Annotated in this window: 42 protein-coding genes, 3 tRNA genes and 2 pseudogenes (1 of these 47 cut by a window edge); 23 read left to right on the forward strand and 24 right to left on the reverse strand. The window is 63.9% G+C overall.

The features are described from left to right. Positions 1 to 174: the final stretch of an SNF2-related protein gene (locus tag V9L18_RS10380; protein ID WP_337347080.1), read on the forward strand. It extends 3,033 nt beyond the left edge of the window; 174 of the gene's 3,207 nt are visible here — the last part of the coding sequence; its start codon lies off the left edge, out of view; the stop codon is at positions 172 to 174. Positions 175 to 259: 85 nt separating this feature from the next. Here V9L18_RS10380 and V9L18_RS10385 read toward each other — a convergent pair whose 3' ends face one another. Continuing rightward, a complete protein-coding gene (locus V9L18_RS10385; protein ID WP_337347081.1) occupies positions 260 to 577 on the reverse strand; it encodes a DUF4839 domain-containing protein in 318 nt (105 codons plus the stop codon). A 366-nt stretch (positions 578 to 943) separates the two neighbouring features. Here V9L18_RS10385 and V9L18_RS10390 point away from each other — a divergent pair, with 366 nt between their 5' ends. After that, positions 944 to 1,567 carry an SHOCT domain-containing protein gene (locus V9L18_RS10390; protein WP_337347082.1) on the forward strand — a complete coding sequence of 208 codons (624 nt, stop codon included), beginning with the start codon at positions 944 to 946 and terminating at the stop codon, positions 1,565 to 1,567. Between the two features lie 410 nt (positions 1,568 to 1,977). On the opposite strand, the gene V9L18_RS10395 is transcribed toward V9L18_RS10390, so the two are convergent. Both V9L18_RS10395 and V9L18_RS10400 read right to left on the reverse strand, forming a co-directional pair. Beyond that, positions 1,978 to 2,088: a recombinase family protein gene (locus V9L18_RS10395; RefSeq protein ID WP_337347083.1), complete on the reverse strand. Its 111-nt coding sequence runs from the start codon at positions 2,086 to 2,088 to the stop codon at positions 1,978 to 1,980. Positions 2,089 to 2,152: 64 nt separating this feature from the next. Beyond that, positions 2,153 to 2,353 carry a recombinase family protein gene (locus V9L18_RS10400; protein ID WP_337347084.1) on the reverse strand — a complete coding sequence of 67 codons (201 nt, stop codon included), beginning with the start codon at positions 2,351 to 2,353 and terminating at the stop codon, positions 2,153 to 2,155. Positions 2,354 to 2,436: 83 nt separating this feature from the next. On the opposite strand from V9L18_RS10400, the gene V9L18_RS10405 reads away from it, so the two are divergent. Further along, a complete protein-coding gene (locus V9L18_RS10405) occupies positions 2,437 to 2,928 on the forward strand; it encodes a hypothetical protein (RefSeq protein ID WP_337347085.1) in 492 nt (163 codons plus the stop codon). 64 nt (positions 2,929 to 2,992) lie between these two features. On the opposite strand, the gene V9L18_RS10410 is transcribed toward V9L18_RS10405, so the two are convergent. Further along, positions 2,993 to 7,855, reverse strand: a complete 4,863-nt coding sequence (locus V9L18_RS10410; protein WP_337347086.1) for a DEAD/DEAH box helicase — start codon at positions 7,853 to 7,855, stop codon at positions 2,993 to 2,995. Between the two features lie 215 nt (positions 7,856 to 8,070). Here V9L18_RS10410 and V9L18_RS10415 point away from each other — a divergent pair, with 215 nt between their 5' ends. Further along, a complete protein-coding gene (locus V9L18_RS10415) occupies positions 8,071 to 9,048 on the forward strand; it encodes a hypothetical protein (protein WP_337347087.1) in 978 nt (325 codons plus the stop codon). Next, entirely contained in the window at positions 9,048 to 9,575 is a 528-nt protein-coding gene (locus V9L18_RS10420; RefSeq protein WP_337347088.1) for a Pycsar system effector family protein, read from the forward strand. Before V9L18_RS10415 ends, V9L18_RS10420 begins: the two co-directional genes overlap by 1 nt. 669 nt (positions 9,576 to 10,244) lie before the next feature. Here V9L18_RS10420 and V9L18_RS10425 read toward each other — a convergent pair. From V9L18_RS10425 to V9L18_RS10440, 4 genes are all read right to left on the reverse strand, one after another. After that, positions 10,245 to 11,171, reverse strand: a complete 927-nt coding sequence (locus tag V9L18_RS10425) for an endonuclease NucS domain-containing protein (RefSeq protein ID WP_337347089.1) — start codon at positions 11,169 to 11,171, stop codon at positions 10,245 to 10,247. A gap of 943 nt (positions 11,172 to 12,114) precedes the next feature. Beyond that, positions 12,115 to 12,190, reverse strand: a tRNA-Phe gene (locus V9L18_RS10430). A gap of 48 nt (positions 12,191 to 12,238) precedes the next feature. Continuing rightward, positions 12,239 to 12,312, reverse strand: a tRNA-Asp gene (locus V9L18_RS10435). A gap of 92 nt (positions 12,313 to 12,404) precedes the next feature. Beyond that, positions 12,405 to 12,477: transfer RNA gene (locus V9L18_RS10440), tRNA-Glu, on the reverse strand. A 169-nt stretch (positions 12,478 to 12,646) separates the two neighbouring features. On the opposite strand from V9L18_RS10440, the gene V9L18_RS10445 reads away from it, so the two are divergent. The 4 genes from V9L18_RS10445 to V9L18_RS10460 all read left to right on the forward strand — a co-directional run bounded on the left by V9L18_RS10445 (position 12,647) and on the right by V9L18_RS10460 (position 16,643). Further along, positions 12,647 to 13,669 (forward strand): PHP domain-containing protein, encoded by a 1,023-nt coding sequence (locus tag V9L18_RS10445; protein WP_337347090.1) that lies wholly within the window; start codon positions 12,647 to 12,649, stop codon positions 13,667 to 13,669. Between the two features lie 338 nt (positions 13,670 to 14,007). Next, complete coding sequence (locus V9L18_RS10450) at positions 14,008 to 14,505, forward strand: hypothetical protein (protein ID WP_337347091.1); 498 nt, start codon at positions 14,008 to 14,010, stop codon at positions 14,503 to 14,505. Beyond that, on the forward strand, positions 14,471 to 14,725 hold the full coding sequence (locus V9L18_RS10455; RefSeq protein ID WP_337347092.1) for a hypothetical protein: 255 nt from the start codon (positions 14,471 to 14,473) through the stop codon (positions 14,723 to 14,725). The genes V9L18_RS10450 and V9L18_RS10455 overlap by 35 nt, the downstream gene beginning before the upstream one ends. Before the next feature lie 196 nt (positions 14,726 to 14,921). Then, the gene (locus V9L18_RS10460) at positions 14,922 to 16,643 is read left to right on the forward strand and encodes a hypothetical protein (protein ID WP_337347093.1); all 1,722 of its coding nucleotides are present in this window, start codon (positions 14,922 to 14,924) and stop codon (positions 16,641 to 16,643) included. A gap of 115 nt (positions 16,644 to 16,758) precedes the next feature. Here V9L18_RS10460 and V9L18_RS10465 read toward each other — a convergent pair. After that, positions 16,759 to 17,406 (reverse strand): annotated as a pseudogene (locus V9L18_RS10465) (DsbA family protein); the annotation flags it as partial. Between the two features lie 116 nt (positions 17,407 to 17,522). Here V9L18_RS10465 and V9L18_RS10470 point away from each other — a divergent pair. Genes V9L18_RS10470 through V9L18_RS10480 form a run of 3 tightly spaced genes read left to right on the forward strand, consistent with a single transcriptional unit; the run spans position 17,523 to position 19,917 of the window. Then, positions 17,523 to 18,503, forward strand: a complete 981-nt coding sequence (locus tag V9L18_RS10470; RefSeq protein ID WP_337347094.1) for a DMT family transporter — start codon at positions 17,523 to 17,525, stop codon at positions 18,501 to 18,503. Between the two features lie 23 nt (positions 18,504 to 18,526). Then, a complete protein-coding gene (locus V9L18_RS10475; RefSeq protein WP_337347095.1) occupies positions 18,527 to 18,955 on the forward strand; it encodes a metallopeptidase family protein in 429 nt (142 codons plus the stop codon). A gap of 41 nt (positions 18,956 to 18,996) precedes the next feature. Continuing rightward, the gene (locus tag V9L18_RS10480) at positions 18,997 to 19,917 is read left to right on the forward strand and encodes a cation diffusion facilitator family transporter (protein WP_337347096.1); all 921 of its coding nucleotides are present in this window, start codon (positions 18,997 to 18,999) and stop codon (positions 19,915 to 19,917) included. Positions 19,918 to 20,010: 93 nt separating this feature from the next. Here the strand turns inward: V9L18_RS10480 and V9L18_RS10485 are convergent, their stop codons facing one another. Genes V9L18_RS10485 through V9L18_RS10495 form a run of 3 tightly spaced genes read right to left on the reverse strand, consistent with a single transcriptional unit; the run spans position 20,011 to position 22,344 of the window. Next, on the reverse strand, positions 20,011 to 20,541 hold the full coding sequence (locus V9L18_RS10485) for a hypothetical protein (RefSeq protein ID WP_337347097.1): 531 nt from the start codon (positions 20,539 to 20,541) through the stop codon (positions 20,011 to 20,013). Continuing rightward, positions 20,541 to 21,470: a DUF692 domain-containing protein gene (locus V9L18_RS10490; RefSeq protein WP_337347098.1), complete on the reverse strand. Its 930-nt coding sequence runs from the start codon at positions 21,468 to 21,470 to the stop codon at positions 20,541 to 20,543. Before V9L18_RS10490 ends, V9L18_RS10485 begins: the two co-directional genes overlap by 1 nt. Continuing rightward, complete coding sequence (locus V9L18_RS10495; RefSeq protein WP_337347099.1) at positions 21,433 to 22,344, reverse strand: TIGR04222 domain-containing membrane protein; 912 nt, start codon at positions 22,342 to 22,344, stop codon at positions 21,433 to 21,435. The genes V9L18_RS10490 and V9L18_RS10495 overlap by 38 nt, the downstream gene beginning before the upstream one ends. 283 nt (positions 22,345 to 22,627) lie before the next feature. On the opposite strand from V9L18_RS10495, the gene V9L18_RS10500 reads away from it, so the two are divergent. Beyond that, positions 22,628 to 24,088 (forward strand): C40 family peptidase, encoded by a 1,461-nt coding sequence (locus tag V9L18_RS10500; RefSeq protein ID WP_337347100.1) that lies wholly within the window; start codon positions 22,628 to 22,630, stop codon positions 24,086 to 24,088. 63 nt (positions 24,089 to 24,151) lie between these two features. Here V9L18_RS10500 and V9L18_RS10505 read toward each other — a convergent pair whose 3' ends face one another. The 5 genes from V9L18_RS10505 to V9L18_RS10525 form a co-directional block, all read right to left on the reverse strand. After that, positions 24,152 to 24,901, reverse strand: coding sequence for an ABC transporter permease (locus V9L18_RS10505; RefSeq protein ID WP_443197943.1), 750 nt, complete (start codon positions 24,899 to 24,901; stop codon positions 24,152 to 24,154). Between the two features lie 160 nt (positions 24,902 to 25,061). Continuing rightward, on the reverse strand, positions 25,062 to 26,090 hold the full coding sequence (locus V9L18_RS10510) for an ABC transporter ATP-binding protein (RefSeq protein ID WP_337347101.1): 1,029 nt from the start codon (positions 26,088 to 26,090) through the stop codon (positions 25,062 to 25,064). A gap of 71 nt (positions 26,091 to 26,161) precedes the next feature. Next, positions 26,162 to 27,463, reverse strand: coding sequence for a LolA family protein (locus V9L18_RS10515; protein WP_337347102.1), 1,302 nt, complete (start codon positions 27,461 to 27,463; stop codon positions 26,162 to 26,164). An 85-nt stretch (positions 27,464 to 27,548) separates the two neighbouring features. Beyond that, positions 27,549 to 30,368 carry a PEP/pyruvate-binding domain-containing protein gene (locus tag V9L18_RS10520; RefSeq protein ID WP_443197940.1) on the reverse strand — a complete coding sequence of 940 codons (2,820 nt, stop codon included), beginning with the start codon at positions 30,366 to 30,368 and terminating at the stop codon, positions 27,549 to 27,551. Positions 30,369 to 30,514: 146 nt separating this feature from the next. Then, on the reverse strand, positions 30,515 to 31,552 hold the full coding sequence (locus V9L18_RS10525) for a universal stress protein (protein ID WP_337347104.1): 1,038 nt from the start codon (positions 31,550 to 31,552) through the stop codon (positions 30,515 to 30,517). Positions 31,553 to 31,980: 428 nt separating this feature from the next. Between V9L18_RS10525 and V9L18_RS10530 the strand changes: the two genes are divergently transcribed. Then, positions 31,981 to 32,640 (forward strand): NAD(P)-binding protein, encoded by a 660-nt coding sequence (locus V9L18_RS10530; protein WP_337347128.1) that lies wholly within the window; start codon positions 31,981 to 31,983, stop codon positions 32,638 to 32,640. A 63-nt stretch (positions 32,641 to 32,703) separates the two neighbouring features. Here the strand turns inward: V9L18_RS10530 and V9L18_RS10535 are convergent, their stop codons facing one another. Next, a complete protein-coding gene (locus V9L18_RS10535; protein ID WP_337347105.1) occupies positions 32,704 to 33,318 on the reverse strand; it encodes a copper resistance CopC family protein in 615 nt (204 codons plus the stop codon). Positions 33,319 to 33,429: 111 nt separating this feature from the next. On the opposite strand from V9L18_RS10535, the gene V9L18_RS10540 reads away from it, so the two are divergent. Next, positions 33,430 to 34,872, forward strand: a complete 1,443-nt coding sequence (locus V9L18_RS10540) for an NCS2 family permease (protein ID WP_337347106.1) — start codon at positions 33,430 to 33,432, stop codon at positions 34,870 to 34,872. A gap of 40 nt (positions 34,873 to 34,912) precedes the next feature. On the opposite strand, the gene V9L18_RS10545 is transcribed toward V9L18_RS10540, so the two are convergent. Next, positions 34,913 to 36,217 carry a cation:proton antiporter gene (locus tag V9L18_RS10545; RefSeq protein ID WP_337347107.1) on the reverse strand — a complete coding sequence of 435 codons (1,305 nt, stop codon included), beginning with the start codon at positions 36,215 to 36,217 and terminating at the stop codon, positions 34,913 to 34,915. A 245-nt stretch (positions 36,218 to 36,462) separates the two neighbouring features. On the opposite strand from V9L18_RS10545, the gene hutG reads away from it, so the two are divergent. From hutG to V9L18_RS10560, 3 genes are all read left to right on the forward strand, one after another. Continuing rightward, positions 36,463 to 37,467, forward strand: a complete 1,005-nt coding sequence (hutG, locus tag V9L18_RS10550; RefSeq protein WP_337347108.1) for a formimidoylglutamase — start codon at positions 36,463 to 36,465, stop codon at positions 37,465 to 37,467. A gap of 136 nt (positions 37,468 to 37,603) precedes the next feature. Further along, complete coding sequence (locus V9L18_RS10555; protein WP_337347109.1) at positions 37,604 to 38,080, forward strand: transporter substrate-binding domain-containing protein; 477 nt, start codon at positions 37,604 to 37,606, stop codon at positions 38,078 to 38,080. Between the two features lie 2 nt (positions 38,081 to 38,082). Then, positions 38,083 to 39,084: a cation transporter gene (locus V9L18_RS10560; protein ID WP_376044738.1), complete on the forward strand. Its 1,002-nt coding sequence runs from the start codon at positions 38,083 to 38,085 to the stop codon at positions 39,082 to 39,084. Between the two features lie 10 nt (positions 39,085 to 39,094). Here V9L18_RS10560 and V9L18_RS10565 read toward each other — a convergent pair whose 3' ends face one another. Next, on the reverse strand, positions 39,095 to 39,760 hold the full coding sequence (locus V9L18_RS10565; protein ID WP_337347111.1) for a response regulator: 666 nt from the start codon (positions 39,758 to 39,760) through the stop codon (positions 39,095 to 39,097). Further along, on the reverse strand, positions 39,757 to 41,343 hold the full coding sequence (locus V9L18_RS10570) for a sensor histidine kinase (protein WP_337347129.1): 1,587 nt from the start codon (positions 41,341 to 41,343) through the stop codon (positions 39,757 to 39,759). Before V9L18_RS10570 ends, V9L18_RS10565 begins: the two co-directional genes overlap by 4 nt. 258 nt (positions 41,344 to 41,601) lie before the next feature. On the opposite strand from V9L18_RS10570, the gene V9L18_RS10575 reads away from it, so the two are divergent. The 5 genes from V9L18_RS10575 to V9L18_RS10595 all read left to right on the forward strand — a co-directional run bounded on the left by V9L18_RS10575 (position 41,602) and on the right by V9L18_RS10595 (position 45,670). Then, on the forward strand, positions 41,602 to 42,612 hold the full coding sequence (locus tag V9L18_RS10575) for a Bug family tripartite tricarboxylate transporter substrate binding protein (protein ID WP_337347112.1): 1,011 nt from the start codon (positions 41,602 to 41,604) through the stop codon (positions 42,610 to 42,612). Beyond that, a complete protein-coding gene (locus tag V9L18_RS10580; protein ID WP_337347113.1) occupies positions 42,609 to 43,121 on the forward strand; it encodes a tripartite tricarboxylate transporter TctB family protein in 513 nt (170 codons plus the stop codon). Before V9L18_RS10575 ends, V9L18_RS10580 begins: the two co-directional genes overlap by 4 nt. Beyond that, positions 43,121 to 44,668 (forward strand): tripartite tricarboxylate transporter permease, encoded by a 1,548-nt coding sequence (locus tag V9L18_RS10585; protein WP_337347114.1) that lies wholly within the window; start codon positions 43,121 to 43,123, stop codon positions 44,666 to 44,668. Before V9L18_RS10580 ends, V9L18_RS10585 begins: the two co-directional genes overlap by 1 nt. An 83-nt stretch (positions 44,669 to 44,751) precedes the next feature. Beyond that, positions 44,752 to 45,144 carry a universal stress protein gene (locus V9L18_RS10590; protein ID WP_337347115.1) on the forward strand — a complete coding sequence of 131 codons (393 nt, stop codon included), beginning with the start codon at positions 44,752 to 44,754 and terminating at the stop codon, positions 45,142 to 45,144. A gap of 265 nt (positions 45,145 to 45,409) precedes the next feature. Beyond that, positions 45,410 to 45,670 carry a hypothetical protein gene (locus tag V9L18_RS10595; RefSeq protein ID WP_337347116.1) on the forward strand — a complete coding sequence of 87 codons (261 nt, stop codon included), beginning with the start codon at positions 45,410 to 45,412 and terminating at the stop codon, positions 45,668 to 45,670. 118 nt (positions 45,671 to 45,788) lie between these two features. Here the strand turns inward: V9L18_RS10595 and V9L18_RS10600 are convergent, their stop codons facing one another. From V9L18_RS10600 to V9L18_RS10610, 3 genes and pseudogenes are all read right to left on the reverse strand, one after another. After that, a complete protein-coding gene (locus V9L18_RS10600) occupies positions 45,789 to 46,025 on the reverse strand; it encodes a hypothetical protein (RefSeq protein ID WP_337347117.1) in 237 nt (78 codons plus the stop codon). A gap of 163 nt (positions 46,026 to 46,188) precedes the next feature. Then, the gene (gene hutH, locus V9L18_RS10605; protein ID WP_337347118.1) at positions 46,189 to 47,781 is read right to left on the reverse strand and encodes a histidine ammonia-lyase; all 1,593 of its coding nucleotides are present in this window, start codon (positions 47,779 to 47,781) and stop codon (positions 46,189 to 46,191) included. 94 nt (positions 47,782 to 47,875) lie between these two features. Then, positions 47,876 to 48,216, reverse strand: a pseudogene (locus V9L18_RS10610) (urocanate hydratase); the annotation flags it as partial.

The following is a 48,216-nucleotide window of genomic DNA, read 5'->3' on the forward strand; positions in this document are numbered from 1 at the left end:
TCCCGCTACCTTCGCCTCAAACACATCACGCCGAAACTCCGCGCAGAGCCGCTTGACATCGAACTCGTTGAGGCAATGTTCACAGGCCTCCCGCTCGGGGCGCCACTGGCAAAGCGCGTTACAGCCTGCATCCTGGGTGTCCCCGATGCCACTCCAACGACGGCAGGCGCTTAGTTCCGCGGAATCGTCGGAGTCGCGGAACCAGGACGGCTTTGGTGGAACATACCTTTTCTCGTGGCCTCGTGGTCAGGACGGTGGATTACCGAACCATGGTGGAGACCGGGGTGAGGTAGAACAGGCATCCCTGGTTCGGCTTGTACTCGCCAACTTCGGCGGTAAACCGGAATTTGTCGCCCTCGGCCACGTAGGACGGAACGCTGTTGCGGGCTAATTTGAGGTCGAACATATTCACGTCTTCGTACTTGAACGCGGGCCCCGCCGTGGTCTTCGGCCCTGCGTCGCCGGGACCCACAAGGATGTCGTACCGGGTGTCTTGCTTCTGCTCCTGATCGGAACTGCGACCATTGTTCCTTACAGTCAGCAGGCGACTGCTGTCCCGAGTAGGTAACCTCCCCACCAAAGCACAACATCTGCCAAAGATTGTCCGGGTTTTCTTGCCCGTTGCGCAGGGTTGGCGAAGGATTCGGCCATGCCCCTTACATCCGACGATCGGCTATGAGCATGATCCATACATGCTGACTGGCCGCGGGGGCTGCTTGGATTCACCGATACGGGGAGAATTTTGAATAAGAGGCAGTCTGACTCTCGGGCCATCGGACAGAAGCATCAGCGCTGGCGTGCGAAGCCGCGCTCCGTACTGACCGCAGTGGGGCTGGTTGCTGCAGCCGTAGGTACCGCTTGTGGTTATCTGCTGCCTGTGGGGCTCTACTGCTCCGGCGCTTTCGTACCCCAGAAAGCGTCACTAGAAGAAGGAGCTAGGGGGATGGTCACGGCCACCCTCACGACCTGCCGTGCCAATGCGAAACAATACTCACCCATCTGGACGGCTGTCATCGTCGTCGGCCTCATCCTCTTCACGATCGGCCTCCTGTGGTTGATTGTCGTTAGAGCAAGGGCAGCAGCCACCAAGAATGGCCGATCCGGGACTGCAGCGGCACCGGCTATAGCCACCGAGCGGCCAGACCATGCCCGATCAGCTCCCATTTGGCCGCTGCTGCTGGGGCTTGCGATCATCGGTGTTGGTATCTTGCTCGGTTACACAGCAGGCGTGGGGCCGTACTGCGACGGGGCCTTCACGCAACAGACGTCTGCTGCCGGCGCCGACATCGCCAGCGCAATGAGCGGAAAGCTGTCGAACTACTCCGACAAGTGCCGAGCAGCTGCCGGTCAGCAATCGGTGATCTACTGGGGCATCATTGGTTTCGGCGGAGCTGTCTTCGTCGTCGGCCTCGTGCTGAAAACAGTACTAGGGCGTCGCCAATCGACCGGTTCCCGACCAAGCACTATTGCTGATGATTTGGAGCAGCTCGCACGGCTGCTCGAGCGTGGTGTCCTAACGCAAGATGAGTTCGCCCGGCAGAAGGAGAAGCTCCTGAGCCGAGGGTAGCTAGGTCTATCAGCACGCGCCGGCCCAACGCGCCTTCCTCGTCCGTCACCCTCGGTGTGCCGGCGGGCATACGACCGCCGGATATGCCATACGACGCCGGCGGTAGGCTCCGAATATCACTAACACTCAGGGAAACTTGCAGCCTGTTCCCAGGATCAGCGGGGGAATGGTTGGAACGGATCTGTACAAACGACTTCGAAAAACCGATGCCAGCTGCCGTAACCTGGGTGTCCCAGAAGCTACTCCAAAACTAGAGGCGTGCTACGCGGCCGCGGTTGCGACTTATGGGACGTCATATCGGCTAAGGGCCCGAGTCAGTGATGAGATGCTGACGCTAAGTATTTGGGCCGTCTCCTTCAAAGTTTTTCCTTGGCTGCTCAGCTGCCGGGCCGCCTCCGTCCTAGAGGGAGTCATCGTTCGAGGGCGGCCGCCGAGCCGCCCGGAGCTGTCGCCGCCGCTAAGCCGGCCTTCGTCCGTTCAGACAACCGAGACCGTTCGTACTCTGCGAGGGAAGCGAACAAGTCAATCTCAGCTTGCCCTGTGCGCTAGTGGTAGCCAACCACGGTTCAGCGAGAGAGCGGAATCCTATCCCCACTGTCCCAGCACCGTCACAATGTCAGCAAGGTCTGCAGTACTGCGCCCCAGCCTGGTCAGATCAGCAACAGTCAGAACATTGCCTGGCTGCAGGTAGTCCAAGCATTCCTTCCGTCGCACCCTCGCTTGGGTGGCGCCGGAGGCGTACTCCTGAAACACGCGGACGGCCCCTGCAGCGACGAGTGCATCCACTTGGGAATCCAAAGATTTCCCCCGGTACTGGCCCTCGCGTAACCAATGCGCGGCTTTTATGCCTGCACATGCACACTGAACCCATGCTTGATTTGACTGTTCTTGAAGAAATGGACTTCGCGAAACCCAGAAACTTTTGGACCATGAACCGCAAAGAGCCTCCCAAAGAGTTCGGCGTCTACGTCATCCTCCGGCCAGACAGTGGCCCACCATCATTTCTCCAAACCAGCACGGCCGGAACGTACCGCAAAGACCCGACGACTCGTCCGAGTTCGCACTTATACAGCCGGTGGGTCGCTGGAACTCACATCATGTACATAGGAGCAGCAGGACTTAGCCCGGAGAACAAAACAACTCTTAGAGGCCGCCTTAGCGCCTATCAGCGCTACGGCCGCGGCCAAAACGGCGTCTCCCATGAAGGTGGGAACCTCATATGGCAATTAGAAGACGTCAAAGACCTAACGGTCACCTGGAAACAAACCCCTGGCATCCCCGGCAAGGTACTCGAGGACAAGCTGTTGGCACTCTTTGAGCTAGCGCACCGTCGTTTGCCCTTCGCCAATGGAAGACATTAACCCGATGCTGCGGGACGAACGCGCCTTCGATGACGTCCCGGGCGGCGTATCCTAGTCCATCCGATCACTCCACGACCTCCAGAGCGGGCAGCTGTTCCACGATCTTCACCGTTTCCACCGACACGGTAACGATGCGTTTGATAAGGTCCACGATATAGCGGGGGTTGCCGATTTCACGGCAGTAGTCGTTGGGGTCATTGGTGATCTGGGAGTCCTTGTAGGTCGTGACCTGGTAGCGGTCCATGATCCACTCAAGCGCTGACTTGCCGTTGACCTGGTAGTCGTAGGCCGCCTCCGGGATGCCGCTCAGCGTGATCCGCTGGTTGTAGACGATGCTTGAGCGGTCCTTCCGGGCGCCGAAGGACAACTTGTTGACATAATAAAAACGGTATTCGTCACCCTCGGACGCACCTCTTGTGATTTCCTCTAGCGGGAATGGTTCCACATCTTCATAGTGGAGGTGAAGTTCGGCGAGGTTGCGTCCGGCCTGGCTGTAGCCCAAGAAATCTTGAACCTTTGGGATGCGCGGGAGCATCTTCATCAGATCCGCCCTGTACCGCTCTCTATACTCCGGGCTGTGAAGCAAACCGTAGACGTAGTAGAAAATATCCTCCTTGCTCAGCTGCGGATCCTCGTAAAAACCGCGGTATGTCGACAAGGTGGCGTCAGTAATGTTGTCCTTGCGCCGGTACCCGTCGATTACGGCGGGATCTGCTTCCGCAAACAGGTCGCCCTGCGGTGCTGCGGATAAAGGTTCGTAACTGTAGAGGCTGTAGGCGCTGCCTGTGTGAACGAGGTGAAGATTCGGCACGCAGTCAACTACGAACGGGCTGAACTGCTTTGAAGCCCCTGGGCTACTCAGGTACAGGGCAACATTGGGATGGGCCGGTGTGGGGAACAGCGCCGGTAACTGGCCTGGACGTTCTATGAGGCCTGCGTCGAAGTAGACGCTCTGCCGACAGAATGGCCGGTACATCCCGGTTCTCAGGCTATTAGGGACAAACGCCAGCGCCTGACCCCTTTTGAAACGCTGTAACAGTCCAGGACTCCAACTAATCTTTTGCGGATCCATCGTTGGCTCGGACTGGTTGTTGATTCTTTCTGCCTCAAAGGTAGAAATCAAGAGCTGAACTTGCTTCTCCACCTCAATCCCGGAGTAGCCATAAACCCACTCATCGCGGTTGGACTTCAGGCCGTTGGAGTAGTTCTGAAAGATGCCCGGGGTGACGGTCTTGCCCTTAGTGACCTTGTCACCAATGGGCTGGAAGGTGTCGTATCGCTCATCCCGGTGGTTGATCCAGTCACCATGATCATTGGGGCTGATGGGTTCCCAATCGGTACCCTCCATCGACTGCTCGATTTCGAGGATGTCGAGCTTCTGCTCCCGAGTGAGGTAGTCGCCGATGTCTCGATACTGGATGTCCGCCGGTCCGGTGTGAGCCGAGTTCTTGATCAGGATGGCAATTGCAACTTGAGTGCGGGAACCACTCCCGAATATCTTGCCGCCTTCCTTGCGTGACGTTTCACCGGACGTGCGCTGGTTTCCACGGAGGTTGTAGACGAAGATTCGGCTGAACTCAGTGGCAAAGGTCTTGCGGATGCCGCCTGCAGTATTTCCGTCAATGAAGGACCCGTTGGAAACAAACGCGATGACGCCGTCGTCCTTGATTCGGTTTGAGGCCCATCGGATGCCGCGGATGTAGGAGTCAAATAGGCTGTTCTTGAGAGTCGCCGTTGAAAGCCTCGCGTATGTATTGGTGATGGATTCATCCAACACAGGGTATTTCTGGTTCTGGTTGTTGTCGTTTGCGCTCGTCTGGCCACCTGAATAAGGCGGGTTCATGACGATGACGCGGATGTCCTGGTTCTTCTGCCTCTTCACGCGATCCGAGTTCTCCGGGAAGACGACGGAGTCGAAAGCACCGTCGGATTCGTTGAGCTGGAAGGTGTCCGTCAGGGCAATGCCATTGAACGGGGCGTAGCCGTGGTTGAGACCGTGCTTAGTAGATTCTTCGGCGAAGACGGTCTCGATATTTATGGCCGCGATGTAGTAGCTGAGGAGAACAACCTCGTTGGCGAAAAGTTCCTGGGTGTATTTGCGGTGCAGATCCTCCGGCTTGATCAGCCCGGACTGCAGCAGCCGAGTGACGAACGTGCCGGTCCCGACAAATGGTTCCAGTATTGAGACCCCTTCGTCGGAAAGACTCTTGCCGAATTCAAGCCGCAGGGCGGCATCTGCGGAGCGGAGGATGTAGTCCACCACGGGGACCGGGGTGAAGACGATGCCGAGCCGGTCGGCCACGCGGGGAAAGGCCTTGCGGAAGAAGTTGTCGTACAGCTCCAGAATGATCTTCTGCTTCGCTCCGGCGTTGTCGATGGACTTAACCCGGGCCCGAACGGAATCATAGAACTTCTCTAGCCCGGCGCGTTCCTTCTCGAATGCAGAGTGGTCATCCAACTGGTTCAGGATGTTCTGCATCGATACGGACACGGGGTTGTGTTCGGTGAAATTGGAATCCTTGAACATCGCGTCAAAGACCGGCTTAGTGACGAGGTGCTGGGCCAGCATTTCGACGGCCTGTGCCTGGTCTATCTCTGGGTTCAGGTTCTCCTGCAGTCCCTGGATGAAATCGTCGAAGGCTTTTCGGTGTTCCGGATTCGCGTCCGTCAGCAAAGCGTTGATGAGTGTGATGTGTTTGTTCGCGATGTCTGCGATGTCTTTGGACCAGTCTTCCCAATACATGCGGTTGCCGCACTTGTCCACGATCTTCGCGTAGACCGAGTCCTTCCATTCCTCGGCCGGGAACTGCAGGGCCGGCTGCTCATAGCCCGGCCCCCCGTCGCCGTTCTCACGGCCATCCGGAGCGCTAGGCTGTCCATCTCCCCCACCGGCGTTGCCACCGACATTGGTCCGGGCCTTCTTTTTCGGGGAAAGGTCCACGGTATCCACAAGAATGGATTCGGGTGCCTTGTCGTTGAGTTCGATCTGGTTGATTGCCGCGTCCATCCGTTCATCGTGGGCGCGGAGAGCCTGAAGGACTTGCCAGACGACCTTGTAGCGGGTGTTGTCCCGCAGCGCCTCGGAGGTGGACATGCCTTCAGGGATGGCGATGGGGAGGATGATGTACCCGAACTGCTTTCCCTTGGAGATGCGCATGACCCGGCCTACGGCCTGGATGACGTCGACCATGGAGTTGCGCGGGTTTAGGAAGAGCACAGCATCCAGGGAAGGGACGTCCACCCCTTCGGTGAGGCAGCGGGCGTTGGTGAGGATCCTGCAGACGGGCTGTTCCTTGGGGCTGTCGAGGTCTTCCTTGAGCCAGTCGAGCCGTTCTGCGCGGGTGATGGCGTTGAACCCGCCGTCGACGTGCTTGACCTCGACTCTCAGGTCGTCAGTCGGGTCGTCGTTGTCTAGATTGGTCAGGTGCACCCGTACCAGATCCGGGAATTCGGACTCGACAAGCTTGGAGGATTTGATGTCACGGTTGAATGCCACCGCCCGTTTCATCGGTGCCAGGTCGTTGCCAAACGAGACTTCGTGTGCGCCGGAGCGGCGCTTGGCCAAGCCGTTCCAGCAGCCAATGAGCTTGGCGACGTCATCGATCTGCAGTTCCATGTCTGAATCCGCCAGCTGGCCCTGGAAGCTGGAAACCACCTGTGTCTCGTCCACACCCAGGACCAGGACCTTATAGTCCGTTAGGAGCTTTTTCGTGACGGCTTCGCCGAAGCCGATCCGGTAGAACACCTGCCCGTAGAGGGTTTCGTCGTCCATGGAGCACAGGATCGCGTCCCGCTCCAGGGCTTTGTTCTTGGTGTCGTCGTTGAACAACCGCGGGGTGGCCGTCATGTACAGCCGTTTGGCGCCCGCGACAACGTCGTTGCGGTGGACCTTGACGAAGTGGGAGTCCTCAGTGCCGGCCAGGGTGGCTCCGGTGGTGCGGTGAGCCTCGTCGCAGATGATCAGGTCGAAGTCCGGCAGCCCGGCTTTCTGTGCCTGAGACACCGCGTCAATGGACTGGTAGGTGGAAAACACCACCGTCATTCCCTCGTCCAGTTCACGGGTCCCCATGGCCTCCACGAGGGTGGCCCCATCCGTGGTAGCCGGAATCTGCAGGTCATGGATAGCCACGTCCGTGAAATCGGAATTCTTCTGCCGGCCGACCTTGGTGTCGGAGCAGACCGCGTAGGCGTGCATCGTCTGAGTGGTCTCGTCCGACCATTCCTTCAACGACTGGGACATCAGCGCCAGGGAAGGGACCAGGAACAAGATCCGGACGTGAGTCTCCTGCTCGGCGAACCGCTCGGCAATCTTTAGGGCGGTGAAGGTTTTGCCGGTACCACAAGCCATAATTAGCTTTCCGCGATGGTTGGTTTCGAAGCCTTTCATGGCTGCGCTGACCGCTTCATGCTGATGAGTGCGCAGCTGCTTCTTCTCATGCAGTTTGGGGGCCTTGGAGGGGTCAGTCAGCTCGTAGGTGGCCCAGTCGATATTGGAGTTGCGGAAGTCGGTGAGCCCGATGCGCTGAATAGGCAGGTGCTGGTTGTCCAGCATTTCCTCCGCATTGACTGACCAGTCCCGCCCGGTTGTGTCCACGATGAGCCGGTGCGTGAAGGGAGGTTTCCCGGATGCGGAAATGAACGAGTCAATGTCCGATTTCTGGATCCGGTGGCCCTCGGCGTAGAACTTGCACTGGATGGCCGTGAAGCCGCCGTCCTGGCGTTCGGCCACCAGATCGATGCCATTGTCCTTCTTGCCGTTGCGCTCCGGCCAGTCCCTCCACAACCAGATGTTTCGGTACTGCGGAGCCTGGACGCCGTCCTTCTCCAGATACCGGCCGACGAGCTGTTCAAAGTAATTGCCCTTCATTCGCTCCGAATCTGCGAGGTCACGGTACGAATCGAGCAGTACATCGAACGTCGTTGCCAAAGAGAACCCCCGGAGATGAGAAGCATGCCAATCCGGCGTGAACCGGTTCCTCTGATCATATGATCTTCGGCGCCGCCCAACACCGTTGCGCCGCCATGGCACACGGGGTCATCACCCGTCGCACGACCTTTTTGATCAGATAGAAGGTCGTCGTTCGACGTGCGCAGAGGATGTCGGGGCCAGCAACTAAGGTTTGTAAAAAAGAAGGAGAAATAATGGCGCTTGAGTTGGACCTACTCATGAAGACCTTGTCAGAACGGACTGCGAAGAAGTTCGAGCGGATGCCCTCGGTTGCACTCAAGGACGGCTCATTCGACGTTGAAAAGCTTCCGGTCGACAAGGCCGAGTGGCACAGGCTGACAAACCTTGTAGCGGTTATGTTCGATCTGAAGTCTTCAACGAACTTGGAGAAGGGCCGTATGCCGGCGAGCACGGCGAGCATCTATGACGCGGGCGTTGGTGGTGTCGTTCATATTCTCGGCGCACTAGATGCAGATTTTGTGGACATCCAGGGCGATGGCGGCTTCGGTTTGTTCTGGGGTGACCGCCGGTATGAGCGCGCTTTGTGCGCAGCAATTTCCACCCACACCTTCAGCGATGACTTCGAGAGCCAGCTGAAGGCGAAGTGGCCGGAGGCCCCTTCCACGGGTTTCAAAGTTGGAATAGCCAGCGGCCCAATTCTGGCCAAACGCGTTGGCCTGACGAGGCACTTGGACATGCAGGAGCCTGTCTGGGCTGGCCGGCCCGTTAACTATGCCGCCAAGGCTGCGCAGCAGACAGAACCCGGCAAAACACTGGTCACGGGCAGTGTCTGGGACGCCGTTGCAGGCAACGACTACCTTGTGTTCTCTTGCGGGTGCAACGGCGAAGTTCAAGGTGGGGCGCCATCACTTCTTTGGGAAGAGCAGACTCTGGACAAAATTCCGGATGCTGAAAAGTTTGGCCAAGCCCTCAAGAGTGGCTGGTGCATCAACCACCGGGAGGAGTACTCCAACGCCATCTTGCAGGGGGAAACGCACCGATCAGATATCCCAGAGAAGTTGCGGAGCCAGCAGACATTGCTGGCCTCGGGCTCGGAAGGCATAAAGGTGGTTGCGCGAAAGGAGCGCGAAAACATGCGTAAGAGCCTCGAGGCGGAGTTGCAGGATTTGAAGGGAGATCCGCGATTTTCCCCTCGGTCGGTGGAACGCTGATGGGTTGGGGGGAAAAAAAGCCGCAACAAACTCCGTATCTTCAGCTTGCCTCTAACATTCTCCGCGAGGCTCGTGAAGAACTGGTGCGGGCCGATGGAAAGGCCTCATTGCTGCTTGCAGCTACCGGCATAATCATCGGCGCACTGTTGGCCGCATTTCTCGCCGGCACCTGGCATCCCTCCAAGCTGAAGGATTGTGTGGAGTGGCTTTGGTGGGTAGGTACAGCAGTCGGCTCGCTCGGAACACTGGCTCTCGCAGCGGCCGTCTTTCCCCGCACCAAGTACCGGTCCAATCGCCGACCAGGGATTGTCGCCTACTTCGGAGACGTCGTCGGGCTGTCCTCAGAAGAACTGCAGAGAGGTCTCGAAGGGACGGCTAGGAACGAAGGCAGCGCCTGCCTGGATCAGGTGAAAGCTATATCCTTCGTCGTCGATAAGAAGTACCGGTGGATCCAGACGGGCATGGTCTTGTTAGGTGTGTCTGCCCTGTGCTGTGTTCTGGCAGTCCTCATTGACGGCTGGATGTAGAGAGAAATGCAAAGGGTGAAGGCCAGGCAAGGAGCCGGATCGAGGCGGTGAGCCCCAAAGAGCCGAAGTTTCGTGTTCTGGCGCAAAAAGCGGCAGGGCCAGCGCGAGCCGACCCTGCCGTTCGCCATAGCCCCGGCGGCGCCTCTGTGACGTCGGAGATGATGACCCGACACTGCGGGCCCAAGGTGGCAAGCAGGCGCCTGAGGGCTTTGGGACTCCGCCAGGATTCTTGGACAGCGACGACGTCGAACCGGGAGATCGCTGCGGCCAGGCAGGCGACCGCGTGCCAGTCCCGCTTTGGCGAGTCCCTGGGCCCCCCACTTATCAGTCAGGTCACCCAAGGCGCGGATGTTCCAGCTCCCGACCAGGAGGTTGGACCCCACCTTCCCAGGGATAGCAAGGCTCAGGGCTTCCCCCAAGACGCTCCAGGTCTTCCGTCACTGCCGCCGGCGGCTGCTCAGTCATGCCTCCACACAAGCATGAGACCACGGGCTTGTAAGGGAAGCTGAGCAGCTACCGGCCCTTTTCAATCTTGAGCGAAACCTGTGGCCAATGTGGGCTGCCGTTCCGGATGGGGGCCCTACCTTGGGGACAGGGCCGGCGGCGGCAAAGTCCGTCTGAGACCCCGGACTAAACCATCCTGCGCCAGCCAACTCCTTTGATCCAAGGTTATTCGTCCAGGTGGAATTCGACCCGGTACTTCATGAACCTAATGTTCCTCGTCATGGACAGAGCCCGGCGGATCCTCAGGTCGTCCTCCTGGGCGATGATCACCCCTTCGACCCTCTGGGCGGGTTCGAGCAGCTCGTCCTGTACGTAACCCATGTACCGCTGGATCTGGCCAACGACGGCGTCACTGGCCCTGCCCCGTTTGAGCTCAACGACAAGGAGCCGGGACCGGTCCCTGCTGATGGCCAGGATGTCCATAGGGCCGGTGTCGGTCAGGTACTGCTGACCGGTCTGCTCACCGTCGGAGTAGATGTCGTACTCCCGCCCGAGGGATGTGTTGGCCCAGTTGTGCACCAGAAAATCCTCGAGCTGCTTCTCCAGCTGGAACGCCAGCTGCTCCTGGACCTCGGCGGTGATGGCCTCAGCAATCGGCTGCACCAGCTGCTCCCCGACCTGGGTCAGGGCGGCCAGCTCGGCCGCATGCGGAGTCAGCTGGGATACCGTTCCGACCGCTTTCGTGGAAGACGCCAGGGCAGGACTCATGTCGTCCCGGCTGAAGGATCCATTCCACTCGACACGGCGCCGGTGCGGCAACCCTGTACCCGGGTGGTACTCATAGCCACCAGTGACGATGCCGTACTGGTAGGTCCGGTCAGGCTTGGGGGCCAGGATGAGGTTGCCTTCCGAGATGCCCTCGGCAGCAAGCCACAAGCTGTTGACGGCGAGTCCGGTGGCGATCTTTCCCGCCCCGGGGTTGGTTTCCTGGAAGATGCTGGACACTCCTGGCCGGAAGGCCTCGAACCCGTCAACCAGGTGCGGCGCGAGGTCACGGTCGCCGATGAAGTCCACCCCCATGTAGCCGGCGTCGATCATCTCTTCGGCGTACGAGCCGCCGGTACCTTGGCGCACCATCCATGCTGCTGTCATTGCTCTCCCAATTTCCGTGCCCGTCCGTGGGCTGCAGTGTGACCGTATCAATCGGCATCCGGCGGCGCCGTGCTGCTGGCCGGCTGCGTAACAGTCCGACAATGGCGCCGGCCTAGACCGGTACAGCGCCTCCTTCGTCGGTATGGCACCCATAGATGACCCGAAGTAGGTTACGGGATCTCCACAGCGCCAGTGTTCAACACCATCATGAGCACGGCCCTGACCACGCTCAAAGTCCGCCCATCGCAGACGCCGCCGGTCACCCTGTCGCAGGAGTACTGACGCTCAAGTAGGCTACGGCGTAGACAACTCTTGGGGGAACAAGTGAACTACGCTCCGCAATTCGGCATCCTGGCCGTGCTGTACGTCATCGTCATGGCCCAACCGCTCACTTACTGATGCAGCGACCGGGAGGGGCACTGGGGACTGGCTCCTGTCGCCAACTTCAGTAAGTATCCAACGCGTTCGAAGAGCGCTTCGGCCTGACGTAATTATCTGACGGTCAACTCGGTCTGGGAGTTGTTCCAAGGTTGCCCGCACCTCCGGCCGGTCGAGCAGCTGATCGAGCCACGGTTGGCGAACCCAAGGAAAGGACTCCTGCGGGGTTGGCTCATCTTCGAGGAGGGTGACGAGCGCCAACGATATGTCTATCGTCATAGTGCCGTCCTCCCGTCTCTTGGCCCGAGTTCACGTCAGCGGCCACAGAGCAATAGTTCTTATAAGTCATCAGGCCCCAGCACGGCGGGCTGCGGTCGGCACCACATTTCTTGCGGGGGCTAGGACCGGCCTCTTTGCAAGAGACCGGCGGCTACCAAGGGAATACCAGAGGAGAGCGTCAGAACTAACATGATTTCTCATGATCCGCGCTGAATACCGGGCATCGTGAAAAAACGAAAAAACCCCGCAGTTCCCGTGTAAACACTGGGGACTGCGGGGTTCTAGCTGGTGGCTCCGACCGGCGTCGATCCGGTGACCTTTCGATTTTCAGTCGAACGCTCTACCAACTGAGCTACAGAGCCTAGGTGACATGTCACCATGACCGCCGGAATTTCTTCTGGCAATCAGAGCGACCCTGACGGGACTTGAACCCGCGACCTCCGCCGTGACAGGGCGGCGCGCTAACCAACTGCGCTACAGGGCCTTGCATTTCTTGCTTCCGCAGTATCGCTACCGCGTTTTTTCAAGGCTTCCAGCCTACCAGACTTTTTATGCCTGCTTGACCAGTTCCTTGCGTACCCCCAACGGGATTCGAACCCGTGCCGCCGCCGTGAAAGGGCGGTGTCCTAGGCCGCTAGACGATGGGGGCCAGAACCCGTTCGGAGCAAAAAGAAAAGGCTTCGAGCCGAGGCTGTCAGTCTTTGTCCTTCGCAGTTCCTCCGAACTGGACTCTAAAACTATAGGGCCTCAGCCGGGATAATCCAAAATCGGCCCCCGCACACCTGACCAAAGCACCCGGAAGCGGCGAAGATGTACAGATGGATGCCGTCGCCGCGCTCAACGAAATTGCTTTCTGGCTGGAGCGCGAACGCGCCGCCACGTTCAAGGTCCAAGCTTTCCGGAAGGCAGCGGGCATCATCGCTGACCTGGAGCCCGCCGAACTGGAAGCGCGGGCGCACGATGGCAGGCTCAAGCGCATGAAGGGAATCGGCGACCGGACGTACGAAGTGATCCGCCAGGCCGTGAATGGCGAAGTGCCGGACTACCTGGAGGACCTGCGCCAGCGCAACACAGGAACGCTGGCGGAGGGCGGCAACGAACTTCTCTCATCCCTCCGCGGTGATCTCCACAGCCACAGCGACTGGTCCGACGGCGGATCCCCCATCTCGCTGATGGCGGAGGCCGCGCAGGTGCTGGGTCGCGAGTACCTGGCGCTCACTGACCACTCCCCCAACCTCAAGGTTGCCAACGGGCTCAGTGCTGAACGCCTCACTGAGCAACTCGACGTGGTGGCCGCGATCAACGCCGGCATGGGCAAAAACGGCTTCACCCTCCTCGCCGGAATCGAGGTGGACATCCTGGAGAATGGTGAGCTGGACCAGGCTCCCGAAATGCTGGACCGGCTGGACATTGTAGTGGCCAGTGTCCATTCAAAACTGCGGTCGGACCGGAGCACCATGACCCGGCGCATGCTGGCGGGCATCCGCGATCCACACACGAACGTGTTGGGCCACTGCACCGGCCGCCTGGTGGAAGGATCGCGCGGGACACGTCCGCAGTCAGAGTTCGACGCCAAGAAGGTGTTCGCCGCCTGCGCGGAAAACAACGTGGCCGTGGAGATCAACTCGCGGCCGGAGCGGCAGGATCCGCCGGACGACCTGATCCAACTCGCCCTCGACGCCGGTTGCCTGTTCTCCATTGACAGCGACGCGCACGCCCCCGGGCAGCTGGACTTCCTGCAGTACGGCGCGGCTCGGGCGGCCAGCAACGGCGTTCCAGCCGAGCGCATCATCACCACCTGGCCGCTGGACCGGGTTCTGGAGTGGGCCCGGACGGCCTGAAAAGGCAACCACTCCGCTACTTCACGGCATCGGCAAGTTTCTGCCGGAACTCCTGCTTGGTGCTAAGCCAAGGCACGCAAGGCTGCGACGTCAACATCTTCCCCGCCAGAGGGAAGTGGGACGCTCCCGCTAATTCTTTGCTAAGCAGTTAGGGCCCCCACCGTGTTCCGGTGGGGCCCTAACTGTGCGCCTTCAGATAGAAAGGTTGGCGCGGCCGGGCATTCTTAATCGCTTTTGTCTTCGCTATCCGATGCCTCCGTGATGCGAACAGGCACCCTGCCTGCCGCCGCTCTGGGACACCTTGTGCCCGTCATCGTGTCAGCCGCTAGTATCCGGGTATGACGAAGAACTCCGGGGACAAGGACATCAAGCGGTTGCTGACTAAGTCCAAGATCATCAAAGGTCTTGACCTCGAGCTACTCGGGGCTGTGCCAGACCCTGCCCTCATCGCCGAGGATAAAAGGGCCGAGTACGACGACGAGTATCTGGAAGAGCTCGCCGGGCTTAGTGATGACGAGCGTGCCCAGCGCCTGCATCGGGCGAAACTCATTGCCGGTGCAATCGCCTATGCATCGGTCACAATGATCGATCACCTTTTCGACGATCTGGAGACCGTCTCGGAGCTGGACGAAATCACCGCTGCGGACATCGAAGACTTGGGTGCTGTGCAGGCTGCCTCCACGGTTCGCCCACAGATACGACCAAGGGTTCGTCCGGAGGTTCATCGTCGTGACCGCAGACCTCACCGGTACGCTGGCCCGTTCCTGGCGCGAGCCGGACTGCGTCGCCGCGGAGCTGGCCTTGAAGTGCCTCCTGGACGAGGCCGAAACGGTTGAAGAGCTTTACGAGCTGGATGTTCCTGCCGCTTGGAGGAACGATTTGGAGGATCAACTGGTTCAGGACTTCGACTACGACTTCCTATACGACATGAGGCTGGACGGATTCGAGGATGACGCGCAGTTCATGAAGAAGCAGCGTATTGCTCCAATGCGCTTCGAGAACTGGTTCGAACCCTTCACAGAGGCCTACAGTGTCCCGCCGTTCGCTCAGGACTGAGCTGGAATGCGAATGGAATGATCGGTCGGCTCTTCTCGTTCCACGCCGATCCATTCTGTCGTTCAGTTCGCCGGCTTTTGTCTCCATTCACGGCGCCAGCTGCGGAGGCAGTTTGCGGTGATCCGTGTCGCTCTTCCCTGTGGTCAAGCCGACGTAAGGGAGAATCAAGGGTAAGGGGACAGACAGGAGTGTTGAGGTGTTGAACGGTGGGCTTCATCAGGGACGGATCGACTGGAAGCACATTTCCGAGGAGGACTTCAACAGGGTTGTTGAAGTCCTCGTTACCCGCATGTACCACCATCCACCGGCATCGGAAGTTGTCGTCCTGGACGGGCGAGGCGGAGATGGCGGCATCGACATTGGCGTCTATGTCAACGACAAGATTGACCAAATCTTCCAACTGAAGTTTTTCCCAGAGGGATTTTCCGGTGGATGGGGAAAGGCGCGCCGACCTCAGATCAAGAAATCCTTCCTCCGTGCAATGGATCATGGGCCACGGGAATGGACATTGGTCATGCCCAGGAATCCCACGGATGGGGAACGCAAACACATTTCCACCTTGGCGTCGGGTCTTTCCGTTCGCGTGGATGTTTGGGGCCAGCACCGACTTGACGATGAACTCGCCAAGTTTCCGGATATCGAGGGCTCTGTAGTGCATGAACCGTTGGTTGAGGTGCTGAAGCAGTTCAACATGGAGCAAGCAGCCCTTGCCGGGCCCCATGACCTCGCCCGGCGTGCTTTGGCTTTGAACAAGCTGGCCGACAACAGGAGTCCAAACTGGGCTATTGACCACCAGGTGATTGCTGGTCAAGTGACGCAAATCCTGAGGGCCAAACATGCTCGTGCGGCAGAGTTGGAGCCCATTGTGCTTAACGCGGCTTTCAACTTTGCCAAAGAGGACGCAGAGCTAGGGAAAAAGTTTCAACGCGTACTTGGATATGGCGCCAGGAGGACCCTGTCCTTACCCAGCAAAGTCGTGGAGTCGTTCAGCATCGACGGCCCGGACTGGATCAAAGACGACGGATCTGCCGGGGTCGCCCGACTGGAACTCAGGGTGGAACCACTGGCTGCCAAAGACAGGATCCCGATCACTCTGGTGTTTCTCGATGACCAAGGGTTCACGACTGCCAGGCATGAGGGACTGGTGCACCAGGCCGCGCAGGGTAACGTCGGCATCTCGTTCACCGCCGACTTCTACGGTGTTGTTGAGCTTGACGCCGAACTTCCCAGGGATCCGGCGGGAACGGGTCGTTTGGATCTGTCCTTCGAGTTCGCCGGCCATTCTGTAGCCAACGCCCTTCGCGGGATGGAGTTGGCGCAGCGCCTCTACACGGGTGACCCGATGCAGATTCTGCTTGGAGGGTTGAAGTTTGCAAAAGGTCGTAGCCAGGGCGACTCCCCCATTGAATTCGATGCCGGGCTCCTTGGCTTGTTGGATGATCTCCACGTCCTTGAGTCGAAGTTGAATGCCACGTTCATGGTTCCTGCAACGTTGGCTGACAGGGATCGACTTCAGATCCGCATTGGCCGTCTTCTTCTGGAGCAGAAGGCCACATGGTTGCCGCGTGGCTCGTCACTGACTGGGACTCTTTCCGGAGATTCGCTTCCGGAACTGGAGGAGTTGCTTTCTGTGGGCGGGGCAGTTGTGTCAGAAGTGCCCTCATTTGCATTGGAGGTTGACGGAAGCCGGTTCGATCTTGGGCGGACAAGGTTTTTCCACCCTCACGTCGTGGTCAGAGAGGGAAAAAAAGCGCTCAAGGCAGTCAAGGCAGGGACCGCCGCGGGGATGGAGATCATCATGGATCCTTCCGGTAGCCAGGGCATCTCGGTGGTGCGTTTGGAGGACCGAGCGGAGGGTGAAGAAACGCCAGAGCCTGTCGGGTGGGATATCCCCAACTTCCCTGAGTATTCAGAGTAATTGGGCTCTCCATGACTGAGCTGACTACCTCGCAGCCCAATCTGCGGCAGGATACTGTCCCCAAAGCCGCAGCTACTACCGACACTGTGCGGAGAGGCGTCTTTAGGGCGGGCTGAAGGGCGAGTTTTTCGCCGTCGAGGAAAAACGTGGGCGTACCGGTCACGCCCAAGGCAATTCCGTCCGTGATGTCAGCCCGGATGCGTTGCTTGGTTTTGTCGTCCGCGACGGCGGCATCGAATGCGGCCAGGTCCAGTCCCAGTTCCGCGGCGAACGTCCTGAAAAGGGGCGCCTGGGATTCGGGTTTTCCATGCCACTGGTCCTGGGTTTCGAACAACTTGGCCTGCATCGCTGCGAACTTGCCCTGCTGCGCCGCGGCTTCAACTGCGAGGGCAGCTTGTCCTGAGTTCGGGTGCGATGACAAGGGAAAGTACCGGTTGACGAAGGTGATCCTGTCGCCGAATTCCTCTTTAAGTTCTTCCACAAAGGGATGGATGGAGCGGCAGGCCTCGCACTCGAAGTCCAGGAACTCCACGAGCTGCGCCTTTTCCGCCGCTGGAGTGGTGAGCCGGTGGCTGTCAGTCCGGACAAGCTGTTCGCTGCCGGCCTCCCCGTTGCCGGCCACCGGCGGATCCTGCGACGGCTTGTTCGTTGTCAGCACCGCGTACCAGGCCGCGCCTCCAACCACGATGACGGCCAGCAGGATCCAGATGACAAGGCGTATTCGCTTAGCGGTGTCCGGCGACGATGTTGCAGCTGAGACCATGAAACGCACCTAATCGAGGCCCCAGCCATCCCCGCGCGCGCCTTTGGCAGGAACTCGACTAGACGTGGCCGATTTCCGCCAGCCGCAGTTATCGTGACGCGGCTAGATTGGGCAGCATGGCAACCACCTCCCGCACCAACTCTGCGACCTCAGCGACGCCTTCTGCCTCCCCCAGCCGCATCAACGCCCTCGGCATCGCGGCCGTGGCCGTCACCGTGGTGCTTTGGGCGTCGGCGTTCGTGGGCATCCGCGCGATCGGCCCCACATTCTCCCCCGGCTCCCTGACGCTGGGCAGGCTGGCGGTTGCCGCCGTCGTGCTTGGCGCCGTGGTGCTGCCGCAGCTGCTGAAGTCCAGGAAGCTGCCGCAAGGGCGGGAGTGGTGGCCGATCCTGGCCTACGGCGTGATGTGGTTCGGCGGCTACAACGTTGCCCTGAACGCCGCCGAGCACCTGCTGGACGCCGGCACCAGCGCCATGCTGATCAACGTCTCTCCCATTCTCATTGCCGTTCTAGCCGGCGTCTTCCTCAAGGAAGGCTTCCCGCGGTGGCTGATTATCGGCAGTCTCGTGGCGTTCTGCGGCGTGGCGCTGATCGCGTTTGGCTCGGGTTCAGGTTCGGGTTCCGGTTCGGGTTCAGGGGACGGTTCGACGGCGGACGTTGCCGGAGTGCTGCTCTGCCTCCTGGCCGCCGTGCTCGCCGCCGTCAGCGTCATCATCCAGAAGCCGGTGCTCCGGAAATTCCCGGCCGGCCAGGCCACGTTGTTCGGAATCCTGGTGGGAGCCGTTTGCTGCCTGCCGTTCACCGGGCAGCTCGTCTCAGAGCTGCAGTCAGCCCCGCTGCCGGCAACCCTGGGGCTGCTCTACCTGGGCGTTTTCCCCACAGCCATCGCCTTCACCACCTGGGCGTATGCGCTGTCGCTGATCGACGCCGGCAAACTCGCCGCCACTACCTACCTGGTGCCGGGGGCCACGATCCTAATCTCGTGGCTGGTGCTCAGCGAAATCCCCACGATCTGGGGGCTCGTGGGAGGCGTGGTCTGCCTGGTGGGCGTGGGCCTCACGAGGCGTCGGTCCCGCGGACCCCGCAACGATGCCTAGGGGTTTCCCGCTAGAGTCGGAGTATGCCCGCACACCTCCCGCCCGGACTTCCCATCATCCCGGACGGCCCGCAGGAGACCCCTCCGTTCTCAATGTCCGACGACGAATTTGAGTCAGCGGTCAGCGACGCCCTGAACCGGATCCCGCCCAAAATCGCCCAGGCCATGGACAACGTGGCGGTCTTCATCGACGACGACTACGTTCCCGGGCCCGATGAGGATCCGGACACCGTCCTGCTGGGACTCTACGAGGGAGTCCCCCTGACGGAGCGTGACTCCTGGTGGGACGCCGGTTCCCTGCCGGACCGGATCACGATCTTCCGCCAGCCCATCCTGGACATCTGTGAGTCGCGAGACGAGGTGGTCGAAGAGGTGGCTGTGACCGTCATCCACGAAATTGCCCACCACTTCGGCATCGACGACGAGCGGCTGCATGAACTCGGGTGGGATTAGCGGTCCCATGTTTGAGTAGCCCACGGACTAGCCTTGTAGGCATGGGACACGACCACCACCATTCGCACGGGATGACCGCAACAGGCCGGCACCGCAAACGGCTGATTGCTGTCTTGGCCATAACGTTGGCTGTGGTGATGGTCCAGGTGGTGGGTGCGGCCCTGTCCGGATCGCTGGCGCTGCTGGCAGATGCCGGCCACATGCTCTCTGACGCGGCAGGGGTGACTATCGCGCTGCTGGCCGCCTGGATTGCGGGCCGCCCCGCGAGCGACCAGCGGACCTATGGCTACCAGCGCGCCGAAGTCCTGGCAGCGCTGGCAAATGCCCTGATCCTGATTGTGATTTCCGTCGTCATCTTCTCCGAAGCCATCAGGCGTATTGGATCGACGCCCGAGGTCCAAACCGGCATCATGCTCTTCGCTGCAATCCTGGGCATGGTGGCCAACGTGGTGTCCCTTGCGATCCTGCAAGGTGGGCACAAGGAAAGCCTGAACGTCCGGGGCGCCTACCTGGAGGTGCTCGGGGACCTGCTCGGGTCCATCGCCGTCATCGTCGCGGCAGTGGTCATTCTGCTCACCGGCTATCAAGCCGCCGACACCATAGCCTCAGTGGTGATCGCCCTGATGATCCTGCCCCGAGCATGGACCCTGCTGCGTGACGTGGTGGATGTCCTCCTTGAAGCAACCCCGAAAGGGGTTGAGGTGAAAATGATCCGCGAGCACATTCTTTCGGTTGACGGCGTGTCCGACGTCCACGACATCCACATCTGGACCATCACCTCGGGGGTGCCGGTATTTTCGGCGCACGTTGTGGTGGAGGACGGGGTTCTCAACGCCCGCGGCGCGGACCAACTGCTGGACAAGCTGACCACATGCCTTGGTTCCCACTTCGATACCGAGCACTGCACGTTCCAACTTGAACCTGCCAGCCATTCGGAGCACGAGTCGCAGCAGCACGCCTAGCTTCCACGCGGCGGGTGGCCCGGCCCGGTGGCAGACGGCATCGCGATGCAGGAAAACACACGGCTCACGGAGAGACGGGGCCTGTGCAGATGGTCAGCGGGGGCCGCGCACCCAGACCCAGCGACGGTGGCTTCCGGCAGCCCACCAGCGTCCTGCACCCACCCGCACCTGCCTGACACCGAACCAGCGGGCCGGGATCCGGCGGCCGTCCGGCGCAGGCGAGGTGTCCATCCGCAGCATCAATGCTTCACGGGTAGCCGCTTTGGGCAGCCGGCCTTCATGATCCAGGAAATCAACCAGCGCGGCGCCGTCGGCAAAGGAGCCAACCCGCGGCCGGGGCGGGTGCGAAAGATGCCAGTTGAAATACAGCTCCCAAAGCGTGGGGTCTGAGCGGACTTCGGCCGCCAGTGCCGGAAAATGCTGCCCGATGCCGCCGAGCCGTTTCCTGGCCAGGCCCAGCCTGACAGCGGCCAACCGTTGGGGATCAAATCCGTCGGGAACAGGACCGTGGGCCACCAGCGCGGCCACCAGCTCCTGTTGCCGCGCGGCAAGCACGGAACGTGCCACGGACAGCCCGGGTTCGGCGTCGGGAGCGCTGCCTGTCGTGGATTCCGCCGGTCCCATCAGCCGGCGCCCCGTGCTGCAGCCCCAGGCGTGACGCGTGGCATGCCCGCGGCATCCGCGATCGAGTCCAGCTCGGCAAAGAAGGCCGGTTCGGGCGGGAAGTTGCCGTCGCGCTCCAGCATGAGCGGCAGCGGACCTGCCACGCGAACGAGTTCTGCGGCCAGCTCCAGCACTTCCACGGGCACCGGTTCCTGGTGGGTGTCCTGGTAGAGCCCATCCAGCACCTGTCCCCCGGCAATGTGGCAGTAGGCAATCCGCTCGAGCGGAAATTCAAGGAGTGCGGCCAAGGGCTCGCGCCCATTGTTTACAGCGTTGGCGTAGACGTTGGCCACATCGAGCACCAAGAGCGCACTGGTGCGGTCCAGCAACTCTGACAGGAACTGGCCTTCGGTCATGGAGTTATCCGGCCATTCCGCCAGCGCCGCGATGGGCTCGAGGGCCAGCGGAACGCCAAGGCCGGCTTGCGCCTGGCGGACATTCGCGGCCAGCACGAGCAGTGAGTCCTGGTTCCGCGGTACGGGAAGCAGGTGTCCGGCTTCGAGGAGGTCTGCGTGCGGTGCGCCGGCAGGGACCTCGCCGCCGGACCGAACAAAGGCAATGTGTTCACTGACAAGGGGGGCATTGATTGCTTCGCCCGCCGACCTCAGGTGCGCGAGCCGGGTCTGGTCCACCTCGGCGGCTGACCCAAGGGACAGCGAGATTCCGTGTGCGACGGCGGTCAGGCCACCGTCGATCAACTCCTGCAGGGGTGCCGGGACGTCAATGCCGTGGCCATGATCGTGCAGGTTTTCGGCCACTACCTCGGCAAAGGAAAGGCCGGCCAGGCGCGCAATGGGTTCGGCCAGCCCCGGCCGCCAGCCAATGCCCAGGCCAGGCGAAAGCAGGCCACCGCTACCCACCACAACCGCCGCCGCCGCAGCTTCCGCCACCGCTGCAGGAGGAGCTGCCGCCGCTGCCCGACGATGAGGATGAAGACGTAGAGACCGGATCCCCATAGTACGTTCCGCCGCTGGCACCAGCCCCGGCGGCGGGAACGCCCATGGCCGAAGCGTAGGCGGGCGCGGCCGTCCACAGGCCGGCGGCGCCAAAGAGCGCCGCCCCCAGTGCAAGCCGGAAGGGGGCAACACCGGCGTAACCGGCCGTCTTGTCCGGCCGGAGGTCCTGGTTCTCCCGCCGCAGTTCACGGAGAACTTGGATCCCCGGCTGGGTGATGGCGGGGATCTTCGCCGTGAGGACAACAAAGGCGAAAATGCCTGCCATGACTGCGCCCACCAGGTTGACGAAGTCCCGGCCGTTGAGCATGCCGGCGATGATGCGCACCACTCCCAGCGCCAAAAGCAGCATGATGGCCCATTTCAGGGCCTTCAGGACGAGCATCACCCCGCGGCCGCGGACCAGCCCGAGCCGGGCAAGACGCCGGTGGCGGTCGCGAAGCTGGCCCTGGACAGACGCCTCTGCCATGCATGATTTGGGCGTGGACCCGGGGTACCTGGCCGTCCCGGCGACAGCCTGGAGCAGGGGGTCTTGCCAGTTGGCGTCCAGGAAGCGGCGTTCCTCCGTTGAAGGCTGCCCGCTGCTTTGGTGGGTCCAGACCCAATGGCTGACGGAGACAGCATGGAACGGACCGCCGCTAAGGTAGGCCAGGTCCAGCGGCGCGAGGGTATGCGGATCGACCTTCCGGTAGAGGGGAAGAAGCCCGCCGGTGAACAGCCGAAGCAGAAAGACGGACGCTGCCAGCAAACACCCCGCCGTCAGGTACCACCCCAAAAAGTCAGGACCCTCGATTCCCCATGTCGGTTCCATGCCCAGTTCCCCCCGTTACTCGTCCTGCCACCAATGCTACGGTCCCGGTGCCGCGGTAGGACATGGCGTGAACTCCCCATGTGGACAACCGGCATCATCCACGACACGCCGCCACGAAATGCACTCGCAGGCCCCGCTTGTTGTTTATGTTATTGATGTGACCAGTGTTGCCAAAGTGCAATGGCTCACGTAGCCTCTGAATGCTGAGGGATCGGCAGAGGGGCACTGAGTGCCGTCCACCAGGCCTCGCTCCCCAGCCCAACGATGCTGCGAGGTTCTGCGAATGGCTTCACCCGGATCCGGTCCGAAGACCGCCCTGCTTGGCCTCGCCGTCGTACTTCTTGCAGGCATCCCGGCTCCGGCCCATGCTGTCCCTGCACTGCCGGCCCATACGGTTGCGCTGCCCGCAGCCGCGTTGCCGGCTGCCCGGGTGCCGGGAACGCCGGAGGTCCCCTCTCCTGAAGACATCGCTGCGGCAAAAGCCAGTGAAAGCGCGACGGCGGACCAGGTCACCGCCATTGAGCGCCTCCTGGCCGACGCCGCCCGTGCCCAGGCGGTCATCTTCGCGGCGGCGATGCAGGCAAACAACACCTACAGCGACGCGCTCGTGGAACTTCAGTCGCGGCAAGCAACCGCCGAAGCCGCCACCGCCCGGGCGAAGTCCGCAGGGCTGGAGCAAGACAAGACCCGCAAGCAGGTGGGGCAACTGGCCGGGGACCTCTACCGCAACGGCGGCATGAACCCTGCCCTTACCACGTTCGTCACGGGCGGCGGGGACGTCCTGGGGCAGGCTGCGACCCTTGAAGCCATCTCGGCAAGCCGGAGCCGTGCGTTCGAATCCGCGGCGAACGCGGCGTCGGCGGCCACGTCGCTGACGGAAGCGGCCCAGGACGCCAACAGGGCAGCAGACGATGCAGCCCGGAACGCCGAGGCCCGCAAGACCGAGGCCGAGCAGGCCAACGCCGCCCAAGCCAAGACTGTGGCCGATGCAGCCGCACAGCGGACGGTCCTGGTGGACCAGCTTGCCCAGTTGCGAAACACTACGGTGGCCCTCGAATCGGCCCGGGTTGACGCACTGGACCGGCAGCGTGAGGAGGCAAGGCTCGCTGCCCTCAGCGCCGAGGCCGACCGGGCTGCCGCCGAACAGGCTGCGGCTGAGCAGGCTCCTGCCCGACAGGCCTCAGCAGGCAACATACCGGCCGCACCCGCAGCGCCCGCACCTGCTCCAGCGCCCGCAGCGCCGGCGCCCGCTCCAGCTCCAGCGCCGGCACCTGCTCCCGCACCAGCACCAGCGCCCGCTCCAGCGCCGGCACCTGCTCCCGCACCAGCGCCCGCCCCAGCGCCCGCCCCAGCACCAGCGCCCTCACAAGGCGGCTCCAACGAAACCGCCATCTCGGTGGCCATGACCAAGGTTGGTGCACCGTTCTACTACCAGTGGGGCGGCACCGGCCCGTACGGCTTTGACTGCTCAGGCCTGGTCCAGACGTCTTTCGCCGCGGCCGGCAAGTACCTCCCACGCACGGCCGCGCAGCAGTACGCTTCGGCGCCGGTCCATGTCCCGATTTCGCAGGCCCAGCGCGGTGACCTGCTCGTGTGGGGCTCCGCGCCGAACTTCTATCACGTAGCCATCTACCTCGGAAACGGCCAGGTGGTGCAGGCGCTCAACCCGCAGGAAGGGATCGGCGTCACCTCACTGAGCAGTATGGCCGCCATGCAGTTGTACCCGTACGCAGCCCGCTACTGACGCCACGGGTTACCGACGCGATATGTGCTGGCCGCACCGGCCTGGCACACTGGGCAGCGAACCTCAGGACAGGACGTCCTTGGTGACGAACCTGCCGTACGCGAGCGCACCGAACACGGCCACGTAGCCTGCCTGCAGCAGCGCATTGCTGGCAAAGGAATCCCACAGCACCGGCTGCCGCAGCAGGTCCCCAAATCCAAGCCAGTAATGGCTGAACAGCCATGGATGCAGCCATTCCAACTGGGGCAGCTGGTCCAGGACCTGGGACACCACTGACAGGACCACGGTGGCGGCCATCGCCCCCACCGGGACAACCGTCAGCGTGGACAGGAAAAGGCCGATCGCTGACAGCCCTGCCAGCGACGCCGCCAGGTATGCGGCGATCAGTACCAGGCGGAGGGCAGCTTCCGGCGGCTGGACCACATCGCCGGACAGCAGGGTGACCGGCCCTATGGGAAACAGCGACGCGCCGATGGCTGCCCCGGCCAAGGCAACCGTGACAGGCGCCGCCAGGCAAAAAGCCAGCGCGCCGGCATACTTCACCAGCAAAAGCCTCACTCGGCCGGCGGGTGCCACCAGCAGGTACCGGAGCGTGCCCAGGCTCGCCTCGCCGGCGATGGTATCCCCGGCAACCACACCCACGGTGAGGGGAAGGAACAACGGGACGGACACCAGCATCGCGGTGACCGCCACAAAGAGTCCGTTCTGGGCAATCCGGTCCAGGAAGGCGGGCCCCCGGCCCGCCGGGACGCTGGATGAGACCCGGACTGCGACGGCGATCAGCACCGGAATCGCGGCCAGTGCCAGGAGCATGGCCCAGGTTCGGCGGCGCCTGAAGAGGACGCCCAGTTCGGAACCCAGGAGTGGGATGCTGGACGCGGCGCGGTCCGGTGTGGTGAGGCCCTCGGAGACTCCGCGGGCCTGACCGCCCGACTGTCGCCGCGGAAGCCTGTTGGGCAACTCGCCGGGCACGCTACTGGGCAACGTCGAACCCCTCCCCCGTCAGCGCCACGAAACGGTCTTCGAGGCTCTCGCGCTCAACCGAAAATCCGCGCACCCGCACCCCGGCCTCCACCAGCCGGGCAACGATCTCCTCCGGTGCCAGCGCACCGGGCAGCGCACCGGACAGCTCAGTACCGGACAGCTCAGCACCGGGCCCGTCACCACCGGGCCCTGCCGTGAACGTTCGGCCTGCCGTGACCGCCGTCGTTGCGGTGACCACCTCCCCGTCGGCTTCGGGGCTGCCAGCCACGGGAGTCATCCCCAGCCGAGCCAGGACACCAAAGGCGGTCCCGGCGTCGGGTGTTAACAGGCGGATCCTGGCTTCGCCAGCCTGCCGAAGTTCCGAGAGCGGGCCTTGGGCAACGAGGCGGCCGGTACTCATGATGGCGGCGTGCGTACAAATCTGTTCCACCTCGGCCAGGAGGTGGCTGGAAACGAACACAGTGGCGCCGTCGGCGGCCAGCGAGCGGACCAGGTTCCGCACTTCCCGGGTGCCCTGCGGATCCAGCCCGTTGGTGGGCTCGTCCAAAACAAGGAGTTCGCGCGGGGACAGCAACGCGTTTGCTATCCCGAGGCGCTGCTTCATGCCCAGCGAGTAGGCATGGACGCGCTTGCCGGCAGCATGTGACAGGCCAACCCGCTCCAGCGCCTCACCCACCCGGGCCCTGCGCGTGGCAGGGCGCGCGTGGCGGCTCGCGGCGTCCAGCCGGTGCAGGTTCGCGGCCCCGGACAGGAACGGATAAAACGCCGGCCCCTCCACGAGGGCTCCCACGCGCGGCAGGACTTCATGGAGCCGGTTCGGCATGTCGAGCCCCAGGACGCTGACGGTGCCGGCCGACGCCGCCGCGAGGCCGAGCATCATGCGGATGGTGGTGGTTTTTCCGGAACCATTCGGCCCCAGGAAACCAAACACTGAACCTTGGGGCACCGCCAAATTGACGCCGTCGACGGCGACCTGGTGGCCGAACCGCTTGGTCAGGCCCTGCGTTTCGATGGTCAACCCGGCTGTGCCTTTTCCGGCCCCCGCCCCGGTTGTCCCTGCCCCTGTTGCGGTGCCGCCCTCAGCGGCTGTCACTTGGCCACGGCGCCCGCTGCGGCCTGCAGCCGCTCCGGCGGAACCATACCCACGAAGATGCGCCCGTCGTCGGTAATCAGCACGTTGACCAAAGTGGTGGACAGCAGCCGTCCACCGGGAACGACGACGGCGGCCTGGGACAGGAACGGATCCGCCAGCAAGGATTCGGTCAACGCGGATCCTTGCCCGGTTGGTGGCGCCGGGAACCCGATCACGGTCTCCCAGCCGGTGCCGGTCAGGGTGGGCCGGGCCACGTCAGGCATGGCATGGGTGGGCGCGGCCTCCAGAAGCGCATCAGGGGTGATAACCGTGCCAGGTGATCCCGGGAATCCCGAGGTGAACGGCCAGGGCCGGGCGCCGGGAAGCGGCAGCTGAAGTTCCTTGACCGTGGCACCGGGCGGCGGGGCGAAGTTGAAGAGCGAATCCTCTGGTGCGGCCAGGGACAGGCTGGTGAATCCGGCTTGGAAGGCAGGTTCCGCGTGGCCACGTGCCGTCACCGATACCTTCAGCGGCAGTCCCGTTTCACCATCGACGGCGATCGCAACCTGTCCCACGAGGGTCCCCTGCGTCCGGGGCTCGAGCACTAGGTTATAGGCCGCCCGTCCGGCGACTTCGACGTCCGTTCCTACGGTGACCTGGGTAGTGCTGTCCACAGCGGCAAGCAGCCTGGTAGCTATCTCCTCCGGCGTCGGAACGGAGTACTCCGGCATCGGCACAGGCATGTCAGGTGCAGTGCCGCTGTCCGGTGGGCTGGGTGGCTTCGGGGCGGCGGGGTCCTGGGCCGGCGGTGCAGGGTCAACCTGCGGTTCGGGCAACGGCTTCGGTTCAGGCGGCGGTGCCGGCAGGGGCAGGTCCCGGGCGAAGGCCGGAAGCGTCAGGTGCGCGGCCGAGTTGTCCCTTGAGTTGTAGAACCAGACCTCGCTGTCCCTGCGGATGACGTCGCGCTCCGCGAGTCGGTCCACGAGTTGGATCCTGACCTTCGCCGGACCGTCCAGGTATACCCTCGCGGTGTGCTGGCCGGTCAGTAGTTCGGCGATCGAGGCTACTCCCCCGGCCGCCGCCGGTCCGGACGACGGACCGGTCTCCGGCAGTTCCGGCAAGCCGAGCTCGGAGGTTTGCTCTACGGTGCCGGAGAGGGTTTTTGTCTGGTGTTCGCCGAGCAGGGCCAGCACCTGCGCCGCAGTTTTCTCAGGCAGCGGGTCCCCTGCGCGTGCGGGGATAGAACCCGCCAGCACTCCGGCGGCAATGACGGCCGGTACTGCGGCGGCGGGAACCCACCGCAACCATGCGCGGTTCATTCAAACCACACCCCATCCTTGGAGCCCATAGGTTCAGGTTACGCCTGCCAACGGCGCCGTACACTACCCGTCTTTGGCGCAATGGCTACCCGGGGACCACGGTTCCGGCAGCGCCATCAACCGTGATTTTTTGCCCATTGGACAGCAGGATGGTGGCGTCCGGGACACCCACCACGGCCGGGATCCCATACTCCCGCGCCACCACGGCACCGTGCGAATTGGGGCCGCCCATTTCCATCACCAGGCCGCCCGCGGTCAGGAACAAGGGCGTCCAGCCGGGGTCCGTGGACGGCGCCACGAGGATCTCCCCCGGTTCCAGATGGGCGCCCACCGGATCCAGGATGACCCGCGCGGTCGAGCTGACGGTGCCCGCGGACGCCGGGCTGCCGCTGAGCGTCCCGGGCACCGCTGGTGCGGCGCCCTGACCGCCCGACGGCACGGCCTCCGGTTCAGTACCGTCCGAAAGGAGCACCCGGGGCACGTGGCGGCGTTCCAGTTCGAGGGCGTAAGCATCCCTCCGCCGTGTCACGAGGCTGCGCAGGTCCTGCGCGTCGGCAGCGTTGTCACCGCCAGGCGCCCCTGTCTTTCGTCCGTTGAGCCCCTGGCGTGCCTCGCTGAAATCCAGGAAGAAAATGTCGTCCGGATCGGCGATGCTTCCGGCTGCGGCGAGTGCCGCCCCCACCTGCTGAAGCTGGTGGCGCACCTCGGCGAGGCCTACCACGATCTGGTACTTCGGCAGTTCGCGCAGGCCAGCGAAAAGCCTGGCGCGCCGCAGCGCTGCACGCACCACCATGCCGCGGAGCCGGCCGCGGCTCCGGGCTTCTGCCACCAGGCGCTCCACGGTTTCGTTCGCCTGCTCCTCGGCTGTGCTGAACTGCACGTCCGGTGCCAGAGAGGAATCCTCCAGCCGGAGGTAGTTGGCCAGCACCCCAAGGATGTGGGTGGGGTCATCGGACCAACGCGGCATACCGACATCGATCTCCGCCACCGCCCTTTGGCCGTATCTGTCCATAAAACGGGCAAGGCCGGTTTGCAGGACGGCCGGCAGCTGGCCGGCGCTGTATTGTTCTGCCAGCGCCGCAGGCGCCTGGTTCCTGACCACGGCGGAGGATCCGCCGTCGTCCCTGACTACTGTGGCGAGCCGCCATAATTCCAGGTCCATCTCGGTGGTCACGTTGTTGGGCAGCCCCCGCAGCACCTTCTGGAGATCGTCCCACCGGTGGCCGCCCAGCAGCTTTCCGGTCAGCCCCAGCATGGCGAACCCCAGGGCCGGGAGGGGAAGCACTGCCGGCACAATCGGGAAGAGGCGGTTGCCGAGGAGGAATTCGGCGTGTTCGAGTCGCTCCGCAGGCGTGGCCCCGGGCCCGAGCTCCAGGGATTTCCCGAACTCGCGGGAAAAACGGTTCACCCGCCGGAGTGCGGCTTCTGGCCTGAACAGGGCACGGAGGAGCGTCTCAGGTGCCCGGGCGTGCACTGCCGCCGGAACCACGTGCCGGAGCAGGCCGATCGGTGTCCTGTTGGTCACCGAAAACCTAGGGTCCTCGAACACGCGCCGTAGCACCGCGGCTGATCGGGCCTCCATCACGTCAAACACCCGGGGAACGATCCGCCGGCCAGTGGTGCTGCGGGCCACCGTGGTCAGGTCGAAGTAAATGCGTTGCCCGGCTTCCACATACGGTGGCGGACCGTTGCGGGGATCCGGCACGTCAAAGCGGGCGGCCCGCGCCACCGACGAGGCGATCAGCCTGAAAGCGGCCAGCCCCATGGGCGTGATGGGGCGGGTGAGGCCCTGGGCCAGGCTGAAGCACAGGTACACGCGGGTTCCGGCCCGGGCAGCTGCCCTCTCCGGCAGCGGATAAAGGGTGGTGATGGGCCGCGACTGCGTGAGCCACAGCCTGCCATCGTGGTCGATGGCCCACTCCGTGTCCTGCGGGAAGCCGAAATGCTGCTCGACCCGCAGGCCTAGCCGGGCAAGGTCGGCCGCCTGGCTGTCGGTCAGGCAGGCGTCCGTTTCCGCGTTGGGCACGTCCAGGGTTTCAGTTCCGCCGCCGGGCAGCGGGCGCACCACCAGGCGTTTGTCCCCCAGGCGCCGCTCGAGGACCTGCCCCGTGCTGGGGTCCACCACAAAGTGGTCCGGGTTGACCGAGCCGGAGACCACGGCTTCGCCGAGGCCCGGGCTGGCATCGATGACTGCCTGCTGCCGCCGGCCCGTCAGTGGGTTGGCGGTAAACATCACCCCTGCCGTGGTGGCGTCCACCATCCGCTGCACCACCACGGCGAGCGCAACGGTGGAGGCGTCTACGCCCAGTTCGGCGCGGTAGCTGACGGCGCGGTCGGTCCAGAGCGAGGCCCAGCAGTTCCGGACGGCTTCCACGACGGCGGCGGCCCCCACCACGTTGAGGTAGGTGTCCTGCTGGCCGGCAAAGCTGGCGGAAGGAAGGTCCTCGGCTGTGGCCGAGGACCTGACTGCAACAGGCACGTTGTCTCCCAGCGCCGCGTACGCCTCCCCAATGGCGGCGGCTATGTCACGGGGCACCGGGTTTTCGCCGATCAGGTCCCGTGCACGCCCTGCCAGCGCGGCGAGTACCGGCAGGTCGCCATGGGCGGTGCCGTTCCCGGCCTGGCCGTTCCGTGCGCGGCGGTTCCGAGCCTGCTCGTTCAGCGCCTGGTGGACGCTGTCGAGGGACCGCCCGGCGGACTGTTCCTGTTGCCCGTCCCCCTGCAGGCCTTGCCCGCCGCGAGCCGTTGCCAGGCGGTATGCCTCGGTGGTGAGGCAGAAGCCGTCCGGTACGGGCAGCCCGGCGGACATCAGCTCACCAAGGTTTGCGGCCTTTCCACCGACAAGTGCCACCATCGCGGAGCGAACATGCTCCAGTCCCAGGACCGGGCCAAGGGGGTCTGGCATTTCCATGCCTCCTGATCGTGAGGCCTGCACGTGAGTCTGGAGACGGGGCTTTCGAGCGGTGTCTTTGGACTATGGCTTAGCGCGGTGCTTTAGAACGCTGGCTTAGGCCGCTGACCTGGCGGCTGACTTCGGCGGTGGGGCAGGCGTCAGGCTGCGCCGAGGATGGGACCGAAGCTTGCCCTGTCGGCGAGCCGCGGATCCTCCCGGTCCGGGACAACAAGGACGGGCCCCTTCGCGTGGTGCAGTACGCCGTCGGAGGTTGAGCCGAGAAGCATGCCGGCAAAGCCGCCGCGTCCACGGGTTCCCACCACGATAAGTTCCACGTGCCTGCTGGCTTCCACGAGGACATCCACGGGCGAGCCGTCCTTCAGTTCGGATTCCACGGGCAGGTGTGGGTAGTGGCTCTTGAGCCACGCCATCCCGGCATCCAACTGGACCCGGATATCGGCGAAGAGGGCCTTGCGGTCCATCGGTGCCGGGACCCAGGCGAGCGAGCCGCTGTACTGGGGAACCGCGCACACCACACGCAGCGTTGCGCCGAGGCGTTCGGCCTGGGACGCGGCTTCCAAAACGGCGACACGTGCCTGCTCGGACCCGTCAACGCCCACCACCACCACGTTCTCCACGGGCTGGTGGCCGGACTTGGCCTGTTCGGCTTTGATCCTTTTGTCCTCGGTGGTCTCCCCCAGCCGGTCGGAGCAGATCAGCGGAACCGTCACGGTGGGGCACTTGGCGTGCGCCGGAAGCGCGCTGCTCACGGACCCGAGAAGGCGGCCCACAAAGCCGCCCCGGCCGCGGGTCCCGAAAACCAACAGCTCAGCAGACTCGGACATCTCCAGCAGCACGCCGGAAGCGTCGCCGTTTTCAACCGAGGCATCAACATCGATGTTGTAGCCGGACACCTTGTCCAAGGCCTGCTTGACGATCGCTTCAGCCCCTTCACGGATCACCGAATCGTCCACGGTGGCGTAACCGCCGTCCAGTCCGGACGCAGCGAAGATCGGCACGGAGTATGCGGTGACGATATGCAGGGGGCGGCGACGGCGCTCAGCCTCGCGGGCCGCCCAGACAAGGGCACACTGGCCATGATCCGATCCATCAACGCCCACCACGATTCCCAAAGGAGCGGTGGAACTCTCGCCGTTGTCCCGTGCCGGGTCCGGATGCATCTCTTGTGCGCCCATGGGGGCCGCCTCCTCGCGATACTGCCTGATGTTGCGGCTATTCTGCCAGAAGCAGGCCGTTCCGCGTGCACCTGCCGGACAGCGACGCACCCGATCCGGAAAGCCTGCCTCCACTTCTCACTATTCTCGGTCCACAGGCTCTTAGCAAGCATGTGCAGGGCTGCAACGGGAAGTTATCCACACCCGGTTTCGCTGCCGGCGGAAAGCGTATTCAAAACCTGGTTCGACGCGAAAAGAATGTTTGCGGTTGGGCTATCCATGGACCTTTTTGTTCTGTAGTCTTCGAGGCACTGCTGGTCCGGGATGCTCTATGTCAGAACGTCCCGGGCCAGCTATTGCGACCGGACTTTGGGGGTAACGGAGCGAGAGCATGGCGATGATGCCTGCGTTTGCCCACACCTTCGAAGGAGGAAACTGTAGTGTCAAGCATGCCTGTGAATGGCGGGACCGAACAGACCACCACGGTGATTATCGGCACAGGCCTCTCAGGCTTGGCCGTGGCCGCCGAACTGCGCCGCAGGGGTGTGCACTCAATCGTGGTGGACGGGCTCGACATCCTGGGCGCCGGACAACCGGCCAATACCGCTTCGCTGCAACGCTGCGACGCAGCCGACTCCGTTTCCCTTCGGGAGCGGAACGAAATCCTCCGCCATCTGCGCAATTATGCGGCCAGCCACCAGGTGGACGTCCGCAACACCACCCGCGCCGTCCAGCTGAGCATGGTCCGCCCGGCGCCGGTCCAGGGGGCCATGGCCGACGGCGCAATGGCCGAAGGGACGGCATCGCACATGTGGGAGGTGCGCACGCCCACCGGCATCCTGCTTGCCGACCACATCGTCCTCACCCGCTGCGCCCACAGCCAACTGCGCCGCATGCTGAGCGATTTCGGCATTGCCGTGGGACGCAACCTGGTGGCCGCGATGCGGGCTATCGGCATCTACCTGGTGGGGGTGGGCGACCTGATCACGCCGTCGCCCAAGGAAGTCCTGCGCCAGGCCAAGACCGTGGGCCAAGCGATCTCCTCGAAAGTCCATCCGGAGAACGCACCCACCATGCTCACCGGCACTTTGGCCGTCCTCCCCGCGTAGGGCCTGCGCTGACTCACCCGCACGGGGAACCCCGCCTGCCGGGACGGCGGTAATCCGCCCTTGCTATGGGCTGTCTTCTTCGTCGCCGCCCGCGGCCAGGCGCCGTTTGGCGAGGATGCCGATGGCCGCCAGAAGGCCCACGGCCACGGCTGCGAAGATCACCAGGCTCCAGGGGAACGGCTGGGATGCGTCCTGGGCGGGCAACGGGTTCGCGGTAATGCCCGGCTGCGCTGAAGCCATGCCGGGGACGGCAGGGGCCGACGTCGATCCTGCTCCCGGTGCCGCACCGGCGGCAGCCGCCGTGGCGGTGAACCCGAACGTCCCCTCAATGGGGTGGGAATCCGAACTGACCACCCTCCAGCTCACCGTGTAGGCTCCGGCCGGAGCGCCGGCCTTGAGCTTTTGGGAGGCCACGTTGTCGACGATCTCGACGGCGCCGTCCGCCCACTCAGCACCTGCCGCGTCCTTCACGGAGAACTGCGAGCCAATGCCCAGGGGATTGTTGTTGAAGGTGACCGAAACGGTTTCCGGTGGCGTGGCCACGGTAGCGCCTTGGGCGGGGCTGCTGGATTCAGCGGCGTCGTGGGCTGAGGCAGGTCCGGCCAGTCCCAGAATCAGGGCGGCGAGGACGAACGAACCGAGCACGGCGCTCAGAAACTGGCGGCGGATGGAACGCATGCTTGGACTGCTCCCTTGTGTTGGCTTCCTTACAGACTAGGCGAATTTGCCGGCCGGCCGCCCTGACGGCCCATAGGATTCAACTATCCCCACGACTCCCCCGGAGGACTAATGCTTAAGCAAGGCTCTGCACTGGACCGGTACTTCAAGATCACCGAGCGGGGGTCCAACCTCTCCCGCGAGATCCGCGGCGGGTTCGCCACCTTCTTCGCCATGAGCTACATCGTGGTGCTGAACCCGCTGATCCTCTCCGGCGCCGACTCCAGCGGCAACTCCCTCGGCTTCCCTGCCGTGGCTGCCGTGACCGCCTTTGTGGCCGGCATTCTCACCATCCTCATGGGGGCCTGGGCAAAACACCCGTTCGCCTTGGCCACCGGCCTGGGCGTCAACGCCTTCGTGGCCGTCACCGTGGCCACCAACCCGGGCCTGACCTGGCCGGACATGATGGGCCTGGTGGTGCTTTCCGGCGTCACCATGCTGATCCTTGTCCTCACCGGCTTCCGGACCGCTGTGTTCAAGGCCGTTCCGGACGGCATCAAAACCGCCATTGTGGTGGGCATCGGCCTGTTCATTGCCCTGATTGGCCTGGTAAACGCCGGCTTTGTCCGCCGTATCCCGGACGTCGCCGGAACCACGGTTCCCGTGGGCCTGGGCTTCGACGGCAAGCTCCTGGGCTGGCCCACGGCAGTGTTTGTGTTCGGCCTGGTCCTCACCATCGCGCTGGTGGTGCGGAAGGTCAAGGGGGCCATCCTGATCGGCATCATCACCTCCACAGTCATCTCCGTAATCCTGGAACTGACACTGCACATCGGCCCCAGCGTCTCCCCGGACAAGCCGTTCAACCCGCAGGGCTGGTCCCTGGTTGCTCCCGCTTTCTCGGGATGGGCCGCCCCGGACCTCTCGCTGATTGGCAAGGCCAACCCGTTCGGCGCCTTTGAGCACTTGGGCTTCGTGGCCGCCACCCTCCTGGCCTTCGTGATCCTGCTCAGCATCTTCTTCGACGCGATGGGCACCATGGTGGGACTGGCCAACGAGGCCGGCACGGTGGACGAACACGGCAACATCCCCGACGTCGACCGTGTCCTGCAGGTGGACGCCCTCGGCGCCATCGTCGGCGGCGGCGCTTCGGTCTCCTCGAACCAGATCTTCGTGGAGGCCGGCGCCGGCATTGGTGAAGGCGCGCGAACCGGCATTGCTTCCATCGTCACCGGCCTGCTGTTCCTGGTGGCCATGTTCTTCACGCCCTTGATCAACCTGGTGCCTTTCGAAGCCGTGGCTCCGGCCCTGGTGGTTGTTGGCTTCATGATGGTGTCCCAGGTGGGAAAGATCGACTGGCAGGACTGGGGCATTGCCCTCCCGGCCTTCCTGACGATCACCCTGATGCCGTTCACGTACTCGATCGCCAACGGTTTGGGCGCCGGCTTCATTGGTTACGTCCTGATCCGCGTCGTGCAGGGACGGGTCAAGGATGTCCACCCGCTCATGTGGGCGGTGGCCGGTGCCTTCCTGCTGTTCTTCGCGGTAGGACCGATTGAGGCCGCGCTGGGAATGTAGTTCAACGCGGCTTCACGGCGGGCTCATAGGCAGCCAATGCTCACACCGGCGTAGTAGGGGCCTTGCCTTCATCGCCGGACTCCGCGACGGCCTTTCGCTCGCGGAGACGGTCCAGCCGGTTCATGAGCGGCGAGGTGGTGGCCCCATGGATCACGATGGACAGGGCCACCACCAGCCCCACAAAGGACCACAGCCACTCGGCCTGCTCCGAGAACTGCCCTTTGCCCAGGGCATACGCGAGGTAGTACAGGGAGCCGATGCCCCGGATCCCGAAGAAGGAAAGGGCAATGCGCTCCCGCGGTCCGGTCTTTCCGCCCAGCAACCCGACCCAGCCGGCTGCCGGCCGCACCAAGAGCAGGAACGCCAACGCGACCAGGAACTCCGTCCAGCCGATGCCCGCCAGGAGTCCGCGGGCAATCGCACCGCCGAGCAGGACAAGGATCACCACGGTCATGAGCCGTTCCAGCTGCTCCACATAGGAGTGAAGCACGCGGTGGTAGCCGTGGGTATGCTCCGCGGACCGGATGGTCACAGCGCAGACAAAGACGGCGATGAAACCATAACCCTCCACCATCTCGGTCAGGCCGTAGGCCAGGAACGTTGCCGCCAGGGCCACGAACCCTTCGGAGTGGTTTGCCAGCCGCATGCTTTCCTTGCTGGCCGAGAAAAACAGCAGGGCCAGCACTTTCCCGATGAGGAAACCCATGAGGACCCCCACGCCCAGCCGCCAGGCCACATCCACGCCAATCCACTGCGGGAACCAGGCCGACGGCGACGCGCCCACCACGCTGATGGCGATGGCGAGGTACACAAACGGGAACGCCAGCCCGTCGTTCAGGCCGGCCTCGGACGTCAGCCCGAAGCGGACTTCGTCCTCCTGGTCCGCTTCTTCCTGTACGTCAGCCGGCTCACCCACCTGCACTTCGGAGGCCAGCACCGGATCCGTGGGTGCCAGGGCTGATGCCACCAGCAGGGCAGCGCCCAGTCCCAGCCCCAGGAACCACAGCCCCAGCAAGGTCAGGGCAATGATGCACAACGGCATGGCTATCCCGAGGAGCCGCCAGGTGGTGGACCAGTTCCGGCGCCCTACGGGCCGGTCCAGGGCCAGGCCCGCGCCCATCAGGGAGATGATGACGCAGATCTCCGAGAGGTGCAGGGCAAGATCGCTGTGCACGATCGGATCCGGATCGGGCAGGCCCGGTATCAGGGAGAAGGCCGCCATCCCGGCGCCGAGGAACACCATGGGCATGGAGAAAGGCGCGTTGCGCAGGAGCTTGGGGAGGATTGCGGCAACAAAAACCGCGGCGCCTGCCACGGCGAAGAGGATGCTGGGCGCTTCAAACATGGTGTTCCGGCCTGCTTCATTGCACTCGGTGTAACTGCCACGGCCCCTGCCCGCGGACAGGGGCACCCATGTGAGGGATTGCTCCACTCTAGCCCCAGTGCCGCCGTACCCCGCCGCCACACCCCGCCGCCACAGCAGCCGGCGTCGCTGGGTCCGGTGCCCCGGTAAACCTCAATTCCGGAATTACAGACATTACGACGGCGGTCCGGCTCGCTTTCGCAGTTGGCATGCGATGAGCTTGAAACATGGCACTCCCCGCACTCACCATCGACGTTCCCCCGCAGCCCTGGACAGGGCGGTTCGACGGCGATGGCGGCGAACATCGGCGATGGTGGCAGGCGGTGTCGCCGTATATGCAGGGCGACGCCGATGGTTCGGTTAACCGTGCGGCCTCGCTTACGCCAGCAGAGCTCCGGGGGCCGGCTGATGCCCCGCGACCCGCCGTCTTCCTCGGATTCGCGAGCGATGAAGGCGTGCTGCGCAACAAGGGCAGGACCGGCGCAGCCCTCGCCCCCGCAGCAATCCGAACTGCCTTGGCACCGTTGGCCTTCCACCTGGACCGTGCGGTGTCCGATGCCGGGGACGTGGTGGTTGCGGACGGCGCGCTGGAGGCCGACCAGGCACGTGCCGGGCGAGCTATTGCCGCCATGATCGACGCCGGCAGGCTCACTGTGGTGCTGGGCGGCGGACACGAAACCGCCTTTGCAAGCTATCTGGGGGTGGCCGGCTCCGACGCAGTGCGTAGCGGCCGGCGTCTGGGCGTCCTGAACCTGGACGCCCACTTCGACCTCCGGGACGAACCGCTGCCCAGCTCCGGCACCCCGTTCCTCCAAATGGCCCGGGAGGAAGCTGCCGCAGGGCGCGACTTCCGCTATGCCGTCGTCGGGATCTCCGAGCCGAACAACACCCGGGCGCTTTTCGGCACGGCGGAGCGGTTGGGCGTGGAGTACCTGCTGGATGAGGACTGCTCCGGCGAACGGGTAGGGGCTTTCGTTGCGCAGTTCCTGGACAGCGTGGACGTGCTGTACCTGACCATCGACCTTGACGTGCTGCCGGCGTCGGTGGCTCCCGGCGTGAGCGCGCCCGCCGCCTATGGAGTGCCCCTGCCGGTGATCAGCGCGGTGTGCCGGCAGGTGGCGGACAGCGGAAAGCTCCTGCATTTCGACGTGGCCGAGCTGAACCCGGGTTTCGACGTCGACGGCCGGACTGCGAAAGTTGCCGCCAGGTTAGTGAACACGCTGCTTCGCTGACCTCCCCCCTGGCGCCCGACGCGCTCCCGCCGCCGACAGCACGCCTGCCCGGCGTGCTGTGGCAAAACGGTTCCGTGGCACAGAAAGGTAAGTAGGCTGTCTAATGGAGTTGACGACGCCTATCTGAGGAGCCCGCATGCGACGATTGGGAAGCAAAGTTGCCTTAATACTGGCCTCCGCGCTGGCACTGGCAGGCTGCGGAACGTATCCGGCGGATCCCGCCGGAACGCTGGAGCGTGTGGTGGACGGCACCCTGCGCGTGGGTGCCAGCGAAAACGGCGAATGGGTGGAAATTTCAGGCGAAGACGTGCAGGGCACCGACGCGGACCTGGTCCGGGACTTCGCCGCCAGGCTCGGTGCGGACATTGACTGGGTGCCCGGAACCGAACACGTTTTGGCCGAGGAACTCAAGCATGGGCAGCTGGACCTGGTCATCGGCGGCCTCGACGACAAGACCCCGTGGGCCCAGCACGGCGGGCTGACCCGGGTCTACGCGGAATCCCGTGACAGCCGCGACTCCCTCCATAAGCACGTGATGCTGGTGCCGTTGGGCGAGAATGCGTTCCTGCTGGAACTCGACAAGTTCCTGATGGAAGCGAAGGAGCAGGGATGACCATGGTCAAGGGTGCCCCCGTGCGCTTCGGACACACGGAACTGCCCGAGGAGCAGAGGGAAGCCCTGCGCAAGGCCGTGAAGTTCGAGTGGATCACCATCGGCTTCCTGGCCGCGTCCACGGCGCTGGTCTTCGCCGTCCTGGGCAACTCGCAGGCCATGAAGGCCGCCTGGGTGGAAGATGTCCTGTCCTTCCTGCCACCCATCTCCTTCCTGGTGGCGGCGCAGGTGATCCGCAGGAAGCCCAACGAAGAGCACCCCTACGGATTCCACCGTGCGGTGGGCATCGCCCATGTGGTGGCCGCCGTGGCACTGACCGTCATGGGTGCCTACCTGATCGTGGATTCCGGAATGGGACTCCTCAGCGCCGAGCACCCCACCATCGGCGGTTTCGACTTCTTCGGCCAGACCATTTGGCTGGGATGGATGATGATCGGCGCCATGATCCTCACCGCGGTCCCGCCGGTTTTCCTCGGGCGGGTCAAAATGAAGCTCGCCGAAAAACTCCACGACAAAGTCCTCTTTGCCGATGCTGACATGAACAAGGCGGACTGGATGACCGCGGCCGCCGCCGCCGTGGGCGTGGCGGGCATCGGCTTTGGCCTGTGGTGGGCCGACTACGCCGCAGCCCTGGTTATCTCCTTCAGCATCCTGCATGACGGCGTCCGCAACACGCGGGCAGCCATCTCGGCCCTCATGGACAAGCGGGCCAGGACGTACGACGACGCCGAACCGCACCCGCTCGGGCACCGGCTGGACGAGTACCTCCGTGGCCTGGACTGGACGGAGACGGCTGAGTCGCGGATTCGGGATGAGGGCCACGTGTTCCACGTGGAATCGTTTGTGGTCCCCGCCAGGGGCCGCATGCCAAGCCTGGAACAGCTGGAGGCAGCCAGGGAGGCATGCATTGGCCTGGACTGGAAGGTCCAGGACATGGTGATCATCCCCGTGGCGGAGCTCCCCTCGGAGTTCCTTCCGGGCCGGACGTCCGGCGGCGAGCGCTAGGCCCAACCACTCAGGCCTTCAGCACATACCTGCGCTCCGGCCGGCCCACGCCGTATTTGAGCCGGACTTCCAACACGCCTTCGTCGTGAAGGTATTCCAGGTAACGTCGCGCGCTGACGCGCGATGTGCCCAGCTGGACTGCCACTTCCGCGGCGGACAGGTCGCCGTCGGCCTCTTTCAGCGCCGCCTCCACCAGCTTGAGGGTTTCGACGCTGCACCCCTTCGGCAGCGGCCGCTCGGTCCGGTCCAGGCCGAACACGCGGTTGACGTCCGACTGCTCCGCCACATCCTTGGACAAGTCCAGGCCGTGATAGGCGCTGCGGTAGTGCTCCAGCCGTTCCTGCAGGTCGGTCTGCGAAAACGGCTTGATGAGGTAGTGCACAATTCCGCCGCGGAGGGCTTTGCGCACAGTGTCCACCTCGCGGGCGGCACTGATCACCAGCACGTCCAGCTCCGGAGCCACGTCGCGCAGCTGATGCATCAGGTCCAGGCCGTTGATGTCCGGCAGGTGGATATCCAGCAGGACCAGGTCAGGTTGGAGGCGTTCGGTTTCGGTCACTGCCTGCGCACCGGTGTGGGCAACCCCGACGACGGCGAACCCGGGAGTGCGCTGGATGAAGCCCGCGTGGACCTTGGCCACCATAAAGTCGTCGTCGACGATCAGGACTTTGATCATGGCTGTGTACCTCTCGCGTGCGCCCGCAACAGGCGTGCGGTGAAAACTGCCCCCTTGTCATTGTCCACGGTGAGGTCGCCGCCGCTGCGACGGCAAACCACCCGCGAGAGCGCCAGTCCGAAGCCGCGGCTGCCGCCCGGGCCGGGTGTTTTGGTAGTGAACCCCTGGCGGAAGATCTCGTCCCTGTCCCGGCCGGGAACACCGGGGCCGGTGTCCCGTACGGTGACCGTGACGCCGTCGGCTGTGTCCTCCACGTGCACGCTGACGGCTGCCTCCGGAAGCCCGGCGACGGCGTCGAACGCGTTGTCCACGAGGTTCCCGACGACGGTGGTGAGATCGCGCGAAAGCTCGTCGTCAACGCGGGCAAGGCCGGATTCCGGGTCTAGCTGCAGTGAGACACCGCGTTCGGTGGCGAGACTGGACTTGGCAATAAGCAGGGCAGCGAGCGCCGGGTCCTGGATCCGGCTGGTGACCTCGTCGTTGAGCCGGGTCCGGTCCAGCGTGGCGCCGTTGACGAACTGCACCACCGAGTCATATTCACCGATCTGGATCAGCCCGGAGATCACGTGCAGCTGGTTGGCGAATTCGTGGGCCTGCGCGCGGAGCGTGTCCGTGGCGGTCCTCGTGGCGCCCAGTTCCTGTTCGAGCGAGGAAAGCTCCGTGCGGTCACGGAGCGTGGTGACGGATCCGATGTCCCGGCCGCGGGACTTGATGGGAACGCGGTTCAGCACCACCAGGCGGTCACCGACGAGCACCAGCTGGTCCGGTCCGGGCTGCTCGCGGGTGAGGACTTCCTTCAGTGCCGGCTCCACGGCAAGGCTCGTCACCCTCTTTCCAACGCAGTCCGCTGGCAGGCCGAGCAGCGCCCGGGCGCTGTCATTGGCCACGGTGATGCGCTCGTGCGGGTCCAGGGCGACCACCCCTTCCTTCAGGCCATGGAGCATGGCCTCGCGGTTTTCCACCAGCCCGGTAATTTCGCTGGGCTCCATGCCCAGGGTCTGCCGTTTCACCCGGCGGGACAGGAGCAACGAACCGGCCACCCCCAGGACACTGGCAACCCCCAGATACGTGAGGAGATTTGGGACGGCGTCCCCCAGCCGCTCCAGTGTGGAGGGATAGTCGCGGCTGACGGAGGCGATGCCGATCATCTTCCCGGCGTCATCGAGGACCGGCACGTGCGCGGACAGGGATTGGGTACCGGACCCGGACACAACACCCGTCCACGAGCGGCCGTCCATGACCCGGCTTGGGCCGAGCTCCATCTGCCGGCCCAGCAGGCTGGGATCGGAGGAAGCGACGACGGTGCGGTCCAGCTTTGCGAGCACTACGTGCGAGGAGCCGGACACAGTACGCACCGACTCGGCCACGGCGGGAAGGGCTGACCCCGCCCGTGGCTCCGCGGCAGGAAGCAGTTCGCGGACCGTCGGGCTGGCAGCGAGCGCTTCGGCTGCGGACAGCGCCCGGCGCCCTTCGGTGCGTTCGAAAGCCGCGGCCGACTGGGCCAGCGAGATGGCCACCACGGCAACGAGGACCGCGAGGACGATCAGCAACTGCAGAACCAGGTACTGCCCCGCGAGGGACATTCCTCTTCGTCGAGTCACTGTGGTTCTTTCCTCTGGTGGTGGGTCTTCTGCAGGTCAGGCTACCTGAACAATGCCCGCTGCAGAGTTCTGATGGCCCCCCGGAGGGACAAGGGAGGGACAACGGAGGGAAGTCCGAAACGTGAACGCAATGAACTTAACGTTCTCTGCGTACACAAGAGTGATGCCCGTCACGCTCGGGCCTAGCATCGAAACTACAAGTCAGCCCTGCTGATCAGTTTTCATGAGAAGAGGAACACCATGCGCCAAATCCGCGCATTGCGTATTGCCGCCGTCGCAGCCGGCATCGCCCTGATGGCCACCGGGTGCGGTGCCACCGGCGGCAGCTCCACGAACACCACCAGCCCCGGCGCCGCAGCCGGCCCCGTGACCGGTCTCCAGATCATGGTCCCCAACACGCCCGGTGGTGGCTACGACACCACCGCCCGCGTCGCAGCAAAGGTGCTCGACGACGAAAAGGTCGCCACGAACACCGAAGTCTTCAACCTCGCCGGCGCCGGCGGTACCGTAGGCCTGGCCCGCATCGTCAACGAAAAGGGCAACGGCGACCTCACCATGCTCATGGGCCTTGGGGTGGTGGGCGCAAGCTACACCAACAAGTCCGAGTCCAAGCTGACCGCCACCACGCCGCTGGCCAAGCTCATCGAAGAGCCCGGGGCCATCATGGTCAACAAGAATTCGCCGTACAAAACGATCAATGACCTGGTCACCGCGTGGAAGGCTGATCCCGGTTCCATCAGCGTCGGCGGCGGTTCCTCGCCCGGCGGCCCTGACCACCTGCTGCCAATGCAGCTCGCGGGAGCGGTGGGCATCGACGCCACCAAGGTCAACTTCGTCTCCTACGACGGCGGCGGTGACCTCCTCCCGGCCATCCTCGGGAACAAGGTGGGCTTCGCAGCATCCGGTGCCGGTGAGTACCTGCAGCAGATCCAGTCCGGCGAGGTCCGCGTCCTGGCCACCAGCGGTGAGAAGCGGCTCGAAGGCGTGGATGCCCCCACGCTGAAGGAATCCGGCATCGACCTGGTGTTCACCAACTGGCGCGGGATCGTGGCTCCTCCGGGCATCACCGATGACGACAAGGCCAAGCTGATCGGCGCCCTGGAAAAGATGCACGGCACCGACGCCTGGAAGGAAGCGCTGAAGACGCACAGCTGGACTGACGCCTTCATCACGGGCGAAGAATTCGAAACCTTCCTGGCAGAGCAGGATAAGCGGGTGGCGGACGTCCTCACGAAGCTAGGCCTGGCGTGAGTTCCTCACCAACTTTGGCCGCCAGGCTCAAAGGCCGCTCCGAGCTGGGGGTAGCCCTCCTGCTCGGGGCGGTGGGCGTCATCGTCCTCGTCGACGCCCTTGCCCTGGCAACTCCGTACTCCCAGTCCGACCCCGTAGGGCCGAAGACCTTGCCCTTGATCGTGGCCGCCGTCCTCCTCGTGTGCGCAGTGCTGTTGGCCATCAACGTGCTGCGCGGCGGGCAGGGCGAGGCTGAAGGCGGCGAGGACGTTGACCTCACCCACCCCGCGGACTGGAAGACAGTCCTTCCGCTGGTGGGAGCCTTCGTGGCCAACATCCTGCTGATCGACTGGGCAGGCTGGGTCATCTCCGGAACTGTCCTGTTCTGGGGCAGCGCCTGGGCCCTGGGAAGCCGGCACTATGTGCGAGACGGCATCATTTCCGTGGTCCTTTCAGTGATCACCTTTTACGGCTTCTACCTGGGCCTCGGTATTCCGCTGCCCGCAGGCCTCCTGAAAGGGATTCTCTGATGGATGTCTTCTCCTCCCTGATGGACGGTTTCGCCACCGCCCTGACCCCGATGAATTTCCTCTACGCCGTTATCGGTGTGCTCCTGGGCACCGCCGTCGGCGTCCTCCCGGGCCTGGGACCGGCCATGACCGTGGCCCTGTTGCTCCCGGTCACCTATGCCCTGGAACCAACCAGCGCCTTCATTATGTTTGCCGGCATTTACTACGGCGGCATGTATGGCGGCTCCACCACCTCTATCCTGCTCAACACGCCGGGGGAATCGTCGTCGGTGGTGACGGCCATCGAAGGCAACAAGATGGCAAAAGCGGGCAGGGCCGCCCAGGCGCTGGCGACGGCGGCCATCGGCTCCTTCGTGGCCGGCACCATCGGCACCGCATTGCTGGCCGTCTGTGCCCCCATTGTGGTGGATTTTGCCGTCAGCCTCGGAGCACCCAGTTATTTCGCCATCATGCTGCTGGCCCTCCTGGCGGTGACTGCCGTCCTTGGCTCATCCCGCCTCAGGGGCTTTGCTTCGCTGGGCCTTGGGCTGGCGATCGGCCTGGTGGGAATCGATTCCGTGACGGGTCAGCGCCGCCTCACCTTCGGCCAGCCCTTGCTGGCTGACGGCCTGGACATCGTGGTGGTGGCCGTGGCCATCTTCGCGGTGGGCGAGGCATTGTGGGTAGCCGCTCACCTGCGCCGCAACCCGCTGCAGATCATTCCGGTAGGACGTCCATGGATGGGCAAGCAGGACTGGAAGCGGTCCTGGAAGCCCTGGCTCCGTGGAACGGCGTACGGCTTTCCGTTCGGGGCACTCCCGGCCGGCGGCGCCGAAATCCCCACGTTCCTGTCCTATGTCACCGAGAAACGCCTCAGCAAGCACCCCGAGGAATTCGGCAAGGGCGCCATCGAGGGCGTGGCCGGACCGGAGGCAGCCAACAACGCTGCGGCCGCCGGCACCATGACCCCGCTCCTTGCCCTGGGCCTTCCCACCAACGCCACGGCTGCCGTGATGCTGGCCGCCTTTACCTCCTACGGCATCCAGCCAGGACCCCTGCTGTTCTCCAACGAGGGACCGCTGGTGTGGGCACTGATCGCGAGCCTCTTCATCGGCAACTTCCTTCTCCTGCTCATCAACCTGCCGCTGGCACCATTGTGGGCCAAGCTCCTGCAGCTCCCCCGGCCCTACCTTTATGCCGGCATCCTGTTCTTCGCCACGCTGGGCGCCTATTCGGTGAACCTGCAGGCGTTCGACCTGGTGCTCCTGCTGGCCCTGGGTGCGTTGGGATTCATGATGCGCCGCTTCGGGCTCCCCGTGCTGCCGCTTATCCTCGGCGTGATCCTTGGGCCGCGGATCGAAGGCCAGCTTCGCAAGAGCCTCCAGCTCAGCGCGGGCGACCCCGCCGGTCTCTGGAGCGAACCGATCGCCGTCGGAACCTACATCCTCATCGCGATCATCCTGCTCTGGCCTTTGCTGTACAAGCTGTACCGCCGCAACCGTCCGGCCACCAGCCTCCTGTCCCCAAACGCCACCCGCGGAAACGAACCAGCAGACGCGGACGGCTGATTCGCCGGCCACTGCCGCAGGACCATCAGCAAAGACCGCAAAGCACCAACCAAGACACAGACAACTGACCACAAGGAGCCACCATGACGATCGTTGTGGGATACGTCCCGACACCCGAGGGCGAAGCGGCGCTGACGCAAGCCATCCTCGAAGCCCGTAAGAACAACACCACGCTGCTGGTGATCAACTCCTCCAAGGGCGATGCCCTGGTGGACAACCGATACGCCCAGGAGCCGGAGATCCAGAGCATCGAGGACCGTCTGGCCACCCAGGGAATAGACCACGTGATCAAGCAGCCGGTCCGTGGGCATGACGCGGCAGCGGAGGTCCTCGATGCCGCGGAGGAGCACAATGCCGATCTGATTGTGATCGGCCTTCGCCGCCGCACTCCGGTGGGCAAGCTGATCATGGGCAGCACGTCCCAGCGCATTTTGCTGGAGGCGGACTGCCCGGTATTGGCGGTCAAGGCCAGTTAGGGCCGGTTTGGCCGAAGCTCCGATTGATCCGGGGCTTGTCCGCAGTCCCCGCCTTCGTGGCGCGGTCCTGCGGACAAGCCTCGGATTTTTGCATTGCCCCTGAGCCCTTCCGCACGGAATTTTGGCCATTGCAGCTGCTCCATGGCAGAATTAGCTCTCGGGGAAAGCGCTATCCAGCGTAGAAAACACCAGTCATCTGACATTTTCGGGGGCCGCCGGTAGAATGGACTGCGCTCCCCGGCACGAACCACAGAAAGACACGCACATGACTACCGCCACCCTCGAACGCCGCCTGGCCGAGTTCCCAGCCGTCGAAACAGCGGAATTCCGCTCTATTGACCTCGAGTTCTCAACGGCCGACGAAGTCCACGCAGGACTCGACAACGCTGTAGCCACGCTGATCGAGACTGCGGCAAAAGATGCCGCCTGCGGCATACTCGTCACCCGCCTCCACCCCGGCCGCTACACCGTAGCCCTCGACGAGTCCGTTCCCTTCGGTGAGACCTACGAGAACATCGCAGCCTAGCTCTGCAGTACTGCATTCCCCAAAGACAGAAGCCCCGAAACACAGAAAGTCCCCGCCCTCTGGCCTGCCCCTGTTCAGGGGCCGCCAAACGGCGGGGACTTGCCCGCGTATTTGGGGTTTAGCTCCGGCGGACCTGCACTCCATCAGACTTCAGGAAGAGCTGTTTTTCGGACGGACCGGCTTGCACCAGCCACAGGACGTTTCCGCTCTCCGACACTTCCTCGACTTCGCCGGTCGCAATGACATGCGCATGCTTGAGTATTTCCACCCGAACCCCAGGCCGGAGTGTTCTCCAGTCCGAGATGGTGGCCGAATGGGCATTGCGCCTCGTTAGGACTGCCCCACGTGCTTTCATGTGAACTTCTACCCCTTTGTATGCGTTCTGCTGCCACAGCCTCTTTGATGTGACTTTCACTACATCTTCAGTTCTACTACACTTCCCGCGGCTCAAATGTACGTGTCGCCACATATTTCGCTATGCGCACGGGAAGCTAAGCCAGACTGAAGAATATTCCCCGTCAGGCTAGATTTCCGACGGCGGATTCGGCCGCTGAAATCACTTCGCCGGAGGCGACCAGAAGGTCCGCCAGCTCAAGTTCCGGAGAAAGGAACCTGTCGGTGCCAGGGCCTTCGACGACGGCCCTCAAGGCTCCGAGGACCGCGCTGCCCGCAGGGCCTGGAACCAGTTCCCCGCCGGAGAGTTGGGTGCGGATATCGAGGGCCCGGGCTGACGTCACGAGTTCGATCGCCAGAACGCGGCGGAGGTTCTCCACCGCCTTGCGAAGCTTCCGGGCCGCGTGCCAGCCCATCGAGACGTGGTCCTCCTGCATGGCGGAACTGGGAATGGAATCCACCGAAGCCGGAACCGCCAGCCGCTTGTTGTCGGAGACCAGCCCCGCCTGGGTGTATTGGGCGATCATCAGGCCGGAATCGACGCCCGGATCTGAGGCTAGGAAGGCCGGCAGGCCGTGCGAACGGGCCGGGTCAAGCATCCGGTCCGTGCGGCGCTCGGCGATGGAGCTTAGGTCGGCCACAGCGATGGCCAGGAAGTCCAGTACGTAGGCCACGGGTGCGCCGTGGAAGTTGCCGTTTGAACTGACCCGCCCGTCCGGCAGGACCACCGGGTTATCGATGGCGGCCGCGAGTTCGCGCGACGCCACCAGGGCGGCGTAGTCCACAGTGTCCCGGGCGGCGCCGGCCACTTGTGGGGCGCAGCGCAGCGAATAGGCGTCCTGGACCTTCGAATCGCCCACACGGTGGGACGCCACAATTGGGGAGTTCGACAGGACCCGCAGCATGTTGTCCGCACTCGCCGCCTGGCCCGGGTGCGGGCGCAGGGCCGCGTGCAGCTCAGGCAGGAACACCTGGTCCGTGCCCAGCAGGGCCTCGACGCTCAGTGCTGCGGTGATATCCGCCGTCGTCAGCAGCTGGCGGAGGTCCGCGATGGCCATCAGGAGCATGCCCAGCATGCCTTCGGTACCGTTGACCAGCGCCAGGCCTTCCTTCTCGGCCAGGGTAACCGGCTCGATGCCGTGCTCGGCAAGCAGCACGGCGACAGTCTGTTCCCCGCGCCCGCCGTACGTCACGCCGTCGGGCCCTTCAGCCTGCCCTTCGCCCATCAGCACCAGCGCGCAGTGGGAAAGCGGGGCGAGGTCGCCGGAGCAGCCGAGCGAGCCGAATTCCCGAACCACTGGCGTGATGCCCGCGTTAAGGACGTCCACCATCGTCTTCAGGACTATGGGACGGACGCCCGTGCGGCCGGAGGCGAGGGTCTTGGCACGCAGGAACATGATGCCGCGGACAACTTCGCGCTCCACGGCCGGGCCCATGCCGGCTGCATGGCTGCGGATGAGCGACTTCTGCAGCTGGGTGCGCAGGTCATTGGGGATGTGCCGGTTGGCCAGGGCGCCGAAGCCGGTGGAGATGCCGTAAGCGGGGGTTTCGCTGTGGGCGAGGTCATCGATGTGGGCGCGCACCTTGGCCACAGTGTCCAGTGCGTCCTGGGAGATAGTCACCTGGGCGTTGTGGCGCGCGACGGCGACGACGTCCTCGGGAGTGACGCCGCTGGAGCCGAGGGTGACGGTGAGCGGTGCTTGCGTTGTGACGGTCATGATTCCTACTTCTGGGGATCGATTGCTCCGCAAGGGCCCTTTTGAGAGTCCTTAAGGGCGGTTACGGAGCAACCGATGGGGGGTTAAGGCCTGGTTAGTTTGTCTCGTTCATGGGGATGCGCACGCCGCGTTCTTTGGCGACGTCGAGGGCGCGGTCGTAGCCGGCGTCGGCGTGGCGGATGACGCCCATTCCGGGGTCGTTGGTGAGGAGGCGTTCGAGTTTCTGGGCGGCGAGGTCGGTGCCGTCGGCCACGGAGACCTGGCCGGCGTGGATGGAGCGGCCGATGCCGACACCGCCGCCGTGGTGCAGGGACACCCAGGTGGCGCCCGAGGCGGTGTTGAGCAGGGCGTTGAGCAGGGGCCAGTCCGCGATCGCGTCGGAGCCGTCAGCCATGGCCTCGGTTTCCCGGTACGGGGAGGCGACGGAGCCCGAGT

It is taken from the genome of Pseudarthrobacter sp. CCNWLW217 (genome assembly GCF_037203985.1).
Taxonomy (GTDB): domain Bacteria; phylum Actinomycetota; class Actinomycetes; order Actinomycetales; family Micrococcaceae; genus Arthrobacter.

Excerpts from the sequence above, each read along its gene's own strand:
- V9L18_RS10485 (WP_337347097.1), bottom strand. The coding sequence starts at position 20,541 with ATGGGACCGGCGGAATCCACGACAGGCAGCGCTCCCGACGCCGAACCC.
- V9L18_RS10515 (WP_337347102.1), bottom strand. The coding sequence starts at position 27,463 with ATGAACCGCGCATGGTTGCGGTGGGTTCCCGCCGCCGCAGTACCGGCC.
- V9L18_RS10405 (WP_337347085.1), top strand. The coding sequence starts at position 2,437 with ATGCTTGATTTGACTGTTCTTGAAGAAATGGACTTCGCGAAACCCAGA.
- V9L18_RS10500 (WP_337347100.1), top strand. The coding sequence starts at position 22,628 with ATGGCTTCACCCGGATCCGGTCCGAAGACCGCCCTGCTTGGCCTCGCC.
- V9L18_RS10570 (WP_337347129.1), bottom strand. The coding sequence starts at position 41,343 with ATGTCCCTCGCGGGGCAGTACCTGGTTCTGCAGTTGCTGATCGTCCTC.
- V9L18_RS10470 (WP_337347094.1), top strand. The coding sequence starts at position 17,523 with ATGGCAACCACCTCCCGCACCAACTCTGCGACCTCAGCGACGCCTTCT.
- hutH (WP_337347118.1), bottom strand. The coding sequence starts at position 47,781 with ATGACCGTCACAACGCAAGCACCGCTCACCGTCACCCTCGGCTCCAGC.
- V9L18_RS10565 (WP_337347111.1), bottom strand. The coding sequence starts at position 39,760 with ATGATCAAAGTCCTGATCGTCGACGACGACTTTATGGTGGCCAAGGTC.
- V9L18_RS10420 (WP_337347088.1), top strand. The coding sequence starts at position 9,048 with ATGGGTTGGGGGGAAAAAAAGCCGCAACAAACTCCGTATCTTCAGCTT.
- V9L18_RS10535 (WP_337347105.1), bottom strand. The coding sequence starts at position 33,318 with ATGCGTTCCATCCGCCGCCAGTTTCTGAGCGCCGTGCTCGGTTCGTTC.
- V9L18_RS10530 (WP_337347128.1), top strand. The coding sequence starts at position 31,981 with ATGCCTGTGAATGGCGGGACCGAACAGACCACCACGGTGATTATCGGC.
- V9L18_RS10495 (WP_337347099.1), bottom strand. The coding sequence starts at position 22,344 with ATGGAACCGACATGGGGAATCGAGGGTCCTGACTTTTTGGGGTGGTAC.
- V9L18_RS10525 (WP_337347104.1), bottom strand. The coding sequence starts at position 31,552 with ATGGGCGCACAAGAGATGCATCCGGACCCGGCACGGGACAACGGCGAG.
- V9L18_RS10520 (WP_443197940.1), bottom strand. The coding sequence starts at position 30,368 with ATGCCAGACCCCCTTGGCCCGGTCCTGGGACTGGAGCATGTTCGCTCC.
- hutG (WP_337347108.1), top strand. The coding sequence starts at position 36,463 with ATGGCACTCCCCGCACTCACCATCGACGTTCCCCCGCAGCCCTGGACA.
- V9L18_RS10600 (WP_337347117.1), bottom strand. The coding sequence starts at position 46,025 with ATGAAAGCACGTGGGGCAGTCCTAACGAGGCGCAATGCCCATTCGGCC.
- V9L18_RS10475 (WP_337347095.1), top strand. The coding sequence starts at position 18,527 with ATGCCCGCACACCTCCCGCCCGGACTTCCCATCATCCCGGACGGCCCG.
- V9L18_RS10450 (WP_337347091.1), top strand. The coding sequence starts at position 14,008 with ATGACGAAGAACTCCGGGGACAAGGACATCAAGCGGTTGCTGACTAAG.
- V9L18_RS10390 (WP_337347082.1), top strand. The coding sequence starts at position 944 with ATGGTCACGGCCACCCTCACGACCTGCCGTGCCAATGCGAAACAATAC.
- V9L18_RS10590 (WP_337347115.1), top strand. The coding sequence starts at position 44,752 with ATGACGATCGTTGTGGGATACGTCCCGACACCCGAGGGCGAAGCGGCG.
- V9L18_RS10595 (WP_337347116.1), top strand. The coding sequence starts at position 45,410 with ATGACTACCGCCACCCTCGAACGCCGCCTGGCCGAGTTCCCAGCCGTC.
- V9L18_RS10585 (WP_337347114.1), top strand. The coding sequence starts at position 43,121 with ATGGATGTCTTCTCCTCCCTGATGGACGGTTTCGCCACCGCCCTGACC.
- V9L18_RS10575 (WP_337347112.1), top strand. The coding sequence starts at position 41,602 with ATGCGCCAAATCCGCGCATTGCGTATTGCCGCCGTCGCAGCCGGCATC.
- V9L18_RS10415 (WP_337347087.1), top strand. The coding sequence starts at position 8,071 with ATGGCGCTTGAGTTGGACCTACTCATGAAGACCTTGTCAGAACGGACT.
- V9L18_RS10505 (WP_443197943.1), bottom strand. The coding sequence starts at position 24,901 with ATGCTCCTGGCACTGGCCGCGATTCCGGTGCTGATCGCCGTCGCAGTC.
- V9L18_RS10560 (WP_376044738.1), top strand. The coding sequence starts at position 38,083 with ATGGTCAAGGGTGCCCCCGTGCGCTTCGGACACACGGAACTGCCCGAG.
- V9L18_RS10445 (WP_337347090.1), top strand. The coding sequence starts at position 12,647 with ATGGATGCCGTCGCCGCGCTCAACGAAATTGCTTTCTGGCTGGAGCGC.
- V9L18_RS10545 (WP_337347107.1), bottom strand. The coding sequence starts at position 36,217 with ATGTTTGAAGCGCCCAGCATCCTCTTCGCCGTGGCAGGCGCCGCGGTT.
- V9L18_RS10425 (WP_337347089.1), bottom strand. The coding sequence starts at position 11,171 with ATGACAGCAGCATGGATGGTGCGCCAAGGTACCGGCGGCTCGTACGCC.
- V9L18_RS10555 (WP_337347109.1), top strand. The coding sequence starts at position 37,604 with ATGCGACGATTGGGAAGCAAAGTTGCCTTAATACTGGCCTCCGCGCTG.
- V9L18_RS10480 (WP_337347096.1), top strand. The coding sequence starts at position 18,997 with ATGGGACACGACCACCACCATTCGCACGGGATGACCGCAACAGGCCGG.
- V9L18_RS10540 (WP_337347106.1), top strand. The coding sequence starts at position 33,430 with ATGCTTAAGCAAGGCTCTGCACTGGACCGGTACTTCAAGATCACCGAG.